Origin of the sequence: Atlanticothrix silvestris CENA357 (genome assembly GCF_016056295.1) — a bacterium.
Lineage (GTDB): Bacteria > Cyanobacteriota > Cyanobacteriia > Cyanobacteriales > Nostocaceae > Atlanticothrix > Atlanticothrix silvestris.
On the sequence record NZ_JAECZB010000083.1, the window covers coordinates 1 to 46,776 of the forward strand.

The 46,776-nt window shown below is 40.5% G+C and carries 42 protein-coding genes and 2 pseudogenes; 23 read left to right on the forward strand and 21 right to left on the reverse strand.

Features of this window, described 5'->3' with window-relative positions; all coding sequences use genetic code 11:
• Positions 1 to 19: 19 nt before the first annotated feature.
• Positions 20 to 1,087 carry an IS4 family transposase gene (locus tag I8751_RS21155; protein WP_225894309.1) on the reverse strand — a complete coding sequence of 356 codons (1,068 nt, stop codon included), beginning with the start codon at positions 1,085 to 1,087 and terminating at the stop codon, positions 20 to 22.
• A 308-nt stretch (positions 1,088 to 1,395) separates the two neighbouring features.
• Between I8751_RS21155 and I8751_RS21160 the strand changes: the two genes are divergently transcribed.
• On the forward strand, positions 1,396 to 2,007 hold the full coding sequence (locus tag I8751_RS21160; protein ID WP_214441079.1) for a PAP/fibrillin family protein: 612 nt from the start codon (positions 1,396 to 1,398) through the stop codon (positions 2,005 to 2,007).
• A 60-nt stretch (positions 2,008 to 2,067) separates the two neighbouring features.
• Here I8751_RS21160 and I8751_RS21165 read toward each other — a convergent pair whose 3' ends face one another.
• Both I8751_RS21165 and aroB read right to left on the reverse strand, forming a co-directional pair.
• Complete coding sequence (locus I8751_RS21165; protein ID WP_214441080.1) at positions 2,068 to 2,631, reverse strand: Uma2 family endonuclease; 564 nt, start codon at positions 2,629 to 2,631, stop codon at positions 2,068 to 2,070.
• Between the two features lie 47 nt (positions 2,632 to 2,678).
• A complete protein-coding gene (gene aroB / locus I8751_RS21170; protein ID WP_214441081.1) occupies positions 2,679 to 3,770 on the reverse strand; it encodes a 3-dehydroquinate synthase in 1,092 nt (363 codons plus the stop codon).
• A 134-nt stretch (positions 3,771 to 3,904) separates the two neighbouring features.
• Between aroB and petL the strand changes: the two genes are divergently transcribed.
• The gene (gene petL, locus I8751_RS21175) at positions 3,905 to 4,000 is read left to right on the forward strand and encodes a cytochrome b6-f complex subunit PetL (protein WP_214441082.1); all 96 of its coding nucleotides are present in this window, start codon (positions 3,905 to 3,907) and stop codon (positions 3,998 to 4,000) included.
• A 145-nt stretch (positions 4,001 to 4,145) separates the two neighbouring features.
• On the opposite strand, the gene bioB is transcribed toward petL, so the two are convergent.
• Positions 4,146 to 5,153 carry a biotin synthase BioB gene (gene bioB / locus I8751_RS21180; RefSeq protein WP_214441083.1) on the reverse strand — a complete coding sequence of 336 codons (1,008 nt, stop codon included), beginning with the start codon at positions 5,151 to 5,153 and terminating at the stop codon, positions 4,146 to 4,148.
• Between the two features lie 394 nt (positions 5,154 to 5,547).
• On the opposite strand from bioB, the gene rimJ reads away from it, so the two are divergent.
• Positions 5,548 to 6,129: a ribosomal protein S5-alanine N-acetyltransferase gene (rimJ, locus tag I8751_RS21185; RefSeq protein ID WP_214441084.1), complete on the forward strand. Its 582-nt coding sequence runs from the start codon at positions 5,548 to 5,550 to the stop codon at positions 6,127 to 6,129.
• Positions 6,130 to 6,264: 135 nt separating this feature from the next.
• Here the strand turns inward: rimJ and bicA are convergent, their stop codons facing one another.
• Complete coding sequence (bicA, locus tag I8751_RS21190) at positions 6,265 to 7,992, reverse strand: bicarbonate transporter BicA (protein WP_214441085.1); 1,728 nt, start codon at positions 7,990 to 7,992, stop codon at positions 6,265 to 6,267.
• A 670-nt stretch (positions 7,993 to 8,662) separates the two neighbouring features.
• Here bicA and I8751_RS30505 point away from each other — a divergent pair.
• A complete protein-coding gene (locus tag I8751_RS30505) occupies positions 8,663 to 8,908 on the forward strand; it encodes a hypothetical protein (protein ID WP_214441086.1) in 246 nt (81 codons plus the stop codon).
• A gap of 103 nt (positions 8,909 to 9,011) precedes the next feature.
• Here I8751_RS30505 and I8751_RS21200 read toward each other — a convergent pair.
• Positions 9,012 to 9,184 (reverse strand): annotated as a pseudogene (locus I8751_RS21200) (aldo/keto reductase); the annotation flags it as partial.
• A 79-nt stretch (positions 9,185 to 9,263) separates the two neighbouring features.
• Here I8751_RS21200 and I8751_RS21205 point away from each other — a divergent pair.
• Together I8751_RS21205 and I8751_RS21210 are read left to right on the forward strand one after the other, a co-directional pair.
• Positions 9,264 to 9,863 carry a DUF1802 family protein gene (locus I8751_RS21205; RefSeq protein ID WP_214441087.1) on the forward strand — a complete coding sequence of 200 codons (600 nt, stop codon included), beginning with the start codon at positions 9,264 to 9,266 and terminating at the stop codon, positions 9,861 to 9,863.
• A 467-nt stretch (positions 9,864 to 10,330) separates the two neighbouring features.
• On the forward strand, positions 10,331 to 10,591 hold the full coding sequence (locus I8751_RS21210) for a hypothetical protein (RefSeq protein WP_214441088.1): 261 nt from the start codon (positions 10,331 to 10,333) through the stop codon (positions 10,589 to 10,591).
• Positions 10,592 to 10,668: 77 nt separating this feature from the next.
• Here I8751_RS21210 and ggt read toward each other — a convergent pair whose 3' ends face one another.
• A complete protein-coding gene (gene ggt / locus I8751_RS21215; protein WP_214441089.1) occupies positions 10,669 to 12,429 on the reverse strand; it encodes a gamma-glutamyltransferase in 1,761 nt (586 codons plus the stop codon).
• Positions 12,430 to 12,610: 181 nt separating this feature from the next.
• Between ggt and I8751_RS21220 the strand changes: the two genes are divergently transcribed.
• Complete coding sequence (locus I8751_RS21220) at positions 12,611 to 12,928, forward strand: type II toxin-antitoxin system TacA family antitoxin (RefSeq protein ID WP_214441090.1); 318 nt, start codon at positions 12,611 to 12,613, stop codon at positions 12,926 to 12,928.
• Positions 12,929 to 13,444, forward strand: a complete 516-nt coding sequence (locus tag I8751_RS21225) for a GNAT family N-acetyltransferase (RefSeq protein WP_214441091.1) — start codon at positions 12,929 to 12,931, stop codon at positions 13,442 to 13,444.
• A gap of 125 nt (positions 13,445 to 13,569) precedes the next feature.
• On the opposite strand, the gene I8751_RS21230 is transcribed toward I8751_RS21225, so the two are convergent.
• Positions 13,570 to 14,115, reverse strand: a complete 546-nt coding sequence (locus tag I8751_RS21230) for a hypothetical protein (protein WP_214441092.1) — start codon at positions 14,113 to 14,115, stop codon at positions 13,570 to 13,572.
• Positions 14,116 to 14,214: 99 nt separating this feature from the next.
• Positions 14,215 to 14,937, reverse strand: coding sequence for a tetratricopeptide repeat protein (locus tag I8751_RS21235; RefSeq protein ID WP_214441093.1), 723 nt, complete (start codon positions 14,935 to 14,937; stop codon positions 14,215 to 14,217).
• A 303-nt stretch (positions 14,938 to 15,240) separates the two neighbouring features.
• Here I8751_RS21235 and I8751_RS21240 point away from each other — a divergent pair, with 303 nt between their 5' ends.
• Together I8751_RS21240 and I8751_RS21245 are read left to right on the forward strand one after the other, a co-directional pair.
• Entirely contained in the window at positions 15,241 to 15,705 is a 465-nt protein-coding gene (locus I8751_RS21240; protein WP_214441094.1) for a hypothetical protein, read from the forward strand.
• A gap of 12 nt (positions 15,706 to 15,717) precedes the next feature.
• A complete protein-coding gene (locus I8751_RS21245; protein WP_214441095.1) occupies positions 15,718 to 16,275 on the forward strand; it encodes a glutathione S-transferase family protein in 558 nt (185 codons plus the stop codon).
• 97 nt (positions 16,276 to 16,372) lie between these two features.
• Here the strand turns inward: I8751_RS21245 and I8751_RS21250 are convergent, their stop codons facing one another.
• The 5 genes from I8751_RS21250 to ebsA all read right to left on the reverse strand — a co-directional run bounded on the left by I8751_RS21250 (position 16,373) and on the right by ebsA (position 20,095).
• Complete coding sequence (locus I8751_RS21250) at positions 16,373 to 16,864, reverse strand: YajQ family cyclic di-GMP-binding protein (RefSeq protein WP_214441096.1); 492 nt, start codon at positions 16,862 to 16,864, stop codon at positions 16,373 to 16,375.
• Positions 16,865 to 17,031: 167 nt separating this feature from the next.
• Complete coding sequence (locus tag I8751_RS21255) at positions 17,032 to 17,454, reverse strand: MAPEG family protein (RefSeq protein ID WP_214441097.1); 423 nt, start codon at positions 17,452 to 17,454, stop codon at positions 17,032 to 17,034.
• Between the two features lie 134 nt (positions 17,455 to 17,588).
• On the reverse strand, positions 17,589 to 18,092 hold the full coding sequence (locus I8751_RS21260) for a DNA recombination-mediator protein A (protein ID WP_214441098.1): 504 nt from the start codon (positions 18,090 to 18,092) through the stop codon (positions 17,589 to 17,591).
• 192 nt (positions 18,093 to 18,284) lie between these two features.
• A complete protein-coding gene (locus I8751_RS21265; protein WP_214441099.1) occupies positions 18,285 to 19,379 on the reverse strand; it encodes a phosphotransacetylase family protein in 1,095 nt (364 codons plus the stop codon).
• Positions 19,380 to 19,720: 341 nt separating this feature from the next.
• Positions 19,721 to 20,095: a type IV pilus biogenesis protein EbsA gene (ebsA, locus tag I8751_RS21270; protein WP_214441100.1), complete on the reverse strand. Its 375-nt coding sequence runs from the start codon at positions 20,093 to 20,095 to the stop codon at positions 19,721 to 19,723.
• A 645-nt stretch (positions 20,096 to 20,740) separates the two neighbouring features.
• Here ebsA and I8751_RS21275 point away from each other — a divergent pair.
• Positions 20,741 to 22,144 carry a glycosyltransferase gene (locus tag I8751_RS21275; RefSeq protein ID WP_214441101.1) on the forward strand — a complete coding sequence of 468 codons (1,404 nt, stop codon included), beginning with the start codon at positions 20,741 to 20,743 and terminating at the stop codon, positions 22,142 to 22,144.
• A gap of 211 nt (positions 22,145 to 22,355) precedes the next feature.
• On the opposite strand, the gene I8751_RS21280 is transcribed toward I8751_RS21275, so the two are convergent.
• On the reverse strand, positions 22,356 to 24,266 hold the full coding sequence (locus I8751_RS21280; protein ID WP_214441102.1) for a peptidoglycan-binding protein: 1,911 nt from the start codon (positions 24,264 to 24,266) through the stop codon (positions 22,356 to 22,358).
• A gap of 166 nt (positions 24,267 to 24,432) precedes the next feature.
• Between I8751_RS21280 and I8751_RS21285 the strand changes: the two genes are divergently transcribed.
• A complete protein-coding gene (locus I8751_RS21285; protein ID WP_214441103.1) occupies positions 24,433 to 24,579 on the forward strand; it encodes a hypothetical protein in 147 nt (48 codons plus the stop codon).
• Between the two features lie 54 nt (positions 24,580 to 24,633).
• Here the strand turns inward: I8751_RS21285 and I8751_RS21290 are convergent, their stop codons facing one another.
• A complete protein-coding gene (locus I8751_RS21290) occupies positions 24,634 to 25,161 on the reverse strand; it encodes a universal stress protein (RefSeq protein ID WP_214441104.1) in 528 nt (175 codons plus the stop codon).
• Positions 25,162 to 25,734: 573 nt separating this feature from the next.
• Between I8751_RS21290 and I8751_RS21295 the strand changes: the two genes are divergently transcribed.
• The 5 genes from I8751_RS21295 (at position 25,735) to I8751_RS21315 (ending at position 29,839) form a co-directional block, all read left to right on the forward strand.
• Entirely contained in the window at positions 25,735 to 26,577 is an 843-nt protein-coding gene (locus I8751_RS21295) for a DUF2382 domain-containing protein (RefSeq protein ID WP_214441105.1), read from the forward strand.
• A 247-nt stretch (positions 26,578 to 26,824) separates the two neighbouring features.
• Complete coding sequence (locus tag I8751_RS21300) at positions 26,825 to 27,667, forward strand: DUF2382 domain-containing protein (RefSeq protein WP_214441106.1); 843 nt, start codon at positions 26,825 to 26,827, stop codon at positions 27,665 to 27,667.
• Between the two features lie 242 nt (positions 27,668 to 27,909).
• Positions 27,910 to 28,812 (forward strand): DUF2382 domain-containing protein, encoded by a 903-nt coding sequence (locus I8751_RS21305; protein WP_214441107.1) that lies wholly within the window; start codon positions 27,910 to 27,912, stop codon positions 28,810 to 28,812.
• 277 nt (positions 28,813 to 29,089) lie between these two features.
• Positions 29,090 to 29,356, forward strand: a complete 267-nt coding sequence (locus I8751_RS21310) for a hypothetical protein (RefSeq protein ID WP_214441108.1) — start codon at positions 29,090 to 29,092, stop codon at positions 29,354 to 29,356.
• A 111-nt stretch (positions 29,357 to 29,467) separates the two neighbouring features.
• Positions 29,468 to 29,839, forward strand: a complete 372-nt coding sequence (locus I8751_RS21315; protein WP_214441109.1) for a hypothetical protein — start codon at positions 29,468 to 29,470, stop codon at positions 29,837 to 29,839.
• A gap of 7 nt (positions 29,840 to 29,846) precedes the next feature.
• Here the strand turns inward: I8751_RS21315 and I8751_RS21320 are convergent, their stop codons facing one another.
• Both I8751_RS21320 and I8751_RS21325 read right to left on the reverse strand, forming a co-directional pair.
• Complete coding sequence (locus I8751_RS21320) at positions 29,847 to 30,992, reverse strand: glycosyltransferase family 4 protein (RefSeq protein WP_214441110.1); 1,146 nt, start codon at positions 30,990 to 30,992, stop codon at positions 29,847 to 29,849.
• A 40-nt stretch (positions 30,993 to 31,032) separates the two neighbouring features.
• Positions 31,033 to 32,205: a glycosyltransferase family 4 protein gene (locus I8751_RS21325; protein ID WP_214441111.1), complete on the reverse strand. Its 1,173-nt coding sequence runs from the start codon at positions 32,203 to 32,205 to the stop codon at positions 31,033 to 31,035.
• Between the two features lie 746 nt (positions 32,206 to 32,951).
• Here I8751_RS21325 and I8751_RS21330 point away from each other — a divergent pair.
• From I8751_RS21330 to I8751_RS21345, 4 genes are all read left to right on the forward strand, one after another.
• Positions 32,952 to 35,171 (forward strand): NHL repeat-containing protein, encoded by a 2,220-nt coding sequence (locus I8751_RS21330; protein ID WP_214441112.1) that lies wholly within the window; start codon positions 32,952 to 32,954, stop codon positions 35,169 to 35,171.
• 226 nt (positions 35,172 to 35,397) lie between these two features.
• Positions 35,398 to 35,604: a hypothetical protein gene (locus I8751_RS21335; RefSeq protein WP_214441119.1), complete on the forward strand. Its 207-nt coding sequence runs from the start codon at positions 35,398 to 35,400 to the stop codon at positions 35,602 to 35,604.
• Positions 35,605 to 35,656: 52 nt separating this feature from the next.
• Positions 35,657 to 36,103 (forward strand): DUF2358 domain-containing protein, encoded by a 447-nt coding sequence (locus I8751_RS21340; RefSeq protein WP_225894310.1) that lies wholly within the window; start codon positions 35,657 to 35,659, stop codon positions 36,101 to 36,103.
• A 79-nt stretch (positions 36,104 to 36,182) separates the two neighbouring features.
• Complete coding sequence (locus I8751_RS21345) at positions 36,183 to 36,776, forward strand: Uma2 family endonuclease (protein WP_214441113.1); 594 nt, start codon at positions 36,183 to 36,185, stop codon at positions 36,774 to 36,776.
• A 288-nt stretch (positions 36,777 to 37,064) separates the two neighbouring features.
• Here the strand turns inward: I8751_RS21345 and I8751_RS21350 are convergent, their stop codons facing one another.
• A complete protein-coding gene (locus I8751_RS21350; RefSeq protein WP_214441114.1) occupies positions 37,065 to 37,394 on the reverse strand; it encodes a translation initiation factor in 330 nt (109 codons plus the stop codon).
• 156 nt (positions 37,395 to 37,550) lie between these two features.
• On the opposite strand from I8751_RS21350, the gene trpB reads away from it, so the two are divergent.
• Both trpB and I8751_RS21360 read left to right on the forward strand, forming a co-directional pair.
• Complete coding sequence (trpB, locus tag I8751_RS21355) at positions 37,551 to 38,792, forward strand: tryptophan synthase subunit beta (RefSeq protein ID WP_214441115.1); 1,242 nt, start codon at positions 37,551 to 37,553, stop codon at positions 38,790 to 38,792.
• A 480-nt stretch (positions 38,793 to 39,272) separates the two neighbouring features.
• Positions 39,273 to 40,097 carry an SDR family oxidoreductase gene (locus I8751_RS21360; protein ID WP_214441116.1) on the forward strand — a complete coding sequence of 275 codons (825 nt, stop codon included), beginning with the start codon at positions 39,273 to 39,275 and terminating at the stop codon, positions 40,095 to 40,097.
• An 80-nt stretch (positions 40,098 to 40,177) separates the two neighbouring features.
• Here I8751_RS21360 and I8751_RS21365 read toward each other — a convergent pair whose 3' ends face one another.
• Together I8751_RS21365 and I8751_RS21370 are read right to left on the reverse strand one after the other, a co-directional pair.
• Entirely contained in the window at positions 40,178 to 45,778 is a 5,601-nt protein-coding gene (locus I8751_RS21365) for a translocation/assembly module TamB domain-containing protein (RefSeq protein WP_214441117.1), read from the reverse strand.
• Between the two features lie 421 nt (positions 45,779 to 46,199).
• Positions 46,200 to 46,776 (reverse strand): annotated as a pseudogene (locus tag I8751_RS21370) (IS701 family transposase); the annotation flags it as partial.

A 46,776-nucleotide genomic window follows, 5' to 3' on the forward strand; every position in this document is an offset into this window, starting at 1 on the left:
TGAAGGGGTGACAAAGAAGCTACAAAGCAGACTGGATAAGAGACATAGCACGTAGACCCTTGCGAAAATAGGGTAGTTTACTGGGCTTTAAACGCATTAAATCATGAGCTAAATCAGCCCAAAACTCCATTGCACCCACCCATAATTGGCCATACAAACCAACCCAAAATGCGCTATGTCGGCGATGTAGTCGGTTTAATTCCTTCAGACGACCAATATATTTTTGTAATCCCATTTGACGAGAGTTACGACCTGCTAAAACAGCACAAGTATAGGCGATAGCAATTAATAAAATCAGTGCCATCAATCGTTGACCATCAGCAGAAGTAGATTCAAGATTATAGCCACCAGTCTTGCAATCACGGAACATGGCCTCAATGCCACTGCGCAACTTAAATGCTTTAATGGCATCGGCAAGACTATCTAGATTAGTCAGTAAAAACCAGCCAGCAGGTTCAACTTTTCCCCGATATTGACGCTTGTAATATCCAGCTAAATTCAAATGAGCAAAACCTTTTTGTTTAGTGGCTTGAATACCTGTGAGAAACAAGGAGGTACCAGGAATTAATCCCAAAGATTGTAACCGTTGATATGATTGATTTTCTTGTCGAATATAAGTGCCTTGCTTTTGCCGGAGTACAAAGTCAATTCTCTTGCTGTGTAACCAATTCGCCAGTTTGATGCTATGAAATTCCCTATCACCTAGCACCAAGATTCGATATCCTTTAAATAACCGCAACAATGGGCGAATTAACTTTTTCTGCTCGCCTAGATTGCTACATCCTCTTTTTGTTAACAATAGCCAATAAACTGGAATAGCTCTTTTTTGTTCTATTAAACTAATGACGAACACATTTTCACCACGCCACTGTGTTCTATCAATCGCAAATATCAATTGTTTCTCCTGAGATTGTCTGCTGTTTTTAACCCATCTTTTGAGTAATGGAAACCAGATGTATTGAATTGATAACTCTGGCAGTAATAAAAATCTTTGGATGCTTCGTCGCCGACTCTCAAATTTTATCGGTTGGGGAAATACTGTCGCCAGCTTCTCAATTGTCACAGTTTTATGAAATTGTAACAGCATAATCAAGATTTCCAACATCTTGTACTGTGCGGGTGTCAGTACATTTTGAAAGCAGTTTTGGTAGAATTTAGGTAACATTATCATTTGATAGGTCTTGTTGAGAATACCTGACCTATCTTTTTTTACCCCAAAACAGTCACACTCTTGTATTTCCTGAGCTTCAGCCTCTTTGTCACCCCTTCAGTTGGCAGACATTAATATCAATTTAAAAGTGCAAGTATTCTCTATTAACCACGCTTACATCCCCACCCACAAGCGGATGGGGTTTTACGCGCGAGCAATAAATTAGAAAGTTTTTAGTAAAAATTATGACCAGTGAATTAGCAAACCTTAAACAAGAGTTAATTTCTATTTCAGAGACTAATGAAATGGGGTTTAACTACACTCCCATAGCCCAACAGCAAATCGAAACATTAGCCCAAAAGCTTGAGTCGCTCAATCCCACTAATGAACCTACAAATCATCTTGCAATGATTCAAGGGCGTTGGCGGCTTTTGTACAGTACCTTTGGATTAGAAAGAGAAACCACTCTGCAACGTCTCTCTTTTGGCAAACTACCTAATGTGAATATCAGAGTTACTGGTATCTTTCAAGAAGTTTGTATACTTAATCAACAGTACAATAACCTGATTGAATTTACGGTAGGCTCCAGCGTAGGTGGTATTGTTTTAGTTCAAGGACGCTATACAATAGAAGATACTAAGCGCCTCAATATTGATTTTTTGAAAACATCCGTCAACAGCACTAATGGTGAATTGAGTGACTCTGCTTTTCGAGAGTTTCTAGAAGTAGACAAAGAATTACCTTTGGAGGCATCACTCTCATTTAATGGCTGGGTGGATATTACTTTTTTAGATGAAACTTTACGTCTTGTGCGTGGTAATCAAAATAATTTGTATATATTATTGCGGAATGAATGAAATAATCTGAAGTTTTTGACTATGAACTTGCTTACCCATGAACTTAAATTTCACAAACCATTAAATTTTCGCTTTTTTAAACACTTGTTCAGCAGTAAATTCTAATCCCTCAAATAGGGAATCTGTGAGGAGTTGATCTCCCATATAAGTTTGTGGCGCTGCATCTGGGTAAAAGACAGTAATGCTTCTAGCTTTGCTATCTACCACCCAAACCCGCAATACTTTAGCATCTAAATAGTCTTTCGCCTTCGCTGCCATTTTTCCAAAGGTTTGCCCAGGCGAAATAATCTCAATTACCAAATCGGGAGGAACAGGACAGGCTGTATCTTCGCTCCAGTCGGCGGGTAAACGTTCATAAGAGATATACAAAATATCTGGTGTCGGTACCCAGTCTCGCCCGTGACGGGTTAATGCAATTGCCCATTCTGGAAAGGCTTCCCCTCGTTTTTCACACCACTGCTCAATTAAGTAAAGCAGGGCACGAGTCAGCTTAGAGTGAAAAAACTTTGGTGACATCTTAGGAATTGCTTGACCATCCACAAGTTCATAGGTGATATCTCCCTCATCTGGTGGCAGATTGAGGAACTCTTGCAGGGTCAATTGATTGTTGGCTTGGAGTATCATGGGGCAAACCAGCTGGCGGCTAGTTTTAATTGTAATTTGGTTGTGAATTACATTCCTTGCAATACCTGCCGGATAGTCTCTGATGGTACATCGTCTGTAATTTTCACGACACCAATCTGCGTTGGTAAAATAAACCGCACTTTACCCGCTTTGACTTTTTTATCTAATTGCAGTGCTGCAATAATCCCTTCAATATCTATCCCCTCTGGTAGCCGAGTTGGTAAACCCGCTTTTTCAATGAGGGCATTTTGACGTTTTGTATCTTCTTGTTGCCAAAGTCCCAATGCTACAGCAATTTTTCCGGCTGCTACCATGCCAATAGCAACAGCTTCGCCATGATTAACTAACCGATAGCCTGTCAAGCTTTCCACTGCATGACCAATAGTGTGTCCATAGTTGAGAATTGCTCGTAGTCCACCTTCTTTTTCGTCTTTACTAACAACATCGGCTTTGGCTTGACAAGAGCGCGTTAGTATTACGTCTATCACTTCAGGCTTAACATAGCGGAGTTGATTAAGATTTTTACTAGCTTCCAACTGAGCAAACAATTCCGCATCCCAAATTATGCCGTACTTGATGACTTCTGCCATACCGGCTCGAAACTCTCGCATGGGGAGGGTTTTCAGTACTTCTGGGTCAATGATGACTTTTCGCGGTTGATGGAATGCTCCAATCAGGTTTTTGCCGTGGGGATGATTGACACCTGTTTTACCACCAATTGCCGAATCTACCATTGCTAAGAGAGTGGTAGGCACTTGCACAACATTAATCCCTCGCAGCCAAGTTGCTGCTGCAAAGCCTGTCATATCACCAATTACACCTCCACCCAAAGCCACCATTGTCGAGGAACGTTCTAGGCGATTTTCTAAGGCGATATCGTAAATTTTTTGGATAGAATTGAGGGTTTTGTAGCGTTCACCTGCTGGTAGACAATAGCTGACTACTTCAAATCCAGCAGATGTCAGCGATGCGATCGCTCTTTCTCCATAATGCTTAAAAATTGTCGGATTAGAAACCACCAGTACTTTCTTACCTAGGTTTAGACCAGTCATCTGTTGACTCAGTTGCTCTAAACTCCCAGGTGCGATCGCAATTTCATAAGATTGCTGCGGTAGATTGACATTAATTATAGAAGTCATTGCCTAACCCTAAACAAGCGCCCGTGGGCTGTATTCTATCGCAATGTGGGGTATCAGAGATTGGTACTCTGGCCATTCCATATACCCTAACTAAATGATTCAATAGATTTATTGAAGTATGTGGAGAAAGATAAATGTTTGCAATTGTAGCTTATATTGGCTTCTTGGCTTTGTTCATGGGCATATCTGTAGCTCTGTTGTTTGGTCTGCGTTCTGCCAAGATAATTTAGGGCTAAAGAGGTAGGAGGCAGGGGAGTAGGGAAAGCAACAAGAGGAGGGAAAAGGTTAAAGGGTAAAGGGTAAAGGGTAAAGGATGAAGAAACAAACCCTTTCCCCCTTACCCATTCTTCCCAATGCTCTATGCCCTGGTATATTTCATCCCACAACAGCAGGACTTGCTAACTTTTCTGGTCTTTGAGAAGGAGGGCGCATTTCTAAGCCGAGTAAATTCAGCATTTCTCGGTCAGCGTCGTAATCTGGACAAGGAGTAGTAACTGTTAACATTTTGTTGTCGTCACTGGAAAAAATAGAATTTGCTCCTGCCATAAAGCACAAAGCTTGTTCAACGTGAGTAAGTCTTGCCCTCCCTGCACTCAGACGCACGTCGGCAGCTGGCATTAAAATCCGGGCTGTGGCAATCATCCGCACTATATCCCAAATTGGCACATCGGGTTGATTTTCTAAGGGTGTACCCGGTACTTGCGAAAGAATATTAATGGGTACAGATTCGGGATGGGGATGGAGGTTGGCTAAAGTGTGTAACATACCTACACGGTCGTCAACGCTTTCGCCCAAACCCAGAATACCGCCAGAACAGACTGTAACATTAGTTTGGCGGACATTTTCTATAGTGTGCAGGCGATCGCCATAAGTCCTAGTGGTAATAATTGTGCTGTAATATTCTTGTGAAGTATCCAGGTTATGGTTGTAAGCGTACAGTCCTGCTGCTTCCAATCGCTTTGCTTGGTCTGTTGTTAGCATCCCCAAGGTACAGCATACTTCTAAACCCATATCGGTAACTTCTTTCACCATTTCCAACACAGTCTCGAACTGAGAATTATCTCGCACTTCACGCCAAGCAGCACCCATGCAGACGCGACTAACTCCAGTTTCTTTGGCTTTTTGGGCAATGTTAATGACTGTTGCTTTTTCTAAAAGTGCTTGGGGTTTGACCTCTGTTTGATATCGAGAAGATTGGGCACAGTAGCTACAATCTTCGGGACAGCCTCCGGTTTTAATAGAGATGAGCTTACAGACTTGTATTTTTGTTGAGTCATGATATTGGCGATGAATGCTAGCAGCTTGATAAATAAGCTCTAGCAATGGCGTATTGTATATCGCCTGGATCTCTGCTTCTTGCCAATCGTAGCGTATTCCCAACATTACTATCCTTCTTGTAGACTGAATTTATCAAGAGCTGTTTTCTTGTCATATTTCCTGGACTACAGCATTAGGATCAAGCGCTCTAACCACTGTATTGACTCTAAATCCTCGTGCTATAGACAATTAGCAATCAGCTTATCAAGATTTTGGTTACGTATGAAATTGATTGTAAAAATATTCACTATGTAAATAGCTGAAGCCAGAGTATTTACTGTTCATTCTGGCCAAATAACCATATCCATTAAGCCAAACTTTCTAATTGCAATACGATGATACAGCAAGAATGAATGCTACTAAATTTTATGAAGTTTAAACAATGCTCATCAGCTTTCTGTAAACTGCGTTACATTTATCTTAAATTTTGCAAAAAAATAAAGATTAAATCACTTACTTTATGAAATCAGAACTACCATTAATTACTAGCGATCGCCTGTTATTACGAATTGGGATAAAAGAAGATATACCCAAAATAGTTAAATATTTTACTGAAAATAGAAATTATCTCACTCCATTCTATCCCAGTTGGGCAGAAAATTTTTTTACGGAACAATATTGGCAATATCAAATCGAGAATAGTTTTTTAGAATTTATTCATGAACAATCTTTAAAATTATTTATTTTTTTCAAAAAAAACCCCAATAAAATTATTGGGGTGATCAATTTTAATAATTTTGTTCGAGGAGCAGCCCACTTTTGCTATGTAGGATACAGCCTTGCAGAAGCTGAGCAAGGTAAGGGATATATGCAAGAAGCGCTGAAAGTTGCTACTGATTATGTATTTCAAGAATTGAATTTTCACCGCATTATGGCAAATTATATGCCCCACAATCAGCGTAGTGGTAATGTACTTAAAAGTCTCGGCTTTGTTGTCGAAGGATATGCTAGAGATTATTTATTAATTAACGGCAACTGGCAAGATCATATTCTTACTAGTCTGATTAACCCTAACTGGCAAGCAAATGAAAATGGGGCATAGGGCATGGGGCATTGGTAAGAAGAGGCAGAGGGGCAGGGTGTAGGGTGAAAGGAGGAATTTGAAACTACTTCCCACTTATTAAATCTGCTTAACGATCTTTCATCTGCTCCCTACTTTCTGCCCCTTGTCCTCTTTTTAAGTTTGATAGCCGTAGTTATCAGCATCACTGGCTGTGGAACGAGATTCACTAGTACTAGTAACATTGCCACTAACTGCGTAAGGATTAACTAAAGCTACAGCTTGCCTTAGTGCCTCTACACGATTCATAAAGAAATGATGTGAAGGTACAAATTTTGCAATCCCAAACTTTTCTAAGCGCTGTTTAACTTTGCCTGCTGCACCTACAATTAATACATGACGACCTTGATCACAAGCATCTTTAATGGCATTTTCAATTGCCAAAGAAGCAGTCACGCCTAACATTGGTACATCGCTCAAATCCAAAAGTAGTACGTCAGAATCTGCCATTGCTGAATGTTCACGAGCGATCGCTTTGGAAACTCCAAAGATCATCGGCCCACTCAGATAAAATAACAGGACACGTCCATTGGCTTGATCGAGTAATTGTTTCTCTTCAGCGTTCAAGACAATAGCATCATCAGCATCAGTAATCGTCTTCACATCCTGAGACTGTAACTGAGAAAGACGTTCGATAGTTAAGATGTTGGCAATGAAAACCCCTACACCGACAGCAACAATTAAGTCAACAAATACGGTTAAGAACATTACACCGTACATGATGGCTGTTCCCTTCCAGGATACCTTGTGAGCGCGTTTTAGGAAGCTCCAGTCTAAAATATCAATCCCGACTTTCAGAGCAATCCCAGCCAACACTGCCATAGGAATGCTTTGAGTTAAACCCGCAGCCCATAAAACTACTACTAGTAAAATAAGGGCACGAGTTATACCAGATAAAGCTGTTTTCGCACCAGTCTGGATATTTACCACCGTTCCCATCGTGGCACCAGCACCAGGTAGCCCACCACATAAACCAGATACCAAGTTACCAATACCTTGGCCAATTAATTCCTTATCAGACTTGTGTTCGGTGCGAGTCAAACTATCTGCAATGACTGCTGTCAACAAGGTATCAATACAACCCAACATCCCTAACATTGCCCCATCAACAATCATCACAGTGATTTGTGATGCTGTGAAGGTGGGAAGTTGCAGTGTTGGTAGTCCCATCGGGATTACGCCAATTCTTCTAATATCAGCATTTCCGAAGAAGACCAAAGAAACTATAGTTACTAATACTAATGCCACTAGTTGCGGTGGAGCGAAGCGCTTAATTTTAGATGGCATTAAGAAAATAATTGCCAAAGTCATCGCTCCCAAAGCTGTTTCCACAGGATTGATATTTGCTAAGAGTTGGGGCAAATTTTGCACCATTCCCACCACACCACCTTTAGGATTTGGCTGTCCTACAAAAGGCGCAATCTGGAGGATAACTAGGATAATTCCAATCCCGGACATGAAGCCGGAAATAACACTATAAGGCATAAGGGTAATATATTTACCCAACTTAAATATTCCTAAGATAATTTGAAATATCCCGGCAAGCATGACTACAGTAAATGCCATTGCCAAGCCATTCTCAGGATTATTTGCAGTCAGAGAAGCGACAATTGTAGTCATGACTACAGTCATCGGCCCAGTAGGCTCAGAAATCAGAGTTGGTGTACCGCCAAATAAGGCAGCAAAAAAGCCAACACAAACAGCACCGTAAAGACCAGCTACAGGCCCAGCACCAGAAGCCACACCGAACGCCAGTGCTAGGGGTAAAGAAACGATCGCGGCGGTTAAACCACCAAAAAAATCGCCTCGTAGATTTCTAAAATTGATAGTATTTGTCAGGGACATTTTGGGGTATTTGGTTACAAAAACAGCAAATTGGGATTCGTAAAACTTGTTCGTTACTTTGAATAAATTTAATGTTTTATAAGCATGAAAACTTCGCCCAAGAGAACATTTTTTTGCACTGTTAAAAACAAAAGTTATTACATCTTTCCTAGAACAATAAGCTTTAGTAAAAGACAAATCAAAAACTTACCTATAAATGTAAGACTTACCTTTGTTGGAAGTATTATTTATAAGCTTTATTTAATATGTCGTTTCAAATAGCTTACAGCTTTTGGCCCCAAGTTTGGTTTATTTGAAATGATAATTATTAAATCAATGATTAAAATAATATCATAGAGAAAAACTTATACCATTTAAAAAATATATAGTTTTCTTACAATTACATGATTAAATTGTGAAATTAAGCTCATCCCACCCCTAAAAGGAGATGGGATTTCGCGTTGCTGATGACGGTTAACAGTTAACAACGGCGGGCGGTAAAAAACCCGGTCTTGTTGGTTTCCAACAAAGAGCGATTTTGTTAGCACAGCGATAGCGACGCTAGGAGCGTCTCCGACAGGAGAAGGGTTATCGCGGACCTGACAGGTGTAGGTTTTTTACAAGGGTGTGAGTATTCAATCACGTTCGAGAGAAAATAAAAGCAGATTCACAGAGTGAAACAGAGGCTCAAATGCTAAAAAATGAGTACCTCAAACAGTGGACAAATATAGTGTCACAAAAAATGGCACATCTGACGCTACCACAAGTGTTAAGGCTGGCAACATGGAGTTTTGGCATGGTGATGACAAAATCAAGTAGCTTGAGCAAACTCAAAATTTTAAAAGCTAAGTCTCCTAAACCGCTCAAGATGTTAACAGTTAGCTGGGCAGTTGAAGTTGTTGCTCCAGAAAAATGGTTATTTAGAACATCGACATAAAACCCCTATTGGTATCCAGGTACTCTGGCGAGGCTGGTTAAAATTGCACGACCTCTGTGAGGAGTGGCAGCTTGCAAAAGAGACTTAACGGGAAAAGTCAGGCGCCATAGACCTCAGCCGTATCAATTGTAGTGATACCCGCTTCAAATGCTGCTCGAATAGTTTTAATAGAGTCAGCATCCTCAATTCCCTTCCGCATCTTTTTTCCGCTTGCCAAGTCCCCATCAAAATAGGTGTAATTTGTACGTCCGATTTCCCTAGTGTCCGCTTTTGCATGGTGGTTCTTTAATTCATTTTTTCGCACAATTACACACTTTAACGGTATTAACTTGAAATTAAATCAGAGCTACAGTAGATGCCAATGGAATTGACTACGACTTTACATGCACTCAAAGAATGGGCAGTAGCCATAGATGCCTTAGAAAAAGGTAAAACTATTATGTTGCTCCGCAAAGGTGGTATCCGGGAAACAAAGGGACGTTTCCAAGTTGCCCATGAGCAGATTGTGCTTTATCCTACTTATGAACACCAACAAGCTTTCTTACTCAAATCTGAGTATGCCAATCTTGTATCTCCAGTAACTCCTGGTTGGCATCCAGAAATGGTTCCCATCAACAGTTGGGCACAGATTACCGATATTTTGCCTATTAGTGACGAATCAACTATCAATGCTTTACTTCCTTTTCACATTTGGAACGAGCATTTTATTAGCGATCGCCTCAAGTGGAAATCACATCAGCCGCTATATATACTCCTCCTGCGGACTTACAAATTACCCCAAGAGCAGGAAATTTCTTATAGTCATGAATACGGAGGTTGCAAATCATGGATTGATTTAGCCCAACCTATTCAGCTACAAGATGCAAAACCTGTGTTATCTGATTTTCATTACACTCAACTAGTAGAGGAAATTCGCGGCATTGTGGGTGACAAGTTGTATGCTCCCAGCTTGTGATATTAGGAGAACCAGCACGGTTAACTTGCTATCTGTGTAGGTAGAATTTCTGTAGTCGCATACTTTAGTCTGAAAGAATTATTTTTTCAGGCGGATTTTGCCAAGCTGCAAGAGCAGTTCGTGTCAGGTATTTGAACTGTTGTAGCCATCAAAACAAACCGTCTGATCCCCAACCATATCCAAAAATAGTAGTTATCGATACATACACTTACAAAAACCACAGATACCATTAGGAGAATCTTGCTTTAAAGGTAAGGTGAGGGACAAATGTTTTTTGTCTCTTTGTCTTAAATATGCAAAAGGGATTCGTCCAAATGGCGTATTCTTAATTAAGTAATTGTACGATTTAGGTTTGTAGATAAATGGACACATACTAGGGAGATAAAAAATTATCCCACAAGGGCGAGGCAGAACTTGACAAAAATCTGCCATTATGCAAATTAAGCTAAAACGCAAAGGAGTTTGCCATGCATCAACAAATGTGCTGGTTATCTAAGTCTGGCGAGGATGGAGAAAAAATCTTGTATCTGCAAGCCGCGCCTCATGAGCCTTGGCGACCCTATACAGCTTGTCGACATTATGCAGTGCCGGATTATCCCATCCCAGGCGGTTCTAAAGGTTGGGCAACTTATCAAAAATTACTGAAAGCAGGCTGGACATTAGTACCTAGCGCACGGGCAAACGAGTTTGGCAGTCAATATTCAGAGTCTAGCATCCAAAATCAATAATCATTGGTCATTGGACTATGACAACTTTTTTATGAATGATATACATCACTCTAGCCCCTAGCCCCTAAAGCAAATGTTTAAAAACCTCTAGGAAAACCTTCACCACGAGGATCGGCTGCTCCTTCTAAGGTTTCATCTGCTGTAACGACGATTGCGTTAGCATTACCCCAAGGTTCAGCTTCTTGTATCTTGTGTCCGCGGCGGCGTAAGTTTTGCAGAGTTAGAGTATCCAAACCCCAAAATTCTATCCGCAATTCATCAGGAAACCATTGATGATGTATGCGTGGAACAGAAATGGCTGAGCCAACATCCATGTTGTATGTCAGCACATTCAAAATAATTTGCACTACCTGAGTAATGATAGTGCTACCTCCAGGTGTGCCTACTGTCATGCGGAGGCGGCCATTCTCTGTAATAATTGTAGGAGTCATACTCGATAAAGGAGTTTTGCGAGGTGCGATCGCATTAGCTTCATTGCCTACAAGTCCAAATACATTCGGCACTCCTGGTGCAACAGCAAAATCATCCATCTCATCATTCAATAAAATACCAGTTCCCGGTGTCACAACTCCAGAACCAAAACCATAGTTGACTGTAAACGTCAGACTGACTGCGTTACGCTCCTCATCTACTACATTAAGATGGCTGGTTTCAGTAGATTCATGACGACGTGCATTCAGCCCAGCTTGACTAAAATGTTGTAAGGTTTTTAAATCTATTGGCTTAACCTCCGTTGAAGGTTGAGCCTTTTGCATATTTATTTCTTGACGGCGTTTTTTAGCGTAAGCCGGACTGATCAGTTGTTGTACAGGGACTTTCACAAAGTCCGGATCGCCCAAATATTGTGAACGATCAGCATAAGCAATCTTCATTGCTTCCACCATTAGATGTAAGCTATCAGGATGATGCCACCCCAAAGATTTCAAATCAGTGTCACCAATAATATTTAAAATCTGCAATAGGTGAATACCTCCCGATGAAGGTGGCGGCATTGAACAAATCTTAGCTTGGCGAAAATTACCACATACGGGAGTGCGCCAGATTGATTTGTAGGCTTTCAAGTCTGCAAGTGTTATCAAACCGCCATTTTTGGCCATATCAGCTGCGATCGCTTGAGCAATTTTGCCAGTGTAAAAACTTTGGGGATTCTGAGCAATTGCTGCTAAAGTTGTTGCTAAATCACGCTGTACCAGCCTTTCCCCTGGTTGATAAAATTCACCATTGCGAGTAAAAATTGCCCGCGCCGCCGGATTATTAAGAATTTCTGGCTTACGGTTTTCGTACTGGGGAAGCGATCGCCAACTTACCTGAGGATTAATGATAAAACCATACTTAGCCAGAGCGATCGCAGGTTTCACCACCTCTTGCCAAGGCAGTTTACCATAACGACGCTGAACTTCATACATTCCTGCAACCGTTCCCGGTGTCGCCACAGCCAAATAACCATTTAAACTTGCATTGGGACGCACTTTTCCTTGGGCATCTAAATACATATTTCTGGTAGCTTTGAGTGGTGCGCGTTCCCGAAAATCTAGTGCTTTGATTTCTCCAGTTTTCCCAGAATGCATCAATAGAAATCCACCGCCACCAATTCCTGCCGAAAAAGGCTCAACGACAGAAATCGCAAAGGTTGTGGCGACAGCTGCATCTACTGCATTACCACCCTTGCGTAACATTAAAATTCCCGCCTCACTTGCTAAGGAATTGGCTGAAACCACCATTGCCTTTTTGCTGCGTAGAGGTAAAGTCAAGGCGGCTGATGCAACTTGGCTAACAAGAATAATATTTAGCGAAAAAACAGCGATCGCAACTTGTCGAAATTTAGCAATAATACCCATTTAAAATGCCATTGTGTTTGACATTTCTTAGCCTACCGCTAAGCGGGTAAGTTGAAAGGCGATCGCTAGATCCTGTTGAAGTTTATGGATACGTTTGTTACTATTAAATTTGTAAGGACAAATGCCGTACGTTTGATTTTTTTGGTAAACATTTTTCTTATCATGTAGAGGGTATTGTATTATGGCTGATACCGTGGCTAGAAGCCGCCAAGTCAATTTAACGCGCTCTAGACGTAGGAATGAGCGTTTGGAAGCTCGTATCAGTAAAGAACAAAAAGAAGTTTTCCAGCGTGCTGCTGAGATTCAAGGTCGAACATTAACAGATTTTGTGATTAACAGCGTTATGAACGCTGCCAAACAGATTATTCAGGAGCATGAAATGATAATCTTAAGCAGACAAGACCAAGAAGTTTTTGTGGAAGCACTCCTCAATCCACCAGAACCAAGTGCAAAATTAAAAACTGCTGCTCAACGCTATAAACAAAACATGGGTGTATGAGTGGCGTTGATTGAGACTTTTGATGATTATTTAATAGAGCCGTTGGGCAAGCATGACCGGGCGGCTTTTTCTTGTGGTGTTGAAACATTGGATCGTTATTTAAAACAGCAAGCTGGACAAGATGCCCGTAAACGCGTAGCTGCTCCCCTCGTTTTAGTAGAAAAAAGTTCTGGTATCATTGCTGGTTATTACACACTTTCATCAACAAGTATTAAATTTGAAGAATTACCAATAGAGTTAAGTAAGAAACTGCCAAAATATCCTATTGTTCCTGCAACTCTTTTAGGTAGATTAGCAGTTGATAAAAATCACCGAAAAAAAGGGTTGGGAGAGATGCTATTAATGGATGCACTCTATCGCAGCCTAAAAAGTGAAATAGCTGCTATAGCTGTAGTAGTCGATGCCAAAGATGATGCAGCGCGATCTTTTTACGAGCATTATAATTTTATTCGTTTTCCTAATTTTTCTCATAAATTATTTATTATGCTAGAGACAGTTGCCAAAATGTTTGCATAAATAATCTGCAATATTGTTGTGATCGCTACCTGTTGTTTTTTTCATAACAACTTATGGAAAAAGAATTTCTCCCAAATATGAGAGAAATCCTCAATTTTGAGCATTCAAACCAGGATATTAAATTGTTATCTTCTTAAAGAAATAACTTCAAACTCGAAAGAAGCAATCAGACGCTCATCAACGTAAACTTGTATTTTATGTTTACCGCCTGGATCACCAGGGGTGATTGTCCAAAAATTTTCAATTACACCATCTGAAGCCATCTGTGTACGCTTCGTTACAGATTCAACACCATCTGCTGATACTGAGAAGTTTTCCCCATCATCCGTAGCCCAAGTTTCTGGACGTTTTGGCAATCGCAGAACTTCTCGCCATGTCACTTCACCTGTATAGTCTTTCAGTTGAATACGCCAGCCATATTTGCCGCCTTGGCTGAGTAAGATTCTGTTAGTAGGAGTAAAGTTACCTCTCCCATTGGAGTCAACTCTCAGCACTCCAAACTCAGCTTTACTGACAGTAATGAGTTTAGGATTACTTGACTGAGAAATTGACCCAGAAGATGCCATAGTATCGTTTGCTACTGGTAAAGTAGCACTAATTGGCTGAGAAACTATGACTCCAGATATCAACCAAGAAGAAGTTAGTCTAATTGTCGCAGTCACAATTCTCATTAGTCAAATTTTTTGGTCAGTTACTGATACTTATTCAAGCACTTTGACTGATCTTCCGGGTTGATGTTGTTGACTGTAGAACTAAAAACAAAATTGCTTCTACCAATCAGAACGTTGAGGAAATAGTAACTCATCTAGCCAATTTTCCAGTTGTAAACGTAAACGACAACCAAGAACATCTTTTCTGTTGAAGATGGGTAATTGAGTGAGGGCGCGACGATAATCAGCGATCGCACAATTCCAATCACCCCAAAGATGATAAGTTCTGCCGCGTTCAGCCCAAATATGACCTTCTAGTTGACCAAAAATCAACGCTATCTCAAAATTATCAGTTGCCTCTTCGTATTGTCCTAAGTCACGCAAGGTGATACCTCGATTAATCCACGCTCTCACATAGCTAGGATTTAGGTCAATGGCTCGATCATAGTCGGTAAGTGCAGCTGCTAATTCCCCACGGGCTGCATAATAATTAGCTCGGTTGTTATAAGCACTAGCTAAATGAGGATTAAGTTGTAAAGCGGTGTTATAGTCGCGCCATGCTTTTTGCGCTTCACCACTTTGAAAATAAATCAAGCCTCGATTGTTGTAATCAATGGCATTTTGCGGATGGCGGTGAATCAATTGGCTTAATAGTGCGATCGCTTTAGTGTAATCTCCTTGTTGAGCTAACTTCAAAGCGCCAGAGCGTAAGTAGCTGTTTTTTAAAGCAGATTCCCCGCGATCGCTAGTCTCATGCTCTTGAGCTTCTGATGTAGTATTTACAACAAACTGATAACAATTATTTTGCTGGCCGTCAGAAGCTAAAAATGAGTGACTATTCATGTTTCCTACCTGAGCTACTTGCTCTTTGCAATCAAATTAGAATTTGCCGCAGTAATGGTGATTTATCTGTATGTAACTTTTTAATGTGCTTATGATTACTTAAGTTTTAATTTCAAAACTGTATTTAAAGCACTGCAACAATCAGAAAAATTCACCTTATACAAACAATTCATGCTCCAATCTGATAATAGATACGTCATCCCCAAGTTGAATTCCAGAAACAGTTAATCTCCATCTTCAAGACTAATCAAGTAGGGAGAGCGAGAACTTGGTAAAATATGTAAATTCTGATAAATTTTTCTTATGACAACAGCAACTTCTTATCAAAATGCTCCCGATTTAGTAAATGATGACTATATAGTTATAGGTTTGGCAACCTGCTTCATCAAAGAAGATGGAGAAGTTCATCAAGTAGAAGTAATAGAGCCGATTCCTTCTGCGGCTTTGGAAGCACTATTGAAAGGTATTCCCACTTCCTATAAGCTGGCTTGTGCAACCACTCTGGGAGCTTTGCTAGACGGCGATACACCGTTTTTACCAGACGGATTCCCAGAATCGGCTCAGTTGGGAGAGGAATTTGTATCACGAGTATTTGCAGCGGCCCGTACCTACAAGCGTCGTGAAACAGCAAAATCCCTAATTCCCTTAGAAACAACTTATACTGACTTAAATTATTCGATTGAGCGCAAACGGGTGCTAAATGCCGCTAGAGTTGTCACTAAAGAAGACAACATTAAACAGCATTCCCACACTCACAAAGTTCTTTAATCTCAAGTAATTATGCTGAAACTTTACGGTGGCGCTCGTAGTCGTGCGTCAATAATCCAGTGGTATTTAGATGAATTGGGAATTACCTACGAATTTGTGATGCTGGATATGCAAGCAGGCGAACATATTCAGCCTGAGTATTTGAAAATTAACCCCATAGGCAAAGTTCCAGCAATTGTGGATGGGGACTTCCAGCTTTGGGAATCAGGAGCAATTTTGTTATATCTTGCTGATAAGTACAGCAAAACACAGCTTTCGCCAGAGGAGCGTGCTGTATTGTCTCAGTGGGTTTTATTTGCTAATGCTACCCTCGGCCCAGGAATTTTTATAGAAGCGAATAGAGAACGGGAAATGTCTCGCTTGTTAACTCCTTTGAATGACGTTTTCGGGCAGCAACCTTTTTTACTGGGTAATGAATTTAGTGTCGCTGATGTGGCAGTGGGGTCTATCCTGAGTTACATTCCCATGATGCTGAAGCTAGATCTCAGTTCTTATCCTGCCGTACTGGACTATATTAAGCGCATGTCTGAACGTCCAGCATTTCAAAAAAGCATTGGTAAAAGAGCTTAATTAAAGGGTGGGCATTGCCACCCTAAAACTGTTTTAGGACTCCCGAAAAATCAATCTTCCAATCTGAAAGCTGGATATTTTTGGAACTGGAAGTCCCTTAACGATAATTTGTAAATTGCAAAGCCACAGGATAGTCTTCTTGCTTTAGACGCTGGATGACAGTTTGTAAGTCATCTTTATCTTTAGCAGATACCCGTACAGCATCGCCTTGAATTGAGACTTGTACCTTTTTGAACTCATCACGAATCAATTTGGAAATTTGTTTAGCAATTTCCTGGCTGATACCTTTTTTGAGTGTAATTTCTTGACGCACACGGTTGCCGCTAGCTGAATCAACTTTGCCAAAATCAAAGATTTTCTGAGAAAGGTTGCGTTTAGCAGCTTTTTCTCGCAAGATGTTGTGTACAGAATCTAAGGTAAACTCACTGTCGGTATTAATAGTAATAGTTTGTTCACTTAACTCGACAGTAGTTTGAGTATCTTTGAGGTCGTAACGACCTTTAATATCTCGTACAACTTGATCGATGGTATTAACTAATTCTTGTCGATCAAAGTCACTCACGATGTCAAAGGAATAAGTAGAAGCCATAAACAATGTTGGATTTTAGATGTTGGATTTCGGATTAGGTATTGGGAAGAAGGGTAAGGGAGAAAGGGAAAGGGTTAAGGGGTTTGTTTCTTCATCCTTTACCCTTTAACCTTTTCCCTCTTGTTGCTCCTCTGTTCTCCATACTCCCCCTAGTCCCTAATCTCACATTAACTATTAGCTTGGATGATGCTCAAAACAATGAGAGTAGCACTGCCAAGAGAGCTAACGGCAAACATCAACGATCGCAAAAGCGGTATGTTCACAATATAAAAAATCGAGTATAGCAACCGAGCCACAACAAAAGCGATCGCTGCGACTGCTGCTGTAGGAGAATTGACTCCAGTTACATAAGCCATTAATGCGGCGCTGGCAAATACTATGAATGTTTCAAACGAATTTTGGTGTGCCCAGGTAGCTCGTTGAGCATACGGAGGTAATTTGTCAAACTTGGCACGAGGAGTCGCAAATGCCTCATACCCAATTTGTACACGAGCATAAGCTACCAATAAAAACGGCAGATAAATTAGCGCGGCAGCTGCCGCAATAGAGTACACAAAAATAGTAGACACAGGCAGTTGCGATAACGTCATCAAACCAATCAATAGTAGTAGTTTTTAGTTGGTCATCATCAATCAGTAATAGGTAATTCGGCAAACCCGACTACCCATTACTAATTTGCATTTTCCTATATCTATCATTACCTGGGCGAGGACTACACTTAGCTTTAGTCAAAATAGAAAAGCGTCAGCACTTTTCTTTGTTCTTCTGCATCCTGGCAAGTTTGTAGCAGAGTACGACTGTCATGAAACGCAAAGCAAATTAGTTGCTGGCAACGGGAGACAATCTCCTTATTACACAGATAACTAGCTTCAGCGAGGGACAGATTATCATTACCGGGATTTTCCACCAAATGCATTACCTGCTCTAATTGCTGGCGTGATTCGTTGGGTTGGCGTTCTAAACTTTGAGGTAGAATCACCGTCAACAAGTTAGGATCAGCCCGCATTGCTCCCTTGATGGCAGCAGAATTGGTACCTGTTGCTCCAGAGGTGATGACGCGATTACCTGATAAAACCAGGGCATAAGTCATCATTTCAATTAGATTTTGATGCGTAATGGGCACATGACGCGAACCTAGCAAGGCGATTCGTTTAGAACCTGTTTGCTGGATTGTCGCCAGTTCCTGCGCTAATGTATCGAGTTTGATAAGGTCTATTGACTGGCTCAAAGATGGACGTAATCAGATTAAACAACCCAGCTATTTTACCAAACAGAGTGTAAGTGCGAAGCCAACCTGAGTTAGATCTTGCTACATTTTTTTGATTATGTGGTCAGTAGTTTGGATAACTTCAATGAAAAGTTAAGTAGAGAGCAGAGGAGATAAAGGGTCTTATACCTCCATATATGCTCTCAGACAAAGCTAAGGTAAGGCGTTTGCTGGAGTTAAGCCTAGTTTAGATAACAAGCGGTCAATGTCAAAATGCTCTGTCATTAACTGACGAATGCATTGAACTTTAATTGGCTCATGAACGCGTACTTGACCAAAAGTGCGGTCAACAATCTCTACGGTTGTGAGAGTATCCAAGTCAACAGATAAAATGGGGATTTCTAATTCTTCAGCGCGACTGAGGATGAATGGGGGAGGTGGTAGCTGTCCGGTGAGGATGAGGCACTGGGTAGAAGTTTCTAAAGCAGCTTGCTGAATCTCCACGCGATCGCCTCCTGTCACCACTGCCATATTCCGGCGTTTACGGAAATACTTCACAGCAGAATTGACATTCATTGCCCCAATTGCCAAACTTTCCACCATCAAATCTAAGCGATCGCTACGACAGAGAACTTCGGCATTTAATTGTTTTACCAGTTCGCCAACGCTGACACTGCGTAGCAAGTCGCTTTTGGGCAGCATTGCCAGTACGGCAATACCTTGCTGTTCCAAATACGGCCGTAAAAGACTGTCAACTGTTTCTATTTGTTCGGCAGGAATATCATTGATTACAACTCCCGCCAAGCGATCGCCCACGCGCTGCTTTGCAGATAATAGTGCTTCAACTGAAAGCAGCGAGTTGTAACGAGCTACTAACAACACAGCAGCGTCTAACACTTCAGCTATTTGCAGCAAAGACAAATCAAACAGATTCCCTTCCGCTAAATCACCAGATCCCTCTAGCAAAACTAAATCCCCTCGCGGAATTTGTAAATATTGCTCTATTAGGGACTGACGATAATCGGTTTTATCTTCACCGCGTAAGCGTTTTTGCACACTAATTTCATTCAAAGCAAGCAAAGTGGGAGCAACACGGTTTGCCGATAGATTGAGACTAAGAGTAACGAACTGGACATCTTCTTCAACCACGGTACCGCCAGATGCACTAAAACAAGTGCCTAGTGGTTTGCCGTAGCCAATATCCAGTCCTTTTTGCTGTAGTTGGTGATACAAACCCAAAACAGTTGCAGATTTACCACTGTAAGTCTCGGTTGATCCAATCAGCAAATGTTTAGCAGATTTTGGCACACATGCACTCCTAATTTCAAAAGGAAGTAAAACCCAGCTAGGTGTTTCCTAATTCTAGTTTGTTCCGGCAGAAGCCTTGTGCTTTCACAAAGTGGGTTTTTTCAAGGATGTACTTTTTTGAGGTAATATATTTATCTTAAAACCTAAGTATTTATATTGTTGTACTAATATCTGCTTGGTATCTAAAATTTTACTTTCAATATTTTTATATTGAGGATTTATGATATGGCTCTAAAAGCCTGGGTAAAAGGGGTATAAGGCTATAGACAAAGAATTTCGCCCTTAATTCCTGTACCCCTAAATCCTTACACCTTTATACCCTACATTCCTAGTGAACTAGTTTATTCGTCTATACGCAGCAATTTACGATAAAAAGCTTGCGAAAAATCGGTAGCACGATGGCGCTTATAGTTATCCATAAGTTCAATTAAAAAGCTAATAAATTCAAAACTTGCCATCATCATTTCATAACTGAGGTCAGCATTGCCGTCAAATTGCATCCGGCAACGCGTCAAGTCTGAAGGTAAGGTTGCAACATTCCAAGAAGCGACAAAGGGAATATTATCACTTGCTTCTATTTTGCGGTGTCCCTCTAAAACGCCTTTTTGATAAAGACTAATGGCATAGGGCAAAAAATTGCGCTTAGCACCCTGAATATAAGGTAGGTAAACGCTTGCTTGTTGTGGAGTGGCAGGTTGCAGTTGCTCAATAGACATCGTTGAATATTCCTCAAGTTACTTAAAAACTGGGGATATTAGTTGACATCAATAGTATTCCCAAAAAATATACGTTCCACACAGCAGAGGAGCAGGGGAGCAAGGGAGCAGGGGAAGTAAGAAGAATAACAACTGACCACTGACCACTAACAACTGACAACAGTCAACTGACCCGCGCAGCGTAAATAAAGTAATCAGCATCAGCCAAAGATTAAGAGTAAAAACAGGAAAAATATAAATAAACGTCAAGAGTTTATAAGTTATGCTTTTAACTGCTGTTTTATTATAATTTTGGCTTTTGTAGCCAATTCCAGCCCAGGAATAATCATGTTGATAGAAGTTACTGCTAAGAAATATTAAAATTTCGGTTACAATGAGGCTGCATTGGCTTTTATCGAAGCTAGGGCAATAACATCACAAATTCCGGCTATCAGTCTGTGAATGCTGTTATTGTGCTTTATTTAACTACTAGCTGCCGTTACCTTGCTATAATTTTGTCCAACCTAAAGGAGGACTTGACGAACTTTATCGTAAGTTTACAAGGATCTAGTGGTTGCAAGTTTATCAAGGTTTAACAGTTTAGTGTTACCTGATTCTCAGCTTCTTTAGGGTGTATAAAAATACTGGTTTTACAATCAAGTACCTATGCCAGCGAATTCCTGGCCCGAAAACGATTATTACGACGAGCTTGACCCACTTAACTCCCTGTTATCCGACCTATCGGTAGATGAGGAGTCAGTGGTAGAAACTGATATGTCTCTACCACCCAGGTTTCAAGGACGTAGACGCAAAGCTGCTCTAGTTTTAACGATAGTTTGGAGTGGCACGATCGCCCTGCATTTAGTTTCCTGGGGTTCTATATTCGTACTAGGATTGACCACGCTCCTAGGGCTTCATGCCTTAGTGATCGTGTTTGCTAGACCCCGCCATTATGCCAAAGAAATGCAAGGAGATTTGCCCTCTGTATCTATTTTGGTAGCAGCAAAAAATGAAGATGCAGTTATTGGCAAATTAGTCAAAAATCTTTGTAGCCTGGAATATCCCAATGGGCAGTACGAAGTCTGGATCATTGACGATCACAGTACCGATAAAACACCACAGTTATTAGCAGAACTAGCGCAAGAATATGAACAACTGAAGGTTCTTAGGCGTTCTGCACAAGCTACGGGTGGCAAGTCGGGAGCGTTAAATCAGGTTTTGCCACTGACCAAAGGGGAAGTTGTGGCAGTATTTGATGCTGATGCTCAGGTAGCACCAGATTTACTGTTACAGGTAATACCCTTATTTCAGCACGAAAAAGTGGGGGCAGTACAAGTACGAAAGGCGATCGCCAACGCCAAGGAAAATTTTTGGACTAAAGGTCAGATGGCAGAAATGGCTCTGGATACTTGGTTTCAGCAACAACGTACTGCCATTGGTGGAATTGGCGAACTGCGGGGTAACGGTCAATTTGTCCGCCGGACTGCCTTAGAAAGTTGTGGTGGGTGGAATGAAGAAACCATCACCGATGATTTGGATATGACTTTCCGCCTCCATCTAAATAACTGGGATATTGAGTGTACATCCTACCCAGCGGTGCAAGAAGAAGGCGTGACAAATGCGATCGCTCTTTGGCATCAGCGCAACCGTTGGGCAGAAGGTGGCTATCAGCGTTATTTAGATTATTGGCATCTCATTCTCAAAAACCGCATGGGTACGCGGAAAACTTGGGATTTGCTGATGTTTATGGTGACTATGTATATCTTGCCGACAGCAGCCATCCCAGATTTATTAATGGCGATCGCTCGGCATCGTTTACCAATTCTCAGCCCAGTCACTAGTTTATCTGTAACTATGTCTGTGGTGGGTATGTTTGCCGGTCTGAAGCGGATACGTCTAGATCAGAAATTCAGTATTTTTACAAGCTTTCTGCTATTGCTTCAGACAATGCGTGGCACATTATATATGTTGCACTGGTTAGTAGTCATGAGCAGTACTACTGCCCGTGTCTCTATCAGACCAAAGCGCCTAAAGTGGGTAAAAACAGTGCATTCAGGAAATGGAGAGTAGCTTTTACGGGTAATGGAAAATGCAAAATTCAAAACAATAACTTTAAATTTTGCATTTTTAATTCCACATTTCGTGGTTACAACTGTCACAAATAAAATGCACTAAAAGTCACGCAGTTAGTGCTTCAGCGATCTCCGCCTGAATTACTCTAAAATTTACGAATTCTCTCCAGTCATATCAGTACCTCAAACAATCAGTGCGAGATACAACATTAATCTTGGAAAACCATAATATTACCAGAATAGCAAGCTACCCAAACTTGTTTAGTTTCAGGATCGTAGGTAATTCCAATAGGATTAGCACCAACATTCACTTTTTGAATTATCTTCATGTCATTGGTGCGAATTTTACTAACTGTGTTGTCGCTATAGTTGACAACATAAAGCCGTTGACCATTATCTGATAAAACCATGCTACGCGGAGCATTGCCTGTGGAAATTTTCTTGATTAATTTACCATTTGGCAAGCTAATTTTCGCAATTTTCCCTTCACCATTTAAAGAAGCATAGAGATATTTATCAGCTGGGTCTATATTTAAATGGCGTGGTGAACGACCAATATTTTTCAGCCATTTTACCGAAAAATTTCTCAAATCTACTTCGGCAATTTCATAAGAACCCATGACAGCAATGTATGCTTTTTCTGAAGCTGCATCTACAACAATTCCTCTAGGATATGCCCCTAGTTTAATGCGTTTGATTTCCTGATTTTTTTCAGTATCTACAATACTCAAGTCCCAAGAACACCAGTTACTAACTAGTACCAGACGCTGATCAGGTGAAGTGGCTACAAATTTAGGGACAGATCCAACTTGGATTACGTTGTCAATATCGAGAGTATCAGTATTAATTCGATACAAAAAACTTTTGTCAGTCTTTTGAGATGGATTGCATTGATCGCTACCAGGTTTATTAAAGCCTTTACCATACATTTTGTAGTTAGAAACCCAGGCATATTTGCCATTATGGGAAAAACTAGCTTCAACTGGCGCACCTTTATAAGTACCTTTAAACTTTGAATAACCGTATTTTGATAAATTTACTTCATCAGGAATGACTTTGACTAATTCATGTTCTCGGTTATATACAGTTATCGTATGGTTATACATCATGTTTTGGGCAAAGAATAAACCATTACCCGAATACACCACAGACTTAGGCGAAATCCTACCAGAAATAGTTTTTGTGAGGGTCATCTTTTGGGTTTGATGACTGGAAACGGTTTTTTGGGAATGCTTTTGTTGATCTTGCTTTTCTAGTTGTTGAGGTTTATTTGCGATCGCCGCAGATGGAAAAATCGATTGAGAGACTGCGGGTGTCGGTATTTTCTGGGTTTGATGACTGGAAACGGTTTTTTGGGAATGCTTTTGTTGCTCCTGATTTTCTAGTTGTTGAGGTTTACTTGCGATCGCCGCAGACGGAGAAGTCGATTGAGAGACTGGGGGTGTCAATATTGTTGAACTAGATTCTAGGGCTGATAGTGTCTTGGGGCCAACAATCCCATCAATGACTAACTTATTAGCTTTCTGAAATCTGATCACCGCCGCTTGTGTCGCTGCATCAAACTGTCCTGTGATGGGTTCCTTAAAATATCCGACTGCATATAGTTTTTGCTGGAGGGAGGTTACTTGAGAACTACTATTACCCCTTTGTAAAAGTAGAGTGGCGGTAGTCGCAGTCAATTTTTTTTGGTCATCAGTAATTAAGGGAGAAGAAGATTTTGGTGTTCCCAAATCAGATGTTAACGCTGATAGCGTCTGGGAACCAACAATTCCATCAGCGATTAATCCATTGGCTTTTTGAAATTTAATTACGGCCGCTTCAGTTACAGGCCCAAAATATCCTGTGATGGATTCTCCAAAGTACCCAGCTGCTTTTAGCTTTTGCTGAAGAGATATGACTTGAGAGCTTTTGTTACCTTTCCTCAAAGCTAGCGCTGGGTTAGAACAATTAAAAAAACCCAAACCAACATTAAAAGAGAACAACAGCATCAAGGCTTTACTCTGGTCTTTTGTCCAGTTTAGTTCTGGAAAACATAAATCAAAATCGGCTACAGTTCCCTGTTCCGAATTAGCGGATGCTTCATAAGTTTCAGCTAAATGCAGGTAGGCAAGTGTGTCCATAGTTAGGGAATAGCCAATATTCAGTGTAATAAATGGTAAAAATTTAAAGTGTCTTTCTGCGTGTGTACTGTTAAAGTTTGCAGATGTAGAAGGCTTTTATCCTTCAATTTGTCTAATCTTGTATGACTAAGAATTTAGCATCTGATACTGAGAAAAGGAGAAAGACATGATAAAGTTTACACATCAAATTTACACAGATATTGCAAAATATGGCAATCTCCTTCAACAAGGGACAGGGAGCAGTGTTTCGACTACGCTCAACAACCGAGCAGAGGAGCAAGAAGAAAAAACACCACTGACCACTGACCACTGACCACTGACCACTGACAACTGACCACTGACAACTGACCCCCTGAATGCATCCCTTTCAAGCCTCTAACGCATTTTGCAGACTTTCTGCTGTATCAGTCATCTGTCCTTGGATTGCCAGAACTGAGCAATGAGCGTGATGCAACACGTAATTACTGATACTACCCAAAAAAAACTCACTGATTCCCCCACGACCCCGACGGCCAACAACAATTAAATCGGCTGGCCAACTACTAGCTACCTCACAAATGATACGACCTGCATCACCTAAATTTTGGGAAAAGCCAGTTTTTACACCTGCATGAATTGCTATATCACTGAGCGATCGCAGCCAATCTAATCTCTGTTTCCTCAGTTCTTCCCACTCTTGGACATATTTATAGTTCTCGATAGGTGGAGTTTGTAAAGTGGGATAAATAGCATCTGGTTGCGTAAACACAGGGCTGATATAAGGATCTTCTAGAGGAGATAAAACATGCAGCAACATGACTTCAGAATTAGTTGCTTTTGCTAACAATATGCCTTGCTCAAAAACATGTTGATCCATTTCGGATCTGTCTATTGCAATCAACATTTTGTGAAACATAGTTAAAATTCCTTCAATTATGGGTAAAGTTGCGTTTTTAACTGTGTTTAATTATATTTTCATTTCAGGCGATCGCATCTCAATTGTTACTAACAGAAGCAAACAAGATTGAACTATCTAAAACAAGTTGAATGTTCCAAATCATTCCCAAGCAAGTATTAAGCTCCTCAGCAATAAAGGACATTAGCATCAGGCTAGCTTAACTGCGATTAATTGTTATCTATCTCGATCACCTTGATACACAAGAGGTTTCCAATTTGGAACTTGTTACTGGTATTTTCCTCATTGACAATATCAAAGCTGAAGAAAAATTTACCTCTTTAACCATTTTAAATTAATTGCTACAACTATCCAAAGAAATATCTTTTGGTTGAAAATTGAGCAGTTCATCTTAGTTGATTGATTACTGAAGTTGTATTCAAGAGGTTCAAAACTAGTGCTACTTCACAGATGAAAATGAACCTTAAGCAATGAAATCTCTCATTTGACTTCAGTCGCCAGCAGGAGGAAAACTGGCATCATACTTTATACGCTAATAATAATTAGATATTTTCAATAACTTGGGAACAGCTTATGCCGCTTCATAAATTAGAAGAATTTGACCCGAACTACCGAGAAACCTTTGGTGGCGAGGATGTTAAGGCTTTAGATCTCTATACAGAAGGTGAAGTCAAAGTTGGCTCTGTGGCTGATGCTTTGGTAGATCAAGACGGCCGCTTTCGATATCTAGTTATCAATACAAGCTGGGATTCTCTGGGTAAAAAAATACTACTACCAATAGGTCTTTCTCGGATAGACTATACAGCAAAGCGTGTCTATGTTGATGGACTCAGTAAACAGCAAGTAGAACTTTTGCCAGAGTACCAAGAGAACATGGTTGTTGAAGATGACTATGAAGAACAAGTACGCAGTGTATTTCGTTCTCCAACTAATAATTTAATTTATGATCGCGAGACATATAACTACCAAGAAGAACCAAATTTATATGGTTTAAATGACCAATACCATCAAACTTTTAGGCTGTATGAAGAGCGCTTAATTGCTAATAAGCAACGAATTAAGAGAGGAGAAGTAGCTGTTGGTAAGCACATTGAAACGGAAACTGTACATGTTGCAGTTCCTGTCCAAAAAGAACGGGTTGTAATTGAGCGAGTTTCACCAACAGGAGCCGAAACAGTTGTAGATCCAAGCAATCTTCAATTTCAAGAAGGGGAAGTAGCACGCATAGAAGTATATGAAGAAACACCTGAGATTCGCAAAGAAGCGTTTGTACGGGAAGAAATTAGAGTTAAAAAAGTGATAGATAGAGATACAGTAGAAGCACAAGATACAGTTCGTCGAGAAGAGTTAGATATTGATACTGCGGGCGAACTGCATGTAAACGAAACTGGTGCAAATAAACAAGATGCTGTTTAAGTAGCTAGTCAAATCAATTGTTGCATAGATACATTATAAAAAAGTAGATAGGCAGGAGTTGATATCAACTCCTGCCTATAGTTTTAATTAGAGGTTAACTAATTTTAAATATCGATTTCCGCAGGTAACTAGATAAAATATCTCTTACTTTTGATAATACTTGCTTAAGCCGAGAGAAAGATGAAAAGCAAGGGAATAAATATTTAGAATATTCTCAAATAGATGTTATTAAATGAGGAAAAATATAATGGCGCTTCACAGATTAGAAGATTTTGATCCAGATTACCGTGATAGTTTTCAAGGTAATGACATTAAAGGGTTTGGAGTCTATACCGAAGGATCTGATGAAAAGATTGGCACTGTAAATGATGCTTTAGTTGACGAAGAAGGTCATTTTCGTTATCTAGTTGTTGACTTAGGTTTCTGGATTTTTGGTAAAAAAGTACTGTTACCCGTTGGTCGTTCTCGCATTGATTATAATAGCGATCGCATCTACGCTATCGGCATGACAAGAGAGCAGGCAGAAAATTTACCTGAGTTTGATGAACGCCGCACATTAGATTACGACTACGAAGAACAAGTGCGTGGAGTGTATCGCAATCCTAGTTACCAAACCGACGCTGTAGCGACAGCTACGCCAACCTACGACCGCAACACCTACAATTACCAACATGAGCCTTCTTTGTACGGGCTAAATGATCAAGATCATCAAACCCTGAGATTGTATGAAGAACGTCTAATTGCCGGTAAAAAACGCCGTAAAACTGGAGAAGTAGCAGTTGGCAAACATATTGAAACTGAAACTGCAAGAATTGCAGTACCAGTAGAAAGAGAACATGTAGTTATTGAACGCATAACTCCTGAAGATGCTGGTAGGGTTGTTTCTGCTAGTGAAGCTAACTTCCGTGAAGGCGAAGTTGCTCGTGTGGAACTTCATGAAGAAACTCCCGACATTGGCAAAGAAGCGGTTTTGCGTGAAGAAGTTCGAGTTAAAAAAGTTGTTGAGCAAGAAACAGTTGAGACTCAAGGCACTGTACGTCGTGAAGAATTAGATGTCAATGCTCCTGGTCTTCCTGTTGAAGAACGCTAATCAACCTAGTAATTAGTCATGAACTAATCACTCATTAAATACAAGACAGGTAGAGCTACTTTATGAGCTTTGCCTGTACTTGTATCCACTAATTAAGATAAATCCAGGACTTACGCAAAAATCACCAAAAATCTTAATTTATCGAACCGCCAAGACGCCAAGAACGCCAAGAATTTGTAGAGTGTGCGTAAGTCCTAAAATCATATAACTAACTTGCTAAAGCCTTCTAACACATCTTGTTTATGAATAGCCAACCGATTGTGAACAACTTTAGACAAGTAAACCAAAAATCTAGCATTCATACTTTGCTAGAAACCTTGAAAAAAAAGGTGAAAGATTTTGTTGTGATTGATAAGCAAGGTCAATCGGTAGGCAAAGTCAAAGATTTAGTTTTGGATGCTAATCATCGACTAAATTTAGTGATATTTCAAGAAACAAATTCACAAATTATCCCAAAAGTTCAAAACTCAGCAGATAGATGTAACTTAGCTTTATTACGAAGCCAAAAAATTAGGAAAATCGACAACCCTCGCAAATCTGTTTTCATAGACTTAGAACAATCACAAATAGAATATATGCCTGAATATTTAGGAACGGAAACCCCAGGCGATGAGCAAAATTTATCAGAAAATATCACAAATCCATTAGCTGATAGGAAAACTACAAATAATTTGATTGAACTGGGAAATTTAGAAGAGATTGCGGAAGAAGAAATTATTCGTCTGCTAGAAGAACGGTTAGTATTTGACAGTAAAAAGCGTAAAGTTGGCGAAGTTATTGTTCGCAAAGAAATCGAAACTCGGATGATCCAAGTTCCTGTTCAACGTGAAAAGCTAATTGTTGAACAAGTCACTCCAGAATACAAACAACTTGCAGAAATTGATCTAGGGCAAGGGGAAATATCTGGTATAGAATTAACTGAAAGTCAAGGTCAGAAAACTATCAATTTTGATAGTGGTTTAACAGTAAGTGGTGAATTTAACTCACCTAAAATTGCTAGTCTGCTTCTGAATGCGATCGCTCTAGAGAAAAATCACGGTTGTCAGCAAGTTAAAGTAGCAGTTCTTGTTGAGGATGAGTCACTCCAGAAAAAATACCAGGAGTGGTTTGACCGGTGTTCTCAAGGTAAATCTATGGTTGAGTAAGATACTTTGCTCACACTTTAGTACTTTGTCAAGTCAAAAATGTGCTTGTAAGGATCGGGTAAAGGTTAAAGCACTTTTAACCTTTACCCTTACCACACCAGCAAGGTGCGTTATGGACTTAAGTTCATAACGCACCTTGCTTTTTTGTATTGGCATTAATTCTTCTTCTCAATTTAGTACTTATGTACTATAATAGATAGTAGCCTCCACAAAGCCGATTGCAGTACAAAACGGCTCTGTGACAGTCTTCTGGAAGATGGATTCAAGGGTTAGTCCGATGATTAAACATTACATTCTCAACCTCAACCCAACTGCCAAGCATGAATGGGATCGGTGCATCTTACGTGACCCCCTGACTGCAAAACGCCCAGATATTGCCAAATTAATCGCCGAAGCGGTTGGTGCTGACACAGGCAGTTATTTGGTAAGTGTAAATATCGAAGTTCAGGTTTTGGAACAAGCCGCAGTACCTCAAGCTGAACAACTCTCGCTTTCATTTCCAGACGTGGCTGTTTCGTCGTCGCAACTCCGGGAAGTAGCGTAAGAAAACGTGAGACGGCATAATTTTGACCTCTCCTTAAACCCATCTCCTAGAAAGGAGGTTAGAGGATAAAGAGGTTTATTTGTCTAAATTTTTTCATAGGAATATTATTTGATGATGCAACTGAGTCATTATCCATCTGCAATAACACAAGCTGCCCAACGGATGAATGAAATAGACTCTCAGTTAATGGCAGTTCAGCAGCAGATTAACCGATTTGAAGGTAATGCAGATCGCGCCGCTGCTTTTGATATAGATTTGAAAAATGATGCTCAACGCAAGGCACGTCGCTTTGAAGTGCTGCTTGTGAATCATGAATATCAAAAGGCAATAGATATGCAGATCCAATTAACTGTTGAGAAGGCAAATGCATTTGCTCATTTGGAATATCTGCGTAACCAATTTAGTGTAGCAAAATTAGAAGCAAGATTAGCGATCGCCCAACAATTGACAGATTTTGAATCTAAAGAATTAGTTGGTTTGTAGTCTCGACCTATTGATTAAATTTGCTTGCTAATAGTTTAGCAATGGCATCATTAATAGCTGTCACATCAAAACGTTGACTAGCAAGTATTCTGGCATGAGTTGCTATACTTGCAGTCATCTCTGGTTCTTGAAAACAGGTATAAATTACTTGTGCAAGTTCCTGGGGTTCTCCTGGTGTCACCAGAAAACCATTAATTTTATGTTCTACTAATTCCATCGCGCCTCCAGCTTTGGCTGCAACTACAGGTTTGCCACATAGCATCGCCTCCACAATTACTCTACCAAAGGGTTCTGGGGAGGTCGATGTATGTGCTACCAAGTTACAAGCTGCCATTAACTGAGGAATATCGGCACGAAATCCTAAAAATTTGACGCGCTTTTCTAGACCTAGTGTTGCAATTTGCTGGTGTAATTGTTTGACATAATCTTGCTCGCCAAAGAGTGCATCACCGACTAAGATTGCTGTCACCTCTGGGGGACATTGTGCAAGGGCAGAAATTAAAATATGTTGCCCTTTCCAAGGTGCAAGTCGGCTGAAGTGTCCAACTACAAATTTTTCTGATATACCTAAATGCTGGCGTAATTGTCTAATTTCAGATTCAGAAGTTTGATAAGTTTGTGGTTCAAAACCGTTATAGACAATAGCAGTCAGTTCTGACCGTCCTCCGGCTTGCACAAACGCTTCTTGACTCGCTTGGGAATTGGCGATGACTAATGATGCAAAACGATTAGCTAAATTAACTGCTACACGCAGGTTAGTTGGGCTGAAATGTTCTGTGGAAAGAATATCGTGTAAATGATAAACCAAAGGACGACGAGTCACAAAGCTAGCCAATGCCCCAATAACTAAGGCTTTTTGGGTGTTGGCATAAATTACATCGTAGTCAATAGCTTTTTGCACCACTTTAGCTAGCAGTGGCGCGAGTTGTCCCAAACTTCCTAATGCTTGGACTAAATTGCTTTGTTTGCGAACTGAGATTGATTGAGTAGCGAGAACTTCTACTGGGATATGATGCTGCTCTAGTAAAGTTTTAAAGGGGCCATCTGCAAATAATCCTACCAAAGCGCGATCGCGATATGGTTTAGCAATATCTATTAAACATAGTTCTGCACCGCCTGGTTTACCACTTTGGTCTAAAAATAAAATTTTCATAAACTATGATTTAAAATTTAAAAAATCACAAGTCTTCGCTTCATCCATTCAATAAAACATGGCGAACTTTCTGGGCTATTTTGTCCCAATCAAAATTATTAACAGCGTACTGACGGCAGGTTTGACGTGAAGGTATTGCTAGTTGTCCCAATAGTACCTGTTCTAATTTTTCGGCAATAGCTGAGACTTCAGTCGTAGCAGTAATCAAATCTGGTGAAAATGGTTGTAAAATTTCTGGCATACCTCCAACTGGCGTACATACAACTGGAGTGCCAGAGGCTAGAGATTCTACAATTGCTAATCCAAACCCTTCAAAAGATTGGCTGGGCATAATAGTTAATTCGGCTGCTTGGTAAGCTATCGGTAACTGTTCATCAGGTAGAAAACCTAAAAATTTTACATGCTCGTCTAATCTTAATTCTTTAACTTGTTTTTCTAGTGCAGCTTGTAGATGACCCCGACCTGCAATTGCCAACCAAACATCAGGAATTTTTGGTTTAATTTCTGCTATGGCTTGTAATAATTTGTCAACTCCTACTCGATGTACTAAACGGCGCGATGTAAATAATATGCGGCGATTTTTAGGCCAGCCTAACTGCTGACAAGCCTCTTGAGGCGATAAGTTGGGTTGGAACCAATTAATATTGACTCCGCCAGGGATAATATGAATTTTGCTCCACGGAATTTGATATTCTTGATGTAAAATTTTACCAAATGCTTTGCTGAGAACAATAAAGCGATCGCAGCGATTATAGGTGTTTTGTTCTATCAGCCGACGCTTCAAAAAAATACTGAGTTTATGATTAATTTTTTCTTGTTTACTTTCCCAAGCCCAAGGGCCATGAAAATTGAAAGTAATAGGTACTCCCTGGGGTAGAAGATCTAAAATAGGAAAACTGTATAGTGCAAAATGCAAATTAATGGCATCTGGTTTGCCGACTCTGGTTTTTTGGAAGTTGTGGCGAATAGACCAAAATCGTTGCCAAATAGCACTATCTGGTGATGCCAAGTTAGTTAATTTTATGGGCAAAGTCAATCCAGTTTCTGGTAGACCAACTCCACATAATTCGATCTGGTCTTGATTTGCCGCTAAACTATGAGTTAGTTCATAAATATACCGTTCTAGTCCTCCAGGCGTTTTAGGAAACCACCCTACTCCAAGTGTGAGGATAGATGCAGATTTTGAATTAAGATTATCTTTTTTGCCTTCCACCTACTTGTCTCCTATGATGTATTGAGCGTGCGTATTGTTATTTTTGCACCAAGCTCAACCGTCTTTTAAATTCAGCAATAAATTGATGCTGTTAGTACTTATATTCTGTTATTTTCTACTGCATCCGTAATGTTTAGAACATACTGTGTAGAAATTTTATTCAAAAGCATCTCAAGCATCTATCTATATAAAAGTTTTGCCTAAATGTAGGCTTTTGAGCTTCATGCTTTTGTGGTTAAAAAAAGAGTTTGTAACTACAAATACAATGAAGACTTAAGATAAATACATTATTTTAGTTTACAAGTTTAAAGGCTGGTTGTTGCGGCAAAAAATTATTTTTGGACATAATATTAGGCTGATGTATTTAATTTTACTATGTTCCCTGTTAAAGCGGTAAATATTAATACTTCAAAAAAGATCTACTAATATTTGAATTAAGTTTAAAAATCTGTGTGTTTTTGATAAATCTTTTGTAAACATGATTTTTTCAATATAAAGTGTTTGTTAATGATGAATGTGTGCTGCTAAAACTTGACAATTAAGTTTCAATCAATTTTGAACTTCAGGTAGATAAACTTAAAGTGGGCACAAATATGCTTTAAGAATCTTTGTTAGCTTCAGTAACCATCATTCTGTAAAAAATTCTACTGACGACTGGAGCTTTTCATGATTACTTTTATTCAAAACTGGTTAATTAATACCAGTATTGATCAGGGTGTAAAAGTAATTAAAATTTTAGGAATTGTATGCGACATCAATTAATAGAGCAGCTTCATAAACTTTCTCAAGATATCACCCACCAAGTCAAAAAACTATTCCAAAGTAGATATTTTCGGAACTTCAAGAACGCAAAATTTTTACTTTTTACTTTAGCGATCGCAGGGGTAATAATCTCAGTTGAAATGACAGCAGATTGGACTGTCAATGGAGTACCTGCAAAAACTTACCAAACATCTTGGATAGGTAATACTTTTGGTGGTGGCAAAAAGTGGGTACAAAATAATATTGAAACAATGTACGTTGCTTCAAATGGCACAGTATATACCAATAGTTTCTGGGATGAAAGTGGGGCAGAAGCTGGAATATATAAAGATGGCGATGTCATTGGTGCTTTGAATGATACTCATGGCTGGAGTCGTGGGGGCGGTAAAGCGATAACAGCCAATAGTAAATATATTTACATGGCGATGGTTCAGGGGGCTGTTGGCAAAATCAATCAAGATTATCCTCCAGATGGCACTACTTGGTATTGTGTCAGACGCTATGACTTGTCTGGAAAACCCACACCCTTCGACAAAGGACGTGGCTGGGATAAAAGTATGTTAATCGTTAGTAATAAAAGTGAAGTTACTGGATTAGCAACAACGGGTAACGAGTTATATGTAAGTGATACTGCCACCAACCGCATTCGCGTTTATAATACCGACACGATGAAGGAAGTACGCGACTTTAGCGTTACCAATCCAGGCGCGATCGCTATTGATAAACAAGGTAATCTATGGATTATTCAAAGCAAAAATGGGAATAATCCTGCCAAAATTGTCCATTATTCCCAGACAGGCAAGCAACTACCCCAACAAATTACCGATGTAGTTGAACCAACAGCGATCGCCATTGATCGTCAAGGTAAACTGTTAGTGGCAGAAAATGGCCCTCGTCAGCAAGTGCTAATTTACAACGTCAAAGGCCAACCAATGCAGGCTGGGACTTTTGGCAGCAAAGGCGGTATTTATGCAGGGATTCCTGGTGAAGTTCAAGATTTAAAACTGTACGGTCTTACTGGCGTGGGTGCAGATGCCGCAGGTAATATTTATGTAAATAGTAACGGTTTCAACAAATCAGGCACAGATTTACGCAAGTTTTCACCTTCAGGTAAACAACTATGGCAATTGCTAGGGTTGCTGTTTGTCGATAACGCTGATGTTGACCCCAAAACTGATGGAGTAGATGTATTCACCAAGCAAGAACGCTACCTGATGGACTACAGTAAGCCTGCTGGTAAGCAATGGACTTACAAAGACTACACATTAAACGCCTTCAAATATCCTCAAGATCCCCGCTTACATACATCACCAGATGCTACCTTTGTCCGGCGCATCAAAGGCCAGCCTTTTTTGTTTCTCACAGATATGTACAGCAGCTTTCTGGAAATTTATCGTTTTAATCCCTCGAAAGACGGCAAAATTGCCATTCCTGCGGGTATGTTTGTTGGCACTCATGGCGGAGGGAAAAAATCAATCGTGGGAAATTGGCCACCCCATCAGCCAGAAAAAGGAGAATGGATTTGGCGCGATAAAAACGGTAACGGTGCATTCGACAAAGGTGAATATGATAACAGCGAAGATTACCCTTACATAGGGGGATGGTGGGTAGATAGTCAAGGAGATATTTGGAAAACCTTGCGGACTCAAGATGGCATTCGGCGTTATCCTCTACAGGGAATAGATTCCAATGGCAACCCCATCTATACTTATAGTTCCATGCAAAAGGAAAAAACTCCGAGCATCTTTACAGATTTGCGACGGATTGAGTATTTTCCCCAAACAGATACTATGTACTTGTCAGGCTTCACTAAAGATCATCCAGCGGTTGGGGATGATACCAAAGTTGTGGGATCTGAGATTGCCCGTTTTGATAATTGGAGTAAAGGTAATCGCACCCCCCGTTGGCGGATTGTAGTTCCTTACGACATTACTGGTAAACGTGAAGTAGCGACCGCAGCCATGAGTGTAGCGGGTGATTATGTATTTGCTGTAACCTTTAAAACGGCAGAAGTATATGTCTACGATGCAAAAACAGGAACTTCTGCAAAAAAGTTGAAACCCGGCCCTGAAGTTGCAGGTGAAAGTGGCTGGATTGATATACCCCACGGTATCCGTGCTTTTCGCCGTTCAAATGGTGAGTATCTAGTATTTGTTGAAGAAGATGCGAAAGGAAAGGTGATTGTATATCGCCTGCCAAAATGAGTTTAAAAGACTGAAACAACCGATTTACCTTTGTACATTGCGTAATAGCCTTTTCAAAGGGATCGAAAAATCTCTTGTTCTTCCTCACCCCTCTCAGCGCCTCTGTGGTTTAAAAGTAAATCTAACCGCAGAGGCGCTGAGTACACAGAGATAAATCTAAGAGGGTGTTTGAAAAGTGTATGGCTATGATTTTAAACACTAGTTGATCCTCCCTAGTCCCCCTTTTTTGAGATTAAGCACGTTAAAACTATGGAGTCGAGAGATTGACCATTCAGATAAACATGAACGAGGCTATAAATTAAGCGTTTTTGGTTATCTTCCTAGTGTAACTCTTTATGCAGTAGAAGCTTTGGAAGTCCAACCTCCCACAGGACAAGAACCGATTCATTGGCGATTACTGCGTCAGCCTCACTGCGAAGCGCGATCGCATTAACATAAAATAAAAGTATGCCTTGATAATTCGTGGCTTTACAAATATCCTAATTTTGAGTATTTTTAATCGCGTGGAAGATAAATTGCCAGTAGAACAAGTAATTGAAATTCTTAAACAAGACTTACCAACACTTTTTGAAAAAGATATTTCTTATAACATTTATACACAAGATATCTACTTTCAAGACCCTGTGAATAAATTCAAATGGAAATTTAACTATCGCATTATATTTTGGACGTTACGATTTCACGCTCGACTATTTTTTACACAAATTTATTTTGATGTACATGAAGTATACCAGTCAGCAGAAGATACTATTTTAGCAAAGTGGACTGTTCGCGGAGTTTTACGTGTTCCCTGGAAAGCGCGTATTTTGTTTAATGGCTATTCAACATATAAACTCAGTCCAGATACTTTGATATATGAACATATTGATACTTGGGATCGCAAACCAAGCGAAATTTTAGCGCAGTTTTGGCAAAAAGGAGTAGACAATTAATAGACATCTTGTAAATAAAATGTAGAGACAGCGATTTATCGCGTTTCTTGCTTTAACTGATTAATTAAGTGGTAAATTTATGCAATTAGAAGTACAAAAACGTTATTACACACCAAAAGAATATTTAGAACTTGAAGAAAAAGCAGAATTTAGAAGCGAATACCGCGATGGAGAAATTATTCCGATGACGGGTGGTACTACTAATCATAATAAAATTTCCCTGAATTTAGCTGCATCATTAAAGATTGCTTTGAGGGGCAAAAAATATGATCTTTATATGGCTGATGTCCGCTTGTGGATACCCAGATATCGGCAGTACAGCTATCCAGATGTGATGGTAATTCAGGGACAACCTGTATACACAGGAACAAATACGACTACTGTCATGAATCCTTTACTAATTGCAGAAGTCTTATCTAAATCCACAAAAAACTACGATCAAGGAGATAAGTTTTTATATTATCGTTCCATCCCTGAATTTAAAGAATATATTTTAATCAACCAATATCATCATCATGTGATGCAATATGTAAAAACTGCGGAAGGCCAATGGTTATTTAGTGAACTTGAAGGCGAATCTGCAACTTTAGAACTGCAAACGATTGATTTTCAAATTCAATTAAGCGACCTTTACGAGCAAGTGAATTTCGCAGAAAGCGATGAAGAAAATTAATACATTTTTTTTAGTGAATTAAAACTCAGACGATATAAAAAGTGTAATATTTACAATGTCCCAGAAGTAAGACTTGGTTCTATAAAGCCTAAAAATTCCCATTTTGCAGTAGAGTAAAGGTTCGTGTAACTATATAAATTTAGGCTTTTTAGACTTATGTATAATTAAACATGTAAATTTTTGTATCAATGTTCAACTATTACTATTACGATAACAAATCGATGAGAAGTCTATAAAATTAAGCTTTTTGACTTTTGACTTTTGACTTTTGATTTGCGCGCAGCGGTACTAACCGCCGCTAATTTTAGCTTTGTAACCTAGCTTGGTCAAAATTTCAAGAATTTTCTGTTTATGTTCGCCTTGAATTTCAATTTCATTATCTTTGACTGTGCCACCTGTGCCACACTGGGTTTTCAATTGTTTGACTAAATCTGCCAAAGTTTCGGGTTTGGCTTGAAAACCACTAATCACAGTCACAGTTTTACCCTTGCGTCCTTTACGGGAAGCTTGGACTTTGAGATTTTGTTGTTGGGGGGGTAATTCTGAAATTGGTCTTTCTGTAGCTGGAGAGTTATCACCGCCAAATTCGCGGTAGGCAAAATTTTTGTTGGAAGACATATAAATCTTGACTTAGAACAAAGAGTTTTACTTTTATTTACTAAGGGTGTAGGGGTAAGATTTTCTCCTCACATCTATATCTCTAGTAAGGATCGTATCTTATCTGCTTCAGACTTTCCTATAATAGTGAAGTTCGTTCTGTAATAAAATCAGTCCGTGACTACAACTCCCCTCTCTCCAAGTTCTCCCTCAAATTCTCAGGTTCCAGATGTACAAGGACGCTTTGGACGCTTTGGCGGTAAGTACGTCCCGGAAACACTGATGCCTGCTCTTGCTGAACTAGAAACAGCTTATCAGCAATACCGCAATGATCCTAGTTTTCAAGCAGAACTACAACAACTGCTGCGAGATTATGTCGGACGCGCTACACCATTGTATTTTGCTGAACGCCTTACCAGTCATTATGCCCGCCCAGATGGCACAGGGGCGCAGATTTATTTAAAGCGTGAGGACTTAAATCACACAGGCGCTCACAAAATTAATAATGCCCTTGGTCAGGTGTTATTGGCAAAGCGCATGAGCAAAAAGCGAATTATTGCCGAAACAGGTGCTGGACAACATGGAGTGGCGACAGCAACTGTTTGCGCTCGTTTTGGACTGGAATGCGTAATTTACATGGGTGTTCATGACATGGAACGCCAAGCCTTGAACGTGTTTAGAATGCGGCTGATGGGAGCAGAAGTGCGTCCGGTAGAGGCTGGAACAGGGACTTTAAAAGATGCAACTTCTGAAGCAATTCGAGATTGGGTGACAAACGTCGAAACGACTCACTACATTTTGGGTTCGGTCGCAGGGCCTCATCCTTACCCAATGATGGTACGTGATTTTCATGCAGTAATTGGACAAGAAACCCGCGCCCAAGCAATAGAAAAGTGGGGCGGATTGCCTGATATTCTCATGGCTTGTGTGGGTGGTGGTTCCAATGCAATGGGATTATTCTACGAGTTTGTCAATGACCAGTCTGTAAGATTAATTGGGGTTGAAGCAGCCGGAGAAGGTGTCAATACCACAAAACATGCAGCAACCTTGACAAAAGGACAAGTCGGTGTATTACATGGGGCAATGAGCTATCTGCTGCAAGATGAGGATGGACAAATAATTGAGGCACACTCGATTAGTGCAGGTTTAGATTATCCCGGTGTAGGGCCAGAACACAGCTATTTGAAGGATATTGGTCGTGCCGAATACTACAGTGTGACTGATGAACAAGCTTTAGCGGCATTCCAGCAATTAGCCCGATTAGAGGGAATTATACCAGCATTAGAAACCGCCCATGCGATCGCCTACCTAGAAACCCTATGTCTTCAGCTCAGCGGTAGTCCCAAAATTGTGATTAACTGCTCTGGGCGCGGTGATAAGGATGTACAAACAGTAGCTAAGTTTTTAATTCCTGCTTAGTTGATGAACAAGGGTAAGGAGGAAAAGAAAAGATGGGGTTTCCTCTGGGGATAAAGGGAAGGGTAAAAGCGAGACCAATGTTAGAGTGACCTAATTCATCCCTTTACCCTTTACCCTTTACCCTTTCCCCCGCTTTTTCATTTCTTCTGTGTGGTAAACACGCGCCAAATAATGAAAACTGTAAACCCTACATAGGCTACTACAGTTAACCATTCTTGCCATTGGCTAAATGTTTCGGTCATTAGCAAAATTGCCCCAAAATTGTTTTATAATTTTCCGGAATCGCCGAAGCTCTAGTGGTATTACTTAACAACACAGCGATTTATACAGAACTTCTATAACTAACAGTTTGGGGAATATATCCCCTGTCTCAAAAGCTCGGTCATAACGGCCGGGCTTTTGACTGTGTTTCTTTGGTGGTAACAAACAATCTATTCAATTTTTTAAGTAGATTAACAATAGACCATCTTAAGGGCAGTTATGACTTCTGTAAAAGCGTCAGAGGAAAATTTAGTATTAGTAGCTGGTGCTACTGGTGGAGTAGGGCAGATTGTAGTAGCAAAGCTGCTAGAGAAAGAGTTTAAGGTGCGCGTTCTCACACGCAATCCTACAAAAGCCGCAAACATGTTTAATAACAAAGTGGAAGTTGTAGTTGGTGACATACGCGAACTGTCTACACTTTCCTCAGCAACTCAGGATGTAACACACATCATCTGTTGCACTGGGACTACTGCCTTTCCTTCAGCTAGATGGGAATTTGACCCTCAGCCTAACTTGATTGAATGGGGAATGATTTTTTCGGATTCCGCATATAGAGATAAAAAGGCAAAAAATACACCCACAAAAGTGGATGCACAAGGCGTTAGTAACTTAGTAGCAGCAGCACCCCACAATCTCCAGCGGTTCGTTTTCGTGTCTTCTTGTGGGATTCTCCGCAAAAATCAGCTACCATTTAATATTCTCAATGCTTTTGGCGTACTTGATGCCAAACAAAAAGGTGAAGAAGCGATTATTAATTCGGGATTGCCCTACACTATTATCCGCCCAGGACGCTTAATTGATGGCCCATATACTTCCTACGACCTCAACACCCTTTTGAGAGCAAAAACAGGAGGTAAGCTTGGTGTGGTGTTGGGTACTGGCGACACGATTGCAGGTGATGCTAGCCGGATTGACGTTGCAGCAGCTTGTGTGGAATGCATTCTTTACCCATCCACTGAAGGGCAAATTTTTGAATTAGTTAATAAAGGAGCAAGACCACCTGCAATTGAATGGGAGAAACTTTTTTCCCAAATAGTTTCCTAAAATCCAATACATTCAGATAAGAATAATCAACCGTCGATAAACGCCAATAAATCAAGGTGTTTAGTCAATTGATTTGTGTCCTAAAACCGGGTTTCATACTCAAAAAATAATTGGTTTTCATCCCCCAAATTAGTTAAACCTCGGAGCAAAATTTGATCGTTGAGTCGATAGAGCAGATTGTAACGGAAAGACCCATCACTAGACAAAGGCCGCGATAAAGAGGCAGAGAAATTTCTACTGATATCAAACACACCCTCTGCTGATAAATCAAGAATCGACGATGTAGATGATTGACCAGTAACAGGAGTAGGAAATATGCGAAATTCACTGAAACCAATAGCCTGTCCCACCGCAGTAATGGTTCCTTGTAAACCACCTAAAATAGTAGAGCTAGCAAAATTAGTCAGCCCTTGGGTAGCGTCTGTTTGACCAAAGCCACCAAGAATAGAACCACCCAAAAGAGCGACAATTTCTGATTCACTACGACGAGGTTCACTTGTTAGTTCCAGATTCTCACTCAATTCGCTAGCTGGGCCGTTGACGTTTGCTTGAACACGAACGGTACGTAAAGTACCGAAATTGGTAGCTGGAACATCACTGATTTCCGCAGAAAAAGGTGATTCCAATATTCGATTACCTATTGCTGATGCTTCAGGTACAATTGCCACCAATCGGATATCTAAGTTAGGGTCAAGTCCTTGACTAGGAATAAATTGTGCAGTTTGCTCATAGCCCCGTGCCAAGGTAAACTCAGTTGAAAATAAAGCCAATCGTCCTCCTGTTAAACGAATGACTCCTTCAGGGCGAGGCTGAGCTAAAGTACCGTTAATAGTTAAGTCGCCCTTTGCTTGAAAACTGACTATGGGCTGGCTAAATAAGTCTCCTCCCGGTACAGAGTCTAGTAGAGACGTAGTGGTAACATTAACATCGTCACCCAGGATAATCTGGAAGTCTGCAAAACTGATAGGTAAGTTGGATGAAGTGGTGGCGTTGGTACTAGCTGCTGCTTTATTTCCTGCAACATTATTACCTGCTGTTGTCGCAGCTAGATTTGAACCAGATGATGTGGTAGCACTAGTGTTAGCTACTGCTTCAGTACCTGTACTGTTATTACCCTCTGTTGTCGCGGCTGGATTTGAGCCAGCAGTCGCTGATTCTCCAATGATGACGCGACCATCACTCAGCCGAATCTCTCCACCAATTTCCGGTTTTAATGCTGTTCCCCGAACTACGACATCGCCACTAACATCACCTTCATACAATTGTGGCAGTTGCACATCTAACTGGTCTGTGATTGATACTGTGAAAGGATTCGATACACCCGATTGAGAAGAAAAAACGGGAAGGATTCCTGATGCAGTCACTTGCCCTTGATTATAATTAGCTTGAATACCTGGAACATTGAGTGTATTGCCATTAAATTGCAATGTCCCTGTGACATCCGTTAAAGGTTCAGACAAAGCTTGAGCGCGCAAAGTGGCATTATTGATTGTGGCATTGCCGTTGATAATTGGCTGATTTAAAGTACCTTGGACGTTGACATCCACTTGCCCTTGACCATCTACCCAAGCAACTTGATTGTTAGTCAACAAGTTTAATAATGCCAAGCCTTCGTTATTAACACTGGCGTTGATACTAATTTGATTGCTGTCTGGTTGTGCTGTGACGAAAGGCAACGGAGCAGGTATACTACCTGTAATTGCTACTGGTTGGTTTCCCGTCACCAACAAAGTACTATCAAAATTCAACCGCGCATTATCATAGTCAAAGTTTACCTGGGCTGTTTGCAAAGGTTGTTGGTTTAAAGTTGCATCTGCCAGTGCTATATCTCCATTGACACTGGGGTCTTGTAAACTACCTCCTAAAGTGGCGTTAGCATTCACTTGACCAGTGATATCTATGGGGTATTGTTCTATAAAAGGCTCTAATAGTGACAAGGGTAAACTTGCTACTTTTAAATTTCCAGACAATTGCTCAGTTCCTAGCTGTCCTGAAAAAGCCACTAATCCTTGATTAATGCCAACGCGTAGTGGTGATAATGTGACGACACCATCTGTAAAAGTGCCATTAGCAACAACTTCATTAATAGAATAGTTACCCCATTGCCAGTTATCACCTTGCAAATTAAAACCGACATTTAACCCAGACCTTAATGAGCCTCTGGCTTGAATTGCTCCACTTAAAGCACCCATTAATTCTGTCAGGGGGGGTAAAGCCGCTGTTGTTTGTGTCTCTTCTGTCTGCTGTTGCCTAGCTATTAATGTTTCTATCTGGGAAAAATACTTTAACTGTGATATTAAGTCTGCGTTAGGCAAATTAATCGGTACAGTGTCAAGGACATCTGCTCCAGCTAAATCCGGAGAATCCAACCCCCCGCCAAGGTCTTGAAAGTCGAAAATATTAAACGCTTGTAAGAGTTTTTGGATTCTCAGTTGGGCAAAATCAGCTTGCACTTGAAACTGCGGGTCGTTTCCTGTTTGCACATTGCCACTTAAGGCGATGGTGCTATCTCCTATTTGCAGTTGACCATTCGCTAAGCTGGCAGCACCATCGGCATAATTGATGTTACCTCGAAATGCGTCTGCTGTAACTCTACCAACACGAGGTTGAGCGATCGCAACGTCTCCAGCTAGGGCATAATTATTTAAATTAACAGCTAAATTGCCAGATAGTTTTCCCCCAAGTGGTTGCAATTGATTGTTAGGTAAGAAGCCACTAGCAAGAGCAATGGGAAAGTTTTGAGCGTTGACAATTAAGTTATCTCCCTCGGTTCTACCCGTAGCGACTGCTTCATCAGTGCGGAATAAAAATGAAGTGGGGCGATAATCTGCATTCAGGTTAAGAGCAATTTCATCTTGTGTACCTGATAGTTGGAGTCTTCCCCCTTGTCCTCCTTGAAAGTTGACGTTTCCAGCTAAAACTGGGTCAAATTCCAAATCACTGACTTGAAAATTCCGCAGTCGGATATTGCCACTGGCGTTAGGAACCGCTGGAGTGCCTGTGATTTGTCCATTAAAATCGAGTAACCCCGCTAAAGCAATATCTCCAGGAACATCAAAGCCAGTATTTTTAAGGTTGAAATTCTGGGCTACCACATCTAAATTAAAACCAGCAATTTCCGGTGTGCCAGTTTCCGGGAATTGAACTGTGATCGCACCAGTCGCATTCACTCCTGGGGTAGATGCATTTTGCACTATAATCTGTTTACCATTCCATTGCACTTGTGCTGTGAGTGGTTGTGCTAGCGGTGCTATCCCTTGGGGGACTCGAATTTTTGCATTGGCTCGAATATCTGGCAGAGCAAAAGATGCTGTTGTACCTGCTAACTGGACATTACTATTGAGTCTTCCTTGTAGCTGTGGTGAAAAACGGTTGAGTTGAATTTTGTTAAGGTCGGCCAGCACTCGCCAACGACCATCATCAAGATTAATCTGGCTGACGTTAACCTCACCTCCAGCGACACTTAAGTTAGCTTGTCCGGTAGCTTGAATGGTTGAGGGTTGAAAAGCAGTAGTGCTTCCTGACAAATTCAACGCCGCATTATTTAAAATCCCTTGAAACTGGTCTGGTATCTGAGCAAAACGGCTCAATTGCAAATTTTGGGCTTTAACAAAAGCTTGCCAGCGTTGTTGTGCTACCTGACCTCTAGCTGTAATTGTCCCACCTGCCACATTTAAAAAAGCATTGGGTACAATGGTTCTCCTTCCTTGTTGAGTAATTACAGCTTGTCCCCGAATCGGATAAGCCGCCCCTGGTGCTTGTACCTGCGCTACTGCCCGCAAATTGTTGAGAGAGCCAGAAATTTTCGCATTGGCTGAGACAGTACCAATGGTAATGTTAGGTGAAGAGTTATATGCTCTTGCGATCGCATCTCCTGGTAAATTTTGAGCTTGGATATTCAACGCTACCCTACCTTGGGGTGCTAGCTGGAGTTGACCATTGGCTATAATTTGTCCTCCGACTTCTGGAGTTGCCTGCACCCTAGCAACATTCACGTTTAACGGTGTACCTAAAGCACCAGAAACCGTAGCTTTTGCGGATACCCCCCCAATATTAACCGGAGTAGAAACGCCATAACCTTGAGCGATCGCATTTCCTGGTAAATTTTGTGCTTGAATACCTAAAGCTACCCGTCCTTGGGGTGCGAGTTGAATTTGACCGCTGGCTGTAACTTGTCCCCCTGTTGGCGGTGTTACTTGCACAGTAGAAATATTAAGTGCCAATGGTTGTTGATTCAGTGAGCCAGAAATTTGTGCCTTTGCTGAGACATTTCCAACTGCGATCGGTAGATTCACACCGTAACTTCGTGCTAGTATATCCCCGGAAACACCATCAACTTGAGCATTAAATAATACTTTACTTTGGTCTCCCAATGTAGCTTGACCGCCGCCTGTAATTTGACCACCTGCGGCTGGGACTAGTTTCAAATTAGATACGACAACTTGAGATGCAGTTTCACTTACATCCAAGCGAAAGTCAGTATTAATAGTTTGGAATAGCAAGCGGTCAACTTGAATCGGTTTTGTATTGCTTGCTGTACCACTGACAATTGGCTGCTGAATCGGCCCTTGCACTTGAATATCTGCTTTGACTTCCCCAGTCGCTGGGACTGATGAATTTACTTTCAATGTGTCTAAGATATTTTTCGCGCTAACAGGTTTGATTTGAGCAGAAACGTTAAAACCTGTTTGGTTACTGATTGTTCCCTTGGCTACAATAGGAACTTCGCCAAAATTTGTATTTAGATTTTCTAAAGCAACTGTCTGACCTTGAAATATAAATTTGCCATTAAAATTAGAAATTTGCTGAGGAACATTTTGAATTTTGGCAGTAACTTGATTCGCGGTAGCTGTTCCTGTAACTTCTGTTTCTGATAAATTTGGTGGAATTTGAGCTGTTAAGTCAGCATCTAAACGCCCTGCTTGCAAGGCAATTGGCAACTCAATTAATCGACTAATATTAGATGCTGGGAAATTTTGGGCTGAAAGTTGAAGATTAGTTTGTTGGGTTTTAGGTTGTGTTTGACCAACAATTTTAACTGCACCTCCCCTGGCGGGTTGAGCATTGATATCGTAACTAATTTTTTGATTATTAGATGAAAATCGGGCAATACCACTGACTTGATCTAATACTACTGAACCTTTTGGTTTGGTTGGTGCGGCGAATGGCATCAACTCTACATCGCCATTTTGAATCCGCAGTGTTTGCAATTGGGTTTCAATAGCACCTTTTCCTTCTCCAGCCTTAACTTCAGCCGTTACCCAACTACCATCTTTATCCTGTTGGATATAGACATCGGGCTGAACTAATGTGACATTTAAAATTAATTTTCTGGTGAAGATGACTTGCAAAGGCGAGAACTGCACATCTAATGCTTCTGCTGTTACTCGGTCTGCATCTGTAGGCGTTGCTGGTATTGCTAGAGAACCAAATCTGAGACTAGAGAGGGAAAAACTTTCAACTTGTCCAACCTTGACTGGACGACCCAGCAAGTCTTGGAGATTTTTCTCTACTAACGGTGCTAAATCTTGATATATGTAATTTCTAGCCCACCATGCACCAATTGCAATTCCAGTGAGTAAAATGACACCTAAAGCCAGACTGGTACGTCCTAAGAGAAGAAGCAACAGACGACGATTGGATGATTCCTGATCGTTTCCGGAATTTGGAGAGTTCGTCATTGTCGATACCAGTGCTGCAATCGAGTAACAGATTATTGTCTACCCGAAAACACCATAGTTGTTTACACTAAGTTCTAAAAACTTTTTTAAGATAGATTATGAATTCATCCTTTCAAAGGATGACCATTTTGTCTACTAGTGCTTATAAACTTTTGAGTGTATGAAAAGATGCATGAGTTCATTGGTGCGGACTATACAAATCGGGTAAATGTGCTTTTTGGCTAAACCACCAATAATCAACATTTTCTACGTAAAAATCTCTAAAATTATTTGCCTTTCCCTACGGAGCGCTACACAAATAGGCAAGGGAAAAAAAGGACTTTCCTAACAACTTTGTTTCCCTTCTGCCTCCAACGTTTTATACCAATTCTCTAAAAGCCAGCTACAGATAAAGCCACCAAAATAGCTCTCATTTGTCACTCTAGGCAGAGGAAAAGTAGAAATCAGGGTGAGTCAGGAAAATGAAAATTGAACTGGTGAGATTATAAATAATAGATTGAAGTTTAGAAAAACCCAAGGACAATTGGGGAATAGGAAAAACTGTTAACCAGGGGTATATCAGGTTAAATAGGATAAAAGGTTGGGCAATTAAACGGAGATTGTTCAGAACATTCTTCCAACCTTTGCCATCATCCCACCAAGGATGTTCAGCCAATTTTGATGGTGACTTTGGCACAGAAAACTGCATTTGTTCAGAGTGGAGACTAACCATCAAGTAAGCACTCATAACAATCTCCCACCATCGTTCAATATCACAGTAGTGAGTTAGACGATAATCTGCCTGCCCAACCTAATTCATTTTTACTTTGCTTCAAGCCATATTCAACCCAAGTTCTTAACCCATAAAAATTACCAACATCTCGCTTGTTAATGTCTGGATACTTACTGATCACATACCAAGTAGTGTTATCAGGTAAATTCTCACTGTCTGTGGTAATCTGCCAATATCTTTTCTCTTGTCGTTTGCCGTGAATTATTTCTCTAATCAACCGCTTTTC

Coding starts and splice junctions, on each gene's coding strand:
- I8751_RS21155 (WP_225894309.1), bottom strand. CDS start 1,087: ATGCTGTTACAATTTCATAAAACTGTGACAATTGAGAAGCTGGCGACA.
- I8751_RS21160 (WP_214441079.1), top strand. CDS start 1,396: ATGACCAGTGAATTAGCAAACCTTAAACAAGAGTTAATTTCTATTTCA.
- I8751_RS21165 (WP_214441080.1), bottom strand. CDS start 2,631: ATGATACTCCAAGCCAACAATCAATTGACCCTGCAAGAGTTCCTCAAT.
- aroB (WP_214441081.1), bottom strand. CDS start 3,770: ATGACTTCTATAATTAATGTCAATCTACCGCAGCAATCTTATGAAATT.
- petL (WP_214441082.1), top strand. CDS start 3,905: ATGTTTGCAATTGTAGCTTATATTGGCTTCTTGGCTTTGTTCATGGGC.
- bioB (WP_214441083.1), bottom strand. CDS start 5,153: ATGTTGGGAATACGCTACGATTGGCAAGAAGCAGAGATCCAGGCGATA.
- rimJ (WP_214441084.1), top strand. CDS start 5,548: ATGAAATCAGAACTACCATTAATTACTAGCGATCGCCTGTTATTACGA.
- bicA (WP_214441085.1), bottom strand. CDS start 7,992: ATGTCCCTGACAAATACTATCAATTTTAGAAATCTACGAGGCGATTTT.
- I8751_RS30505 (WP_214441086.1), top strand. CDS start 8,663: ATGCTAAAAAATGAGTACCTCAAACAGTGGACAAATATAGTGTCACAA.
- I8751_RS21205 (WP_214441087.1), top strand. CDS start 9,264: ATGCCAATGGAATTGACTACGACTTTACATGCACTCAAAGAATGGGCA.
- I8751_RS21210 (WP_214441088.1), top strand. CDS start 10,331: ATGCATCAACAAATGTGCTGGTTATCTAAGTCTGGCGAGGATGGAGAA.
- ggt (WP_214441089.1), bottom strand. CDS start 12,429: ATGGGTATTATTGCTAAATTTCGACAAGTTGCGATCGCTGTTTTTTCG.
- I8751_RS21220 (WP_214441090.1), top strand. CDS start 12,611: ATGGCTGATACCGTGGCTAGAAGCCGCCAAGTCAATTTAACGCGCTCT.
- I8751_RS21230 (WP_214441092.1), bottom strand. CDS start 14,115: ATGAGAATTGTGACTGCGACAATTAGACTAACTTCTTCTTGGTTGATA.
- I8751_RS21235 (WP_214441093.1), bottom strand. CDS start 14,937: ATGAATAGTCACTCATTTTTAGCTTCTGACGGCCAGCAAAATAATTGT.
- I8751_RS21240 (WP_214441094.1), top strand. CDS start 15,241: ATGACAACAGCAACTTCTTATCAAAATGCTCCCGATTTAGTAAATGAT.
- I8751_RS21245 (WP_214441095.1), top strand. CDS start 15,718: ATGCTGAAACTTTACGGTGGCGCTCGTAGTCGTGCGTCAATAATCCAG.
- I8751_RS21250 (WP_214441096.1), bottom strand. CDS start 16,864: ATGGCTTCTACTTATTCCTTTGACATCGTGAGTGACTTTGATCGACAA.
- I8751_RS21255 (WP_214441097.1), bottom strand. CDS start 17,454: ATGACGTTATCGCAACTGCCTGTGTCTACTATTTTTGTGTACTCTATT.
- ebsA (WP_214441100.1), bottom strand. CDS start 20,095: ATGTCTATTGAGCAACTGCAACCTGCCACTCCACAACAAGCAAGCGTT.
- I8751_RS21275 (WP_214441101.1), top strand. CDS start 20,741: ATGCCAGCGAATTCCTGGCCCGAAAACGATTATTACGACGAGCTTGAC.
- I8751_RS21280 (WP_214441102.1), bottom strand. CDS start 24,266: ATGGACACACTTGCCTACCTGCATTTAGCTGAAACTTATGAAGCATCC.
- I8751_RS21285 (WP_214441103.1), top strand. CDS start 24,433: ATGATAAAGTTTACACATCAAATTTACACAGATATTGCAAAATATGGC.
- I8751_RS21290 (WP_214441104.1), bottom strand. CDS start 25,161: ATGTTTCACAAAATGTTGATTGCAATAGACAGATCCGAAATGGATCAA.
- I8751_RS21295 (WP_214441105.1), top strand. CDS start 25,735: ATGCCGCTTCATAAATTAGAAGAATTTGACCCGAACTACCGAGAAACC.
- I8751_RS21300 (WP_214441106.1), top strand. CDS start 26,825: ATGGCGCTTCACAGATTAGAAGATTTTGATCCAGATTACCGTGATAGT.
- I8751_RS21305 (WP_214441107.1), top strand. CDS start 27,910: ATGAATAGCCAACCGATTGTGAACAACTTTAGACAAGTAAACCAAAAA.
- I8751_RS21310 (WP_214441108.1), top strand. CDS start 29,090: ATGATTAAACATTACATTCTCAACCTCAACCCAACTGCCAAGCATGAA.
- I8751_RS21315 (WP_214441109.1), top strand. CDS start 29,468: ATGATGCAACTGAGTCATTATCCATCTGCAATAACACAAGCTGCCCAA.
- I8751_RS21320 (WP_214441110.1), bottom strand. CDS start 30,992: ATGAAAATTTTATTTTTAGACCAAAGTGGTAAACCAGGCGGTGCAGAA.
- I8751_RS21330 (WP_214441112.1), top strand. CDS start 32,952: ATGCGACATCAATTAATAGAGCAGCTTCATAAACTTTCTCAAGATATC.
- I8751_RS21345 (WP_214441113.1), top strand. CDS start 36,183: ATGCAATTAGAAGTACAAAAACGTTATTACACACCAAAAGAATATTTA.
- I8751_RS21350 (WP_214441114.1), bottom strand. CDS start 37,394: ATGTCTTCCAACAAAAATTTTGCCTACCGCGAATTTGGCGGTGATAAC.
- I8751_RS21360 (WP_214441116.1), top strand. CDS start 39,273: ATGACTTCTGTAAAAGCGTCAGAGGAAAATTTAGTATTAGTAGCTGGT.
- I8751_RS21365 (WP_214441117.1), bottom strand. CDS start 45,778: ATGACGAACTCTCCAAATTCCGGAAACGATCAGGAATCATCCAATCGT.